Annotated in this window: 53 protein-coding genes, 1 pseudogene and 1 riboswitch (1 of these 55 cut by a window edge); of the genes and pseudogenes, 30 read left to right on the top strand and 24 right to left on the bottom strand. The window is 70.1% G+C overall.

The window, feature by feature from the left end:
- The first annotated feature begins 179 nt into the window (after positions 1–179).
- The 9 genes and pseudogenes from ACFSVL_RS36775 to metH all read left to right on the top strand — a co-directional run bounded on the left by ACFSVL_RS36775 (position 180) and on the right by metH (position 10,686).
- Positions 180–473: a hypothetical protein gene (locus ACFSVL_RS36775; protein ID WP_378311146.1), complete on the top strand. Its 294-nt coding sequence runs from the start codon at positions 180–182 to the stop codon at positions 471–473.
- Positions 474–797: 324 nt separating this feature from the next.
- Positions 798–1,211 (top strand): SsgA family sporulation/cell division regulator, encoded by a 414-nt coding sequence (locus ACFSVL_RS36780; RefSeq protein ID WP_378311148.1) that lies wholly within the window; start codon positions 798–800, stop codon positions 1,209–1,211.
- A gap of 459 nt (positions 1,212–1,670) precedes the next feature.
- Positions 1,671–2,006 carry an STAS domain-containing protein gene (locus tag ACFSVL_RS36785; protein ID WP_378311150.1) on the top strand — a complete coding sequence of 112 codons (336 nt, stop codon included), beginning with the start codon at positions 1,671–1,673 and terminating at the stop codon, positions 2,004–2,006.
- Between the two features lie 43 nt (positions 2,007–2,049).
- Positions 2,050–2,889, top strand: a complete 840-nt coding sequence (locus ACFSVL_RS36790; protein WP_378311152.1) for an aldo/keto reductase — start codon at positions 2,050–2,052, stop codon at positions 2,887–2,889.
- Positions 2,890–2,941: 52 nt separating this feature from the next.
- Positions 2,942–3,952 carry a glycosyltransferase family 4 protein gene (locus tag ACFSVL_RS36795; protein WP_449224401.1) on the top strand — a complete coding sequence of 337 codons (1,011 nt, stop codon included), beginning with the start codon at positions 2,942–2,944 and terminating at the stop codon, positions 3,950–3,952.
- A pseudogene (locus ACFSVL_RS36800) lies at positions 3,952–4,761 on the top strand (lysylphosphatidylglycerol synthase domain-containing protein); the annotation flags it as partial. The gene ACFSVL_RS36795 and the pseudogene ACFSVL_RS36800, both read left to right, overlap by 1 nt.
- Positions 4,762–4,844: 83 nt before the next feature.
- Positions 4,845–6,335 (top strand): carboxylesterase/lipase family protein, encoded by a 1,491-nt coding sequence (locus tag ACFSVL_RS36805; protein WP_378311156.1) that lies wholly within the window; start codon positions 4,845–4,847, stop codon positions 6,333–6,335.
- Between the two features lie 4 nt (positions 6,336–6,339).
- On the top strand, positions 6,340–6,942 hold the full coding sequence (locus ACFSVL_RS36810; RefSeq protein ID WP_378311158.1) for a maleylpyruvate isomerase N-terminal domain-containing protein: 603 nt from the start codon (positions 6,340–6,342) through the stop codon (positions 6,940–6,942).
- A gap of 44 nt (positions 6,943–6,986) precedes the next feature.
- A riboswitch (S-adenosyl-L-homocysteine riboswitch) is annotated at positions 6,987–7,063 on the top strand.
- Between the two features lie 17 nt (positions 7,064–7,080).
- The gene (gene metH / locus ACFSVL_RS36815; RefSeq protein WP_378311160.1) at positions 7,081–10,686 is read left to right on the top strand and encodes a methionine synthase; all 3,606 of its coding nucleotides are present in this window, start codon (positions 7,081–7,083) and stop codon (positions 10,684–10,686) included.
- A 239-nt stretch (positions 10,687–10,925) separates the two neighbouring features.
- On the opposite strand, the gene ACFSVL_RS36820 is transcribed toward metH, so the two are convergent.
- Positions 10,926–11,339 (bottom strand): MarR family winged helix-turn-helix transcriptional regulator, encoded by a 414-nt coding sequence (locus tag ACFSVL_RS36820; protein ID WP_378311162.1) that lies wholly within the window; start codon positions 11,337–11,339, stop codon positions 10,926–10,928.
- Positions 11,340–11,398: 59 nt separating this feature from the next.
- Here ACFSVL_RS36820 and ACFSVL_RS36825 point away from each other — a divergent pair, with 59 nt between their 5' ends.
- The 4 genes from ACFSVL_RS36825 to ACFSVL_RS36840 all read left to right on the top strand — a co-directional run bounded on the left by ACFSVL_RS36825 (position 11,399) and on the right by ACFSVL_RS36840 (position 14,663).
- Positions 11,399–11,917, top strand: a complete 519-nt coding sequence (locus ACFSVL_RS36825) for a DUF6790 family protein (protein WP_378311163.1) — start codon at positions 11,399–11,401, stop codon at positions 11,915–11,917.
- A gap of 41 nt (positions 11,918–11,958) precedes the next feature.
- Positions 11,959–13,554, top strand: a complete 1,596-nt coding sequence (locus tag ACFSVL_RS36830; RefSeq protein ID WP_378311165.1) for an FMN-binding glutamate synthase family protein — start codon at positions 11,959–11,961, stop codon at positions 13,552–13,554.
- 321 nt (positions 13,555–13,875) lie between these two features.
- A complete protein-coding gene (locus ACFSVL_RS36835) occupies positions 13,876–14,250 on the top strand; it encodes an STAS domain-containing protein (protein ID WP_370938480.1) in 375 nt (124 codons plus the stop codon).
- Between the two features lie 2 nt (positions 14,251–14,252).
- Positions 14,253–14,663: an ATP-binding protein gene (locus ACFSVL_RS36840; protein WP_378311297.1), complete on the top strand. Its 411-nt coding sequence runs from the start codon at positions 14,253–14,255 to the stop codon at positions 14,661–14,663.
- A 3-nt stretch (positions 14,664–14,666) separates the two neighbouring features.
- Here the strand turns inward: ACFSVL_RS36840 and ACFSVL_RS36845 are convergent, their stop codons facing one another.
- The 7 genes from ACFSVL_RS36845 to ACFSVL_RS36875 all read right to left on the bottom strand — a co-directional run bounded on the left by ACFSVL_RS36845 (position 14,667) and on the right by ACFSVL_RS36875 (position 21,839).
- On the bottom strand, positions 14,667–16,280 hold the full coding sequence (locus ACFSVL_RS36845; protein WP_378311299.1) for an AMP-binding protein: 1,614 nt from the start codon (positions 16,278–16,280) through the stop codon (positions 14,667–14,669).
- A gap of 150 nt (positions 16,281–16,430) precedes the next feature.
- Positions 16,431–16,838, bottom strand: coding sequence for a contact-dependent growth inhibition system immunity protein (locus ACFSVL_RS36850; protein WP_378311167.1), 408 nt, complete (start codon positions 16,836–16,838; stop codon positions 16,431–16,433).
- Between the two features lie 92 nt (positions 16,839–16,930).
- Positions 16,931–19,060, bottom strand: coding sequence for a transglycosylase domain-containing protein (locus ACFSVL_RS36855; protein WP_378311169.1), 2,130 nt, complete (start codon positions 19,058–19,060; stop codon positions 16,931–16,933).
- Positions 19,061–19,105: 45 nt separating this feature from the next.
- Positions 19,106–19,927, bottom strand: coding sequence for an ABC transporter permease (locus ACFSVL_RS36860; RefSeq protein ID WP_378311171.1), 822 nt, complete (start codon positions 19,925–19,927; stop codon positions 19,106–19,108).
- The gene (locus tag ACFSVL_RS36865) at positions 19,887–20,684 is read right to left on the bottom strand and encodes an ABC transporter ATP-binding protein (RefSeq protein WP_378311173.1); all 798 of its coding nucleotides are present in this window, start codon (positions 20,682–20,684) and stop codon (positions 19,887–19,889) included. Before ACFSVL_RS36865 ends, ACFSVL_RS36860 begins: the two co-directional genes overlap by 41 nt.
- Positions 20,681–21,133 carry a MarR family winged helix-turn-helix transcriptional regulator gene (locus tag ACFSVL_RS36870; RefSeq protein WP_378311175.1) on the bottom strand — a complete coding sequence of 151 codons (453 nt, stop codon included), beginning with the start codon at positions 21,131–21,133 and terminating at the stop codon, positions 20,681–20,683. The genes ACFSVL_RS36865 and ACFSVL_RS36870 overlap by 4 nt, the downstream gene beginning before the upstream one ends.
- Positions 21,134–21,203: 70 nt before the next feature.
- A complete protein-coding gene (locus ACFSVL_RS36875; protein ID WP_378311177.1) occupies positions 21,204–21,839 on the bottom strand; it encodes a LysE/ArgO family amino acid transporter in 636 nt (211 codons plus the stop codon).
- 40 nt (positions 21,840–21,879) lie between these two features.
- Here ACFSVL_RS36875 and ACFSVL_RS36880 point away from each other — a divergent pair, with 40 nt between their 5' ends.
- A complete protein-coding gene (locus tag ACFSVL_RS36880) occupies positions 21,880–22,764 on the top strand; it encodes a LysR family transcriptional regulator ArgP (RefSeq protein WP_378311179.1) in 885 nt (294 codons plus the stop codon).
- A 3-nt stretch (positions 22,765–22,767) separates the two neighbouring features.
- Here ACFSVL_RS36880 and ACFSVL_RS36885 read toward each other — a convergent pair whose 3' ends face one another.
- Positions 22,768–24,840, bottom strand: a complete 2,073-nt coding sequence (locus ACFSVL_RS36885) for an AMP-binding protein (protein ID WP_378311181.1) — start codon at positions 24,838–24,840, stop codon at positions 22,768–22,770.
- 198 nt (positions 24,841–25,038) lie between these two features.
- On the opposite strand from ACFSVL_RS36885, the gene ACFSVL_RS36890 reads away from it, so the two are divergent.
- The 4 genes from ACFSVL_RS36890 (at position 25,039) to glgC (ending at position 28,738) form a co-directional block, all read left to right on the top strand.
- Positions 25,039–25,533 (top strand): universal stress protein, encoded by a 495-nt coding sequence (locus tag ACFSVL_RS36890; RefSeq protein ID WP_378311300.1) that lies wholly within the window; start codon positions 25,039–25,041, stop codon positions 25,531–25,533.
- Positions 25,530–26,300 carry a putative protein N(5)-glutamine methyltransferase gene (locus tag ACFSVL_RS36895; protein ID WP_378311183.1) on the top strand — a complete coding sequence of 257 codons (771 nt, stop codon included), beginning with the start codon at positions 25,530–25,532 and terminating at the stop codon, positions 26,298–26,300. Before ACFSVL_RS36890 ends, ACFSVL_RS36895 begins: the two co-directional genes overlap by 4 nt.
- Positions 26,301–26,366: 66 nt before the next feature.
- Entirely contained in the window at positions 26,367–27,524 is a 1,158-nt protein-coding gene (gene glgA / locus ACFSVL_RS36900; RefSeq protein WP_378311185.1) for a glycogen synthase, read from the top strand.
- On the top strand, positions 27,521–28,738 hold the full coding sequence (gene glgC, locus ACFSVL_RS36905; RefSeq protein ID WP_378311302.1) for a glucose-1-phosphate adenylyltransferase: 1,218 nt from the start codon (positions 27,521–27,523) through the stop codon (positions 28,736–28,738). Before glgA ends, glgC begins: the two co-directional genes overlap by 4 nt.
- On the opposite strand, the gene ACFSVL_RS36910 is transcribed toward glgC, so the two are convergent.
- On the bottom strand, positions 28,735–29,934 hold the full coding sequence (locus tag ACFSVL_RS36910) for a glycosyltransferase (RefSeq protein ID WP_378311187.1): 1,200 nt from the start codon (positions 29,932–29,934) through the stop codon (positions 28,735–28,737). The two genes, glgC and ACFSVL_RS36910, sit on opposite strands and share 4 nt — an antisense overlap.
- A 125-nt stretch (positions 29,935–30,059) precedes the next feature.
- Here ACFSVL_RS36910 and ACFSVL_RS36915 point away from each other — a divergent pair, with 125 nt between their 5' ends.
- Positions 30,060–30,824 carry an SGNH/GDSL hydrolase family protein gene (locus tag ACFSVL_RS36915; RefSeq protein WP_378311189.1) on the top strand — a complete coding sequence of 255 codons (765 nt, stop codon included), beginning with the start codon at positions 30,060–30,062 and terminating at the stop codon, positions 30,822–30,824.
- A gap of 5 nt (positions 30,825–30,829) precedes the next feature.
- Here the strand turns inward: ACFSVL_RS36915 and ACFSVL_RS36920 are convergent, their stop codons facing one another.
- Positions 30,830–31,744, bottom strand: a complete 915-nt coding sequence (locus ACFSVL_RS36920; RefSeq protein WP_378311190.1) for an LLM class flavin-dependent oxidoreductase — start codon at positions 31,742–31,744, stop codon at positions 30,830–30,832.
- Positions 31,745–31,910: 166 nt separating this feature from the next.
- Between ACFSVL_RS36920 and ACFSVL_RS36925 the strand changes: the two genes are divergently transcribed.
- Both ACFSVL_RS36925 and ACFSVL_RS36930 read left to right on the top strand, forming a co-directional pair.
- A complete protein-coding gene (locus tag ACFSVL_RS36925) occupies positions 31,911–32,642 on the top strand; it encodes a GntR family transcriptional regulator (RefSeq protein WP_378311191.1) in 732 nt (243 codons plus the stop codon).
- A gap of 502 nt (positions 32,643–33,144) precedes the next feature.
- Complete coding sequence (locus ACFSVL_RS36930; RefSeq protein ID WP_378311192.1) at positions 33,145–33,870, top strand: sulfite exporter TauE/SafE family protein; 726 nt, start codon at positions 33,145–33,147, stop codon at positions 33,868–33,870.
- 34 nt (positions 33,871–33,904) lie between these two features.
- On the opposite strand, the gene ACFSVL_RS36935 is transcribed toward ACFSVL_RS36930, so the two are convergent.
- From ACFSVL_RS36935 to ACFSVL_RS36965, 7 genes are read right to left on the bottom strand one after another with little or no spacing between them, the layout of a single operon-like run.
- Entirely contained in the window at positions 33,905–35,734 is a 1,830-nt protein-coding gene (locus ACFSVL_RS36935; RefSeq protein WP_378311194.1) for an exo-alpha-sialidase, read from the bottom strand.
- On the bottom strand, positions 35,731–37,737 hold the full coding sequence (locus tag ACFSVL_RS36940; protein WP_378311195.1) for a beta-galactosidase: 2,007 nt from the start codon (positions 37,735–37,737) through the stop codon (positions 35,731–35,733). The genes ACFSVL_RS36935 and ACFSVL_RS36940 overlap by 4 nt, the downstream gene beginning before the upstream one ends.
- On the bottom strand, positions 37,737–38,666 hold the full coding sequence (locus ACFSVL_RS36945; RefSeq protein WP_378311197.1) for a dihydrodipicolinate synthase family protein: 930 nt from the start codon (positions 38,664–38,666) through the stop codon (positions 37,737–37,739). Before ACFSVL_RS36945 ends, ACFSVL_RS36940 begins: the two co-directional genes overlap by 1 nt.
- The gene (locus tag ACFSVL_RS36950; RefSeq protein WP_378311199.1) at positions 38,663–39,622 is read right to left on the bottom strand and encodes an oligopeptide/dipeptide ABC transporter ATP-binding protein; all 960 of its coding nucleotides are present in this window, start codon (positions 39,620–39,622) and stop codon (positions 38,663–38,665) included. The genes ACFSVL_RS36945 and ACFSVL_RS36950 overlap by 4 nt, the downstream gene beginning before the upstream one ends.
- Positions 39,619–41,580, bottom strand: coding sequence for a dipeptide/oligopeptide/nickel ABC transporter permease/ATP-binding protein (locus tag ACFSVL_RS36955; RefSeq protein ID WP_378311303.1), 1,962 nt, complete (start codon positions 41,578–41,580; stop codon positions 39,619–39,621). Before ACFSVL_RS36955 ends, ACFSVL_RS36950 begins: the two co-directional genes overlap by 4 nt.
- Entirely contained in the window at positions 41,580–42,539 is a 960-nt protein-coding gene (locus ACFSVL_RS36960; RefSeq protein WP_378311201.1) for an ABC transporter permease, read from the bottom strand. Before ACFSVL_RS36960 ends, ACFSVL_RS36955 begins: the two co-directional genes overlap by 1 nt.
- 12 nt (positions 42,540–42,551) lie before the next feature.
- Positions 42,552–44,159 (bottom strand): ABC transporter substrate-binding protein, encoded by a 1,608-nt coding sequence (locus ACFSVL_RS36965; RefSeq protein WP_378311203.1) that lies wholly within the window; start codon positions 44,157–44,159, stop codon positions 42,552–42,554.
- Positions 44,160–44,373: 214 nt separating this feature from the next.
- Here ACFSVL_RS36965 and ACFSVL_RS36970 point away from each other — a divergent pair, with 214 nt between their 5' ends.
- The 4 genes from ACFSVL_RS36970 to ACFSVL_RS36985 all read left to right on the top strand — a co-directional run bounded on the left by ACFSVL_RS36970 (position 44,374) and on the right by ACFSVL_RS36985 (position 47,574).
- Entirely contained in the window at positions 44,374–45,105 is a 732-nt protein-coding gene (locus ACFSVL_RS36970) for a FadR/GntR family transcriptional regulator (protein ID WP_378311204.1), read from the top strand.
- A 19-nt stretch (positions 45,106–45,124) separates the two neighbouring features.
- On the top strand, positions 45,125–45,664 hold the full coding sequence (locus tag ACFSVL_RS36975) for a GNAT family N-acetyltransferase (RefSeq protein ID WP_378311206.1): 540 nt from the start codon (positions 45,125–45,127) through the stop codon (positions 45,662–45,664).
- A gap of 108 nt (positions 45,665–45,772) precedes the next feature.
- Positions 45,773–46,489: a sugar phosphate isomerase/epimerase family protein gene (locus tag ACFSVL_RS36980; protein ID WP_378311207.1), complete on the top strand. Its 717-nt coding sequence runs from the start codon at positions 45,773–45,775 to the stop codon at positions 46,487–46,489.
- Complete coding sequence (locus ACFSVL_RS36985) at positions 46,486–47,574, top strand: Gfo/Idh/MocA family protein (RefSeq protein WP_378311209.1); 1,089 nt, start codon at positions 46,486–46,488, stop codon at positions 47,572–47,574. Before ACFSVL_RS36980 ends, ACFSVL_RS36985 begins: the two co-directional genes overlap by 4 nt.
- A gap of 766 nt (positions 47,575–48,340) precedes the next feature.
- Here ACFSVL_RS36985 and ACFSVL_RS36990 read toward each other — a convergent pair.
- Positions 48,341–48,934 (bottom strand): TetR/AcrR family transcriptional regulator, encoded by a 594-nt coding sequence (locus ACFSVL_RS36990; protein ID WP_378311210.1) that lies wholly within the window; start codon positions 48,932–48,934, stop codon positions 48,341–48,343.
- A gap of 91 nt (positions 48,935–49,025) precedes the next feature.
- Between ACFSVL_RS36990 and ACFSVL_RS36995 the strand changes: the two genes are divergently transcribed.
- Positions 49,026–50,195 carry an MFS transporter gene (locus tag ACFSVL_RS36995; RefSeq protein WP_378311212.1) on the top strand — a complete coding sequence of 390 codons (1,170 nt, stop codon included), beginning with the start codon at positions 49,026–49,028 and terminating at the stop codon, positions 50,193–50,195.
- 1 nt (position 50,196) lies between these two features.
- On the opposite strand, the gene ACFSVL_RS37000 is transcribed toward ACFSVL_RS36995, so the two are convergent.
- The 3 genes from ACFSVL_RS37000 to ACFSVL_RS37010 are packed head-to-tail and all read right to left on the bottom strand — an operon-like array spanning position 50,197 to position 52,750.
- Positions 50,197–50,655 carry a hypothetical protein gene (locus ACFSVL_RS37000; protein WP_378311214.1) on the bottom strand — a complete coding sequence of 153 codons (459 nt, stop codon included), beginning with the start codon at positions 50,653–50,655 and terminating at the stop codon, positions 50,197–50,199.
- Positions 50,652–52,061: an ATP-binding protein gene (locus tag ACFSVL_RS37005; RefSeq protein ID WP_378311216.1), complete on the bottom strand. Its 1,410-nt coding sequence runs from the start codon at positions 52,059–52,061 to the stop codon at positions 50,652–50,654. The genes ACFSVL_RS37000 and ACFSVL_RS37005 overlap by 4 nt, the downstream gene beginning before the upstream one ends.
- Entirely contained in the window at positions 52,058–52,750 is a 693-nt protein-coding gene (locus tag ACFSVL_RS37010) for a response regulator (protein WP_378311218.1), read from the bottom strand. Before ACFSVL_RS37010 ends, ACFSVL_RS37005 begins: the two co-directional genes overlap by 4 nt.
- 209 nt (positions 52,751–52,959) lie before the next feature.
- Between ACFSVL_RS37010 and ACFSVL_RS37015 the strand changes: the two genes are divergently transcribed.
- The gene (locus ACFSVL_RS37015) at positions 52,960–53,511 is read left to right on the top strand and encodes a D-alanyl-D-alanine carboxypeptidase family protein (protein ID WP_378311219.1); all 552 of its coding nucleotides are present in this window, start codon (positions 52,960–52,962) and stop codon (positions 53,509–53,511) included.
- Here ACFSVL_RS37015 and ACFSVL_RS37020 read toward each other — a convergent pair.
- Positions 53,508–54,716 carry an RNA polymerase sigma factor gene (locus tag ACFSVL_RS37020; protein ID WP_378311305.1) on the bottom strand — a complete coding sequence of 403 codons (1,209 nt, stop codon included), beginning with the start codon at positions 54,714–54,716 and terminating at the stop codon, positions 53,508–53,510. The two genes, ACFSVL_RS37015 and ACFSVL_RS37020, sit on opposite strands and share 4 nt — an antisense overlap.
- Positions 54,713–55,084 carry a YciI family protein gene (locus ACFSVL_RS37025; RefSeq protein WP_378311221.1) on the bottom strand — a complete coding sequence of 124 codons (372 nt, stop codon included), beginning with the start codon at positions 55,082–55,084 and terminating at the stop codon, positions 54,713–54,715. The genes ACFSVL_RS37020 and ACFSVL_RS37025 overlap by 4 nt, the downstream gene beginning before the upstream one ends.
- 266 nt (positions 55,085–55,350) lie before the next feature.
- Here ACFSVL_RS37025 and ACFSVL_RS37030 point away from each other — a divergent pair, with 266 nt between their 5' ends.
- The 3 genes from ACFSVL_RS37030 to ACFSVL_RS37040 form a co-directional block, all read left to right on the top strand.
- Positions 55,351–55,719, top strand: a complete 369-nt coding sequence (locus tag ACFSVL_RS37030; RefSeq protein ID WP_378311223.1) for a VOC family protein — start codon at positions 55,351–55,353, stop codon at positions 55,717–55,719.
- 119 nt (positions 55,720–55,838) lie between these two features.
- Positions 55,839–56,069 carry a hypothetical protein gene (locus ACFSVL_RS37035; RefSeq protein WP_378311225.1) on the top strand — a complete coding sequence of 77 codons (231 nt, stop codon included), beginning with the start codon at positions 55,839–55,841 and terminating at the stop codon, positions 56,067–56,069.
- A protein-coding gene (locus ACFSVL_RS37040) for an MFS transporter (protein WP_378311226.1) crosses the window boundary here: on the top strand, positions 56,066–56,350 show its 5' end (the start). Its footprint extends 1,203 nt past the window's final position; 285 of the gene's 1,488 nt are visible here — the first part of the coding sequence; its start codon is at positions 56,066–56,068; its stop codon lies off the right edge, out of view. The genes ACFSVL_RS37035 and ACFSVL_RS37040 overlap by 4 nt, the downstream gene beginning before the upstream one ends.

A 56,350-nucleotide genomic window follows, 5' to 3' on the forward strand; every position in this document is an offset into this window, starting at 1 on the left:
CCGCACCCATCTCACCAGCCCCCTCCAGCAAGATCACGAACTACAGCTGGAGTATTAGAACCGGCAACGCCACTCACGACCCCCGCCCCCCACACCTGGCCCGACGAAGCCCTCCCGCCCGGCTGCCGCGAGCGATGCGGCCGGGGACTGGTCCCGCGCGGGCTGGCTAGCTTTCCGGCATGGGTGAACGATCGTCGACCAGGGCAGCCACCGCCGCGCTGGTGCTCAGCATCCTCGGCTGGCTTGTGTTCTTCGGGACGTATTCCAGCCGAAGTCCCAGCAGCAGTTTCGGCGACGCCGTCTACTACGAGCCGGTCACGGTGCTGGGCCCGCTGATCCTGCCGCCGTTCGCGATCGTTTTCGGGCACCTCGGAATGCGCCGAGCCGAGGGGCGCGGCCGGGCGTTGACGGCGCTCGGGCTCGGGTATCTGCTCCTGGTCGTCGAGGCGGCCCGATTCGCCGGCGTGGGTTAAATCGAGTCGCCGTCCCGATTCGACCCGCTTCGTTGCCGTGACGTTTCAGCGGCGGAAACCGCTTCGCCCGGGGAACGCGCCCGCCCGGCCACCCGATCGTGGAGGTTCGTTTCCGCAGGTCGAAGCGGTCCGGGTGCTGCTCGGGAGCTTGCCCGTTCCTGCTGTCAATGCTGCCCTTGAGTAGCCAACTGAGACGTAGATCTCCACCGTTGGGGTGAAATCTGCCCGGTCGGGCAGCTTACGCTCTTACGGCGCGTTACTTATTGAGAAACATTCACTTCGGTCCGGACAGGTTCGCGACCGGGTAACGAAGGAGGCGCCGTCGTGGAAACCGAACCGCAGGTCGTCCGCGCGACGATCATCTTCGGGCTGCGCACGTTCGGGTCCGTCCCGCTGCCGGTGCGCGCCGATCTGGAGTACGACCCGGCGGATCCGTTCGCGGTGTCGGTCGGCTACCACGCCGGCGGCGGGGTCGTGCGCTGGCTCTTCGGGCGCGACCTGCTCGCCGACGGGCTGCTCGCCCCCGCGGGCGACGGGGACGTCCAGGTGCGGCCCGCCGCCGACGACAGCCGCGTGCTCGTGGAACTGAACGCCCCGGACGGCTCCGCCGTGCTGGAGGCGGCGGCGAGCGAACTCGCCGACTTCCTCGACCGCACCTACGACGAGGTCCCGGTCGGCGACGAGGACCGCTGCTTCGACTTCGACGAGGAACTGGCGAAGCTCGCCCTGCGCGACTGACGGTCCACAGTGGACTGACGCCGCGCGGCGCGGGCGGAGGGCCGTTGCGCAGGCGGGCTGTCTCGTCGCTATCGCACGAGGTGAACAGCCGAGACGGGGAACGGATTCCGTTGCGGTGCAGGCGAATGCGTGCACAAAGACCGCCGTCGCGGCCGATCCCCAGGCGTCGGCGAGTAGCGGCCCGGCCCGCTCCGTCGCTCGATGCGTATCGCGAGTGGATCGCCTCGCCTGAGCGGCGTGCGAGCCGTCCCCCGAATGAACAGCCGGTGAACCAGCCCCGGCCAGGTCCGTAACCACGCACCCCCCGAACAGGCGGACTCCGCCGCCGCAGGAGTGAACACCGTTGTCGCGCGGGTTGACCGCACTGGCAGAACGCGTACGGTTTCCTGTGTTGGCTGTTGTCCGGAACCACACCGCGGTCAGCGCCCCAAGCAGATCTCTGCGGAAGGAGCGCAGCGCATGACTCTCCACTTCCCGGCCGTCAGCACGCCGGAGGACCTGACTGTCCGAGCGGCCCGGCAGGCGGACGCGATCCACCTCGCCCCGATCGGCGACCTCGACGCGGCCACCGCGCCCGTCTTCGCGGCGGCGGTCGCGCCGTTGACCGGACCGGTGGTCGTCGATCTGTCCGGGGTCGCGTTCCTGAGCTGCGCGGGCGTCCGCGCCCTGCTCGACGCGCACGAGCGGATCCCGTCGTTCACCGTCGTACCCGGGCAGGCGCACGCGGTCCGGCGGTGTCTCGCGGTGACCGGCGCGGACGAAATCCTGTGCGTGCGCGAGACGGTCGCTGCCTGATCGAGCGAGTTTCGCCGCCGCCGCGCACGGGTAGGCCGCCGACATGACGATCGAGACGAACCGCGTTCCTCAGCTCGAACTGAACAACGGCGTCCGGATTCCGCAGTTCGGCCTGGGCGTCTTCCAGATTCCGCCGGAGGACACGGCGGCCGCGGTGCGGGAGGCGCTGGAGGCAGGCTACCGGCACCTCGACACGGCGCAGATGTACCGCAACGAGGAAGGCGTCGGGGCGGGCATCCGCGAGTCCGGCGTGCCGCGCGAGGAAATCTTCGTCACCACGAAGCTGGCGAACGACGCGCAGGGCCACGACAACGCGATCAACGCGCTGGAAGGCAGCCTGCAGCGGCTGGAACTGGAGTACGTCGACCTGTACCTGATCCACTGGCCGCTGCCGAAGCAGGACAAGTACACGGCCACCTGGCACGGTTTCGAGGAACTGCAGCGCGCCGGCAAGACCCGCGCGATCGGGGTGTCCAACTTCCAGGTCGCGCATCTGGAGCGGCTGGCCGCCGAGTCGGCGACGGTGCCCGCGGTGAACCAGATCGAGCTTCATCCCGCGTTGCAGCAACCGGAACTGCGCGCCTACCACCAGGCGCACGGCATCGTGACCGAGGCGTGGAGCCCGCTCGCCCAGGGCGAGGTGCTCGCCGACCCGCTGCTGGCCGAACTGGCCGAAAAGCACGGCAAGACGCCCGCGCAGATTGTGCTGCGCTGGCACGTCCAGCTCGGCAACGTCGTGTTCCCGAAGTCGTCGTCGCCGAAGCGGATGCGGGAGAACATCGACATCTTCGACTTCTCGCTCAGCGACAGCGACCTGGACGTCCTCAGCGGCCTCGACGAGGGCCGCCGCACGGGCTTCGACCCGGACACCTTCGAGGGCTGAACCAGATCGCCCGGTCGTCCGTGTCTCCTTTCAGGAGGGAGGCAGCGTGCGACTGTCCTGTTTCGTGGTGCCGGGCGACATCGACGACCCCGGCGCGCCCAGCGGCGGCAACACCTACGACCGCCGCGTGGCCGAGCAGCTGCGGATACCGCTGCGGCCGGTCGGCGGGGCCTGGCCGGACGGCGACCGGCGGCAGCTGGACCAGGTCCTCGCCGAGGTGCCGGACGGCGAGAAAGTGCTGCTCGACGGTCTGGTCGCCTGCGGCGTGCCGGACGTCCTCGCCCGGCACGCGGACCGGATCGGCCTGGCCGTGCTGGTGCACCTGCCGCTGGCCGACGAAACCGGCCTGGACCCAGGCCGGGCGGCTGACCTCGACGACCGCGAGGGGAAGACCCTCCAGCTCGCGCACCAGGTCGTCGTCACCAGTCCGGCCGCCGCCCGCGCCGTCGAGAACCGGCACGGCCTCGCCACCGTTCACATCGCACCGCCCGGAACCGATCCGGCGCCGCGAGCGACCGGGACCGACGGAGTGTCCCAGCTGATCTGCGTCGCCGCGATAACCCCGCGCAAGGGGCAGGACATCCTCCTGAGTGCACTGTCCCAAGTGGACGGTCTGAACGTGGACCTCGTCGGCTCGCGCACCCGGAACCCGGCCTACGCCAACGGCTTGCGCCATCCGCGAGCCCGTTTCACCGGCCCACTGGCGGGGCCCGCGCTCGAAGCTGCCTACGACCGGGCAGACCTGCTGGTCTTGCCTTCGCACGCGGAGACCTACGGCATGGTCGTCACCGAAGCGCTCGCGCGCGGGATTCCGGTGCTGGCCTCGGACGTCGGCGGCGTAACGGACGCGCTCGGCCGCGCACCGGACGGTGAGCTGCCGGGAATGCTCGTCCCGCCCGGCGACCACACAGCGCTGGCGGCGGCGCTTCGGAGCTGGCGTGATGACCCGGACCTGCGGAAACGGCTCCGTGCTGCGGCGGCTGAGAGAGCGCGCACACTGGAGGGATGGCCCGCCGCGGCGGCGAGGTTAGGCGGGATTTTGGCTGGTCAGGTGGTGCGTTGATGCGGTGGCTGCGACTGCTGGCCGGGGCCGCGCTGATCGCCGCGCTGTGGTGGCGGCTCGGCACGGGCGCGTTCGCCGGCGGTTTGCGCGCGCTGGGTCCGGGGCCGATCGCGATCGCCCTGGTCATCGGGGTCGTGACCACGCTCGCGAGCGCCGAGCGTTGGCGGCTGGTCGCGGCGCGGCTGGGATTGCCGCTGCCGTTCCGTGCGGCGGTCGGCGACTACTACGGTGCCCAGTTCCTCAACGGCGTCCTGCCCGCCGGCGTGCTCGGCGACGTGCACCGTGCGGTGCAGCACGGCCGACGGTCCGGCGACGTCGGTCGGGGAGTGCGGGCGGTCGTGCTCGAACGCGCCGCCGGGCAAACCGTCGTGGTGGTCGCCGGGCTGGCTGTCGTGGCTTTCCGTCCGGAGCTGCTGCCGCGTCAGGTGCTCGTCTGCCTGGGGATCGTGGTCGCGGCGCTGGTCGTCGTGGCGGTGGTGATGCGGCAACGGCTGCGGCACGTCTGGGCGGCTGACATCCGGACCGGCGTGCTCGAAGCGTGGCCCGGCGTCACCGGGTGGTCCGTGCTGGCGGTGGCGGGACATCTGACGCTGTTCGTGGTCGCCGCGCGGGCGGCTGGCGCGGCCGCGCCGTTGGGCGTTCTGCTGCCGTTGCTGGTGCTCGCGCTGCTGGCGATGGGGATGCCGCTGAACGTCGGCGGGTTCGGCCCGCGCGAGGGCACCGCGGCGGTTTCCTTCGCCGCGGCGGGGCTGGGCGCGGAGCAGGGCGTGACGGTCGCGGTCGGCTACGGCGTGCTCGGTCTGGTCTCGACGCTGCCCGGCGGAGTGGTTCTCGTGCTCCGCCGGATGATCCGGCGGCCGGGACCGGAAGCCCGGCCGGTATCGTCCGGCCGGTGGCGGCGGCTTTTCGGGGGATTCGGCGACGGTGGTTCGCGGCGCTGGCCGCCATCCCCGTTCTGGCCGCGCCGGCCTGTGCGGCTTCGGACGCGGCGATCAGCCGGGCAGGCGACGTCGTGCACACCGCCGCCGGTTCCGTCCGCGGCAGTGTCGCTCCCGATCACCGGCTCTTCCAAGGCATCCCGTACGCGGCCGCACCCGTCGGCGAGCGGCGCTGGCAGCCGCCCGCCCCGGTCGAGCCCTGGACGGGGGAGCGGGACGCCACGAAACCAGGGCCCCGCTGTCCGCAGGCTGCCGACGGAGCTGTGACCAGCGAAGACTGCCTCTATCTGAACGTGTGGACGCCACCGGCCGGGCACACCGGGCGGCCGGTGCTGGTGTGGCTGCACGGCGGCGCGTTCCTCACCGGCGGCGGCGACCGTTACGGCGCGGCGCGGCTCGTTGACCGCGGCGACGCGGTGGTCGTCACGCTCAACTACCGGCTCGGCGCGCTCGGTTTCCTCGCCGACCCGTCGCTCGGCCCGGAGCCGGGGAACTACGGCTTCCTCGACCAGCAGCAGGCGCTGCTCTGGGTGCGCGACAACATCGAATCCTTCGGCGGCGACCCGAACCAGGTGACCGTCGCGGGGGAGTCCGCGGGCGGGATGTCGGTGTGCGACCACCTCGTCGCCCCCGGTTCGCGCGGGCTGTTCCGGGCCGCGATCATCCAAAGTGGACCGTGCCAGGCGCAGGCGACGCTGCCCGCCGCCGAGCGCAAGAGCATCGACTACGCCGCCGCGCGCGGCTGCACCGACCGCCGGACCGCCGCGGCCTGCCTGCGTGCGCTGCCGCCCGGGAAGCTGCTGGCCGCGCCGGGGTACGGCTCTATCGCGGGCATCGAGATGCCCGGGCCGGTCACCGGCGGTTCGGTGCTGCCCGCCAAGGTTCCCGCCACTCCGGTGCCGGTCATGCTGGGCACGACGCACGACGAGTTCACGTATTTCCTCGCCGAGCAGGCAGCGGCCGGTCGCGAAGTCACCCGGCACGGCTACTCGCAAGCGCTTGCGAACGTCTTCCCCCACGCCGACGCGGTCGCTCGCGAGTACCCGGTGGATGCGTTCAGCGGCAACGCTTCTCTCGCGTATGCGGCGGCTGTCACCGACTGGGCGTTCTCCTGCCCGATCGCGAAGCTGGCCAGCTCGCTGCCGAGCGTGTCGACCTACGAGTTCAACGACCCGACGTCACCGGCCGCGGCCGCGCTGCGGGCACCGTTCCCGCTCGGTGCCACGCACACCGCGGAACTGCCGTACCTGTTCGACTTTGCCGAGCAGCCAACAACGTTCACGCCAGCTCAGCAGCGGCTCGCGGACCGGATGGTGGACGACTGGACGGCGTTCGTCCGGGGCGGTCCGACCGGGCAAGCGGTGGCGTACCGGGCGGACGGCGCGCAGCCGTTGACCGGGTTCGCGAAAGAGCACCACTGCGGCTTCTGGGCTTCTCTACGCTGACCGCATGACCGTGCGTGTCGAAGACCTCGACGAAGCCCTCGCCTGCGTGGCTGCCGTTCTAGAGCCGCTCACCGACGGCGACTGGACCCGTCCGGCAGGCGAGCTGGACTGGGATTGCCGTTACACCGCAGAGCACCTAGGCGACACGCTCCTGTCCTACGCCGCGCAAGTCGTGAGCCGCCCAGCCGACCGCTACGTGCGCTTCCTCGCCAAAACCGACGCCGACGCGTCCCCTGCCGAACTGCTCGAATTCGCCTTGACCGGCGGCCGTCTCCTCTCCGCCGCCGTCCGGGCCAGCCGGCCCGAGGAACGCGCCTACCACCCGACCGGACGCTCCGATCCGGCCGGTTTCGCCGCGATGGGCTGTGTCGAACTCCTGCTGCACGGCGACGACATCGCCCGCGGTCTCGGCGCCGCGCTCGACCCGCCGCGCGACACCTGCGCCCGCGTCGTCGCGCGGCTTTTCCCCGAGCAGGAGCCGATTCCCGACGCGTGGGAAGCGCTGCGCTGGTGCGCCGGCCGGACCGACCTGCCCGGACGGCCGCGGCGGACCGGCTGGAAGTGGCGCGGCAGCCCGCTCGAGGACCGCTCGATTCCCGAGGAGTGAACACGCCTGCCCGCGGGCTGGTCACATCCGGTAGTCTTGACCACCAGGTCGAGAGGCGCTGCAACGGACCGGTGGTCCGCCACGCTCGGCCGGCACCACCATCCAAGGGCGCCTCCGTGAACTCATGCGGAGGTGGCGATGACCCAGAACCTGCGGAACCTGCTCGACCAGCGCGTCGTCGTGCTCGACGGAGCCTGGGGCACGATGCTGCAGGGCGCCGGTCTCGCACCCGAGGACTACCGGGCGGACTGGCTCGAAGGGCACGAGAAGGACGTCACCGGCGACCCGGACCTGCTGAACCTCACGCGGCCGGACGTCGTGCTCGACGTGCACCGCCAGTACCTCGCCGCGGGCGCGGACATCACCACCACGAACACGTTCACCGCCACCAGCATCGGCCAGGCCGACTACGGCCTGCAGGACCGGGTGCGCGAGATGAACCTGCGCGCCGCGGAACTCGCGCGCCAGGCCGCGAACGAGTTCGGCAACCGGTTCGTCGCCGGGTCGATCGGGCCGCTCAACGTCACGCTGTCGCTGTCACCGCGCGTCGAGGACCCGGCGTACCGCGCGGTCTCCTATGAGGACGTCAAAGCCTCGTATGCCGAGCAGATCAAGGCGCTCGCCGACGGCGGCGTCGACCTGCTGATGATCGAGACGATCTTCGACACCCTCAACTGCAAGGCCGCCATCACTGCGGCCCGCGAGGTCGCGCCGCACCTGCCGCTGTGGATTTCGGTGACCATCGTCGACCTGTCCGGGCGCACCCTGTCCGGCCAGACCGTCGAGGCGTTCTGGACGTCGGTCGCGCACGCGCGCCCGATGGTGGTCGGCGTCAACTGTTCGCTCGGCGCCGCCGAAATGCGCCCGCACGTGGCGGAACTGGCGAAACTCGCGGACACCTACACCGCGTGCCACCCGAACGCGGGCCTGCCCAACGCGTTCGGCGGCTACGACCAGACGCCCGAGGAGACCGGCGGCATGCTCGGCGAGTTCGCCGGGGCCGGGATGGTCAACATCGTCGGCGGCTGCTGCGGCACCTCGCCCGCGCACATCGCGAAGATCGCCGAGGCGGTCAAGGGACTCCCGCCGCGGCCGGTGCCGGCGCACGAGCCGAGCACCCGGTTCTCCGGCCTGGAGCCGTTCAAGATCGGCGCGGACACCGGGTTCGTGATGATCGGCGAGCGCACCAACGTCACCGGCTCGGCGAAATTCCGCAGGCTGATCGAGGCGGGCGACCACCAGGCGGCGGTGGACGTCGCGCTGGAGCAGGTCCGCGGCGGCGCGAACCTGCTCGACGTCAACTTCGACGCCGACCTGCTCGAATCCGAGCAGGAGATGACCACGTTCCTCAACCTGATCGCCACCGAGCCCGAGGTCGCGCGCATTCCGGTGATGGTCGACAGCTCGCGCTGGAGCGTGCTGGAGGCCGGGCTCCGCTGCGTGCAGGGCAAGGGCGTGGTCAACTCGATCAGCCTCAAGGAGGGCGAGGGCCCGTTCCTGGAGCAGGCCCGGCGCATCCACGACTACGGCGCCGGCGTCGTGGTGATGGCCTTCGACGAGAAGGGCCAGGCCGACACGGTCGAGCGCAAGGTCGAAATCTGTTCCCGCGCTTACGATCTGCTCACCCGGGAGGCGGGTTTCGCGGGCGAGGACATCATTTTCGACCCGAACGTGCTCGCCGTCGCCACCGGCATCAGCGAGCACAACGGGTACGCGAAGGCGTTCATCGAGGCGCTGCCGCTGATCAAGGAGCGCTGCCCGGGCGCGCACACCTCCGGCGGCATCTCGAACCTGTCGTTCTCCTTCCGCGGCAACAACGTCGTGCGCGAGGCGATGCATTCGGCGTTCCTGTTCCACGCCGTGCGCGCCGGGCTCGACATGGGCATCGTCAACGCCGGCCAGCTCGCGGTGTACGAGGACATCCCGAAGGACCTGCTGGAACTGGTCGAGGACGTCCTGTTCGACCGTCGCGAGGACGCCACCGACCGGCTCGTGGAGTTCGCCGAGACGGTCAAGGGCAGCGGCACCAAGCGCGTCGTCGACCTGTCCTGGCGGGAAACGCCGGTGGCGTCGCGGCTTTCGCACGCGCTGGTGCACGGCATCGTGGACTTCATCGAGGACGACACCGAAGAGGCCCGGCAGCTGTTCGACCGGCCGCTCGAGGTGATCGAGGGCCCGCTGATGGACGGCATGAAGATCGTCGGCGACCTCTTCGGCTCCGGGAAGATGTTCCTGCCGCAGGTCGTGAAGAGCGCGCGGGTGATGAAGCGTTCGGTGGCCTATCTCGAGCCGTACATGGAGGCGGAGAAGGAGAAGATGAAGGCCGAGGGCCGCATCGACACCTCCCGCGGCCAGGGCAAGGTCGTGCTCGCCACGGTGAAGGGCGACGTGCACGACATCGGCAAGAACATCGTCGGCGTCGTGCTGGGCTGCAACAACTACGAGGTGATCGACCTCGGCGTGATGGTGCCCGCGGCGAAGATCCTCGACACCGCGGTGGCCGAGCACGCGGACGTCGTCGGGCTGTCCGGGCTGATCACGCCGTCGCTGGACGAGATGGTGTCGGTCGCGCAGGAAATGCAGCGGCGCGGGCTGAAGCTGCCGCTGCTGATCGGCGGCGCGACCACGTCGAAGCAGCACACCGCGGTGAAGATCGCCCCGGCGTACGACCACACGACGGTGCACGTGCTCGACGCGTCGCGGGTGGTGGGCGTGGTGTCCGACCTGCTCGACACCGACCGCGCGGACGCGCTGGACACCGCCAACCGCGCCGAGCAGCAGCGGCTGCGCGTCCAGCACGAAAACCGTCACTCGACGCCGATGCTGACTGTTGCGCAGGCCCGGGAGAACGCCGAAAAGGTGTCGTTCGACGAGATCCCGACGCCGGAGTTCACCGGGGTGCGGGTGGTCGAGCCGTCGATTCCCGAGCTGCGCGAGATGATCGACTGGCAGTTCCTGTTCCTGGCGTGGGAACTCAAGGGCAAGTACCCGGCGATCCTCGACCAGCCGGTCGCGCGCGAGCTGTTCGACGACGCGAACCAGCTGCTGGACGAGATCATCGAGAACGGCTCGTTCACCGCACGCGGCGCGTACGCGTTCTGGCCCGCGCACTCCGAGGGCGACGACATCCTGCTCGACGGCGAGTACTCGGACTGGAAGTTCCCGATGCTGCGCCAGCAGACGCAAAAGCCGGAGGGCCGCGCGAACCGGTGCCTCGCCGACTACATCGCCCCCGCCGGTTTCGGCGACCATCTCGGCGGCTTCGCCGTCGGCATCCACGGCGCGGAGGACCTGGCCGCGCGCTACGAGGCCGAACACGACGACTACCGGGCGATCATGGTGAAGGCGCTGGCCGACCGGCTGGCCGAGGCGTTCGCCGAGTACCTGCACCTGGAGGCCCGCCGCCGCTGGTTCGAACCGGACGTGCAGCCGGACCTGGCGGACCTGCACGCGGAACGCTTCCGAGGCATCCGCCCCGCGCTCGGCTACCCGGCGAGCCCGGACCACAGCGAGAAGAAGGACCTGTTCGCGCTGCTGGGCGCCGAGGAGCTGGGGATCGGGCTGACCGAGTCGTACGCGATGACCCCGGCCGCGGCGGTGAGCGGACTGATCTTCGCGCACCCGGACTCGCGGTACTTCACGGTCGGCCGGCTGGGGCGCGACCAGATGGAGGACTACGCGGTCCGGCGGGGCGAGGAACTGTCCGAAGTGGAGCGGTGGCTGCGGCCTAACCTGGCTTACTGAGCCTTTCCTGGTGCGACGCCCGTAGGTCCGTGAGGGCCACCCTGAGGGAATCAGATTCCCCCAGGGTGGCCCTCACGGACGACACGCTCAGCTCCCGCCGCCCGCGTCGGCCCTGACGCAAGTCCACCGGCTTCGGCTCGGGCGGGCACCCCTCAGCTGCGCCGATAGTGCCGCCTCAAGTCCCTGGCATGGGAACCAGATTCCCGCGGCCCTTCACGGACTTCCGCGGCGGTCTCTCTTCAGGAAAGAAACTCCGCCAGCCGCTCGGTGTCGCGCAGATACTGCTCGTACGGGAACCCCGACTTCAGCAAGGCCTCGCGCAGCTCGTCCCGGAGCGGCTTCCCCGTCTCGTGGAAGGCGGCCCGGCCCGAGTCGGTGAGGGTGACCAGCCGCCGCCGGGCGTGGTCGGGGTCTTGGCGCACCTGCACGAACCCGGCCGATTCCAGCGGGCGCAGCGCGCGGCTGATCGCCGGGTCGGACACCGACATCGCCTGGGCCAGCTGATGCTGTGTCGCGGGTTCGATGTCTTCCACCGTGCCCAGCAGGCGCAGCTGGCTGTACGTCAGTCCGTCCGAGCTGTCCGCGCGCTTCCGCGCGGCTTCGCCCATCAGGAACACCACTCGATGCAGCGCTTCGGCAAGTCCGTCTTCCACGAGACCGAGCCTACCAGGAGTGTTGACAAGTTAATATTAACTATGCAAGACTCATCGGCATGGAGATCCCTTACGCAGCTCAGACCCTGTTCCCCCTCATCTGGCCGGTCATCGCGGTCGTCGGTGCGCTGATCCGCACCCGCAAGAACCCCTCGCCGCGGGCCCGGCTCGAAATCTGGCAGCGGTGGTGGGCCGTCGCCGCGCTCGGCTGCGGCAGCCTGTGGATGGTCTTCGCCTTCCTCGGCGCGCCGGGCGTGATGGCCGACGTGATCGGGTTCGCCCGCTCGCCGTTCCAGTTCGAGATCGCGTTCGCCAACCTCGGGCTCGCGGTGATGGGCTTCCGCGCCGCCTCGTCGTCGGCCACCCCCCGGGAGCGCATCACGATCGGCCTCGGGGCCGGGATGTTCTTGTGGGGCGCGCTGATCGGCCACGTGTACCAGTGGTTCGCGAACGGCGACCACGCGCCGGGCAACACCGGCGGCGTCCTGGTCTGCGACCTGCTGTTCCCGGCGATGGTGATCATCTTCGCCCGCCGCGCGCAGCGGCTGGCCGCGGCCGGGCAGCCGGCACTGGTCTAGCCGGTCTGCGCGGCCTGGCGGCGGGGTTTAGTTTCGACGCCGTGGCGAGACTCAGTGTGGTCAGATTCGGACTGGTCGCGGTGCTGGTCGTGCTCGCGGCCGGGGCAGTGGTGCTCAGCGTGGCGGCGTCAGCCTGGTGGTGGTTCCCGGCGGCGCCGCTGCTGGCGTTCGCGGCGACCGGCGTGTACGACGTGACGCAGCGGCGGCATTCGGTCCTGCGGAACTATCCGGTCCTCGGGCACCTGCGGTTCCTGCTCGAAAGCATCCGGCCGGAAATGCAGCAGTACTTCGTGGAACGCAATTTCGACGGCCGCCCGTACGACCGCGACGTCCGGTCGATCGTCTATCAACGGGCCAAGGGCACGGCAGCGGAAGAACCGTTCGGCACCGAGCGCGACGTGTATGCCGAGGGTTACGAATTCCTTGTCCCGTCCCTCGCGCCGGTGCCGGTCTCCGAGACCGCGCCGCGAGTCCGGGTCGGCGGGCCGGACTGCACGCGGCCGTACGACATGGCCTTGCTGAATGTGTCCGCGATGAGCTTCGGTTCCTTGTCCAGCAACGCGATCCTCGCGCTGAACCAAGGCGCCGCGCGCGGCGGTTTCGCCCACGACACCGGCGAGGGCGGACTCTCGGAGTACCACCTGCGCGGCGGCGGCGACCTGATCTGGGAAATCGGCACCGGATATTTCGGCTGCCGGACGTCGGACGGCGATTTCGATCCGTCGACCTTCGCGGACAAAGCGGCGCACGACGCGGTGAAATGCGTTTCGCTGAAGCTTTCGCAGGGCGCTAAGCCTGGGATGGGCGGGGTGCTGCCGGGCACGAAGGTCAACGCGGAGATCGCCCGGGTGCGCGAAGTGCCGATGGGGGAGACCGTCGTTTCTCCGCCGTATCACCGGGTGTTCTCAACGCCGCGCGAGCTGGTGTTGTTCCTCGCTCGGATGCGCGAGTTGGCTGGCGGGAAGCCGACCGGGTTCAAGCTGTGTGTCGGTTCGCGGGCGCAGGTGCTGGCGGTGTGCAAGGCGATGCTGGCCGAGGGGGTGACGCCGGACTTCATCGTGGTCGACGGTGCGGAGGGCGGGACCGGTGCGGCACCGCTGGAGTTCGCGGATCACCTGGGCACGCCGCTCACCGAGGGACTGCACACTGTCCACAACGCACTCGTCGGGACCGGACTGCGGGACCGGATCCGGCTCGGGGCGAGCGGAAAGGTCGCGACCGGCGCGGACGTGGTGAAGCGGCTGATCCAGGGCGCGGACTACACGAACGCCGCGCGGGCGATGATGTTCGCGGTCGGATGCATCCAGTCGCAGCGGTGCCACACCAACAAGTGCCCGGTGGGAGTCGCGACGCAGGACCCGCGCCGCGCCCGGGCGCTGGACGTGGGGGACAAGACCGAGCGGGTGCGGCGCTACCAGGAGGCGACGGTGGCCTCGGCGATGCGCATCATGGCGGCGATGGGGGTTTCGGAGCCGGGGGCGTTGACGCCGGACTTGCTGCGGCGGCGGGTGGATGCGCGGACGGTGCTGTCGTATGCGGAGTGGTACGACTGGCTCGCGCCCGGGGAGTTGCTGGCGGAGCCGCCTGCCGGGTGGGCGGAGGAGTGGGCGGCGGCGGATCCGGATCGGTTCGCTTGACCCGTGAGGTCGAGGTCCGTGAAGGACTCCTTGAGGGAATCAGATTCCTTCAAGGAGTCCTTCACGGACAGCTGAGAGGGCGGGTCCGGTCTTGGGGCTTGGCTGGGTGCTGCACCGGCGCGCTGAGGGGGCATCGCGACCCGCTGCCGGAATTGTGAGTGGTGTGTTCCGGAACGGGGCGGGGCGGTCGTTCGGGTGTGCGGTTCATCGTGAGCGGGCGGCTGATGGGGGAGCGGGGGTACGGCCGAGCGGCGGGGACGGGGTGCGGCCGACCGGCGGTGCGCTGGCGATCCGCCCTTCGATGGGGCAAGATCGGGGCTCGTGGCTTCGGGAGACGGGCAGGACGCGGGTGACCTCGAGGTGTCCGTCCGGTGGCGGGGGCCCGCCGCGGTCGTGACCGTGGGCGGCGAAATCGATCTGGTCACCGCGCCGGAACTCGGCGAGTTCGTGGGCGGGGTGCTCGAACGCGAGCCCGGGGTGCTGGTCGTCGACCTGCGGGCGGTCGATTTTCTCAGCTCGTCCGGGCTGCAGGTGCTGGCCGGCGCGCATCGGCAGCTCGACGCGGGCGCGCTGCGGGTGGTGAGCACGTCGTCGATCACCTCGCGGCCGTTCACGACCACCGGGCTCGACGAGTGGATCTCGCTGTTCCCGTCGGTCGACCAGGCGCTGGCCGGGGTGGCCGGAGCGGGCGGTTGACCGTGGACGTGCAGGAGGACACCCGCGGGCTGAGCTGCCACGGGATCGTGGCCGAGCCGGGGGCGTTGCGCGCGTTGCGGCACCGGCTGCTGGCGTGGGCGCTGGAGTCGGGCATTCCGGACGACCGCGCGCACGACATCGTGCTGGCCGGGTACGAGGCGCTGGCGAACGTCGCCGATCACGCGTATCCGGGGGAGCCGGGGCTCGTGGACCTCGACGCGGTGTGCCGCTCCGGCAGCGTCGAGGTCGTGATCGCCGACCACGGGGAGTGGCGTCCGCCGGAGGAGGCCGACGACGATCCGGTTTCCGTGCGCGGGCGCGGGCTGCTGCTGGTGCAGGCGACGGCGGACCGGGCGGACGTGCGGACCGGCGCGGACGGCACGGTGGTCACGTTGCGCTGGAAGCTCGCCTAGCGGTCAGCTCACCGGTTCGGCGGCGCGGCGGCGCAGCAGGTACCGCTGCACTTTGCCGCTCGGGTTTCGCGGCAGGTCCGCGATGAACTCCACCCGCCGCGGGTATTTGTACGGCGCGGCAAGGGATTTCGCGAAGTCCTGCAGTTCCTTCACCTTCGCGTCGTCGCCGGGGACGCCCTCGTTGAGGACCACGTAAGCGGCGACGATCGAGCCGCGCGCCTCGTCCGGGGCGGCGACCACGGCGCACTCCAGCACGTCGGGATGGCGCAGCAGCACCTCTTCCACCTCGGGGCCGGCGATGTTGTAGCCGGACGAGACGATCATGTCGTCGCTGCGGGCGCGGTAGTGGAAGTAGCCGTCGGAGTCGCGGACGTAGGTGTCGCCGGTGAGGTTCCAGCCGTCCTCGACGAAGACGGTTTGCCGGTCGTCGGCCAGATAGCGGCAGCCGGTCGGGCCCTGGACGGCGAGGCGGCCCGGCGTGCCGTCGGGGACGGGACGGCCCTCGTCGTCGACGATCCGCGCGCGGTAGCCGGGCACGACGCGGCCGGTCGCGCCCGGGCGGGCGTCCTCGTCGGCGGCGGAGATGAAGACGTGCAGCATTTCGGTGCTGCCGATGCCGTCGATGAGCCAGTGGCCGGTGGCCTCGTGGAAGTCGGTCGCGACGGACTCCGGCAGCGCTTCGCCCGCCGACACCGCGCGGCGCAGCCCGGACAGCAGCGGACGGCGGTCGGACGCCAGGATCGCCCGGTACGCAGTGGGCGCGGTGAACAGGACCGTCACGCCGTGCTCGGCGACGAGGTCGGCCAGCTCGGTCGGCGTGGCGCGTTCGATGAGCAGCGTCGCGGCGCCGGCGTGCAGCGGGAACACCAGGAGGCCGCCGAGGCCGAAGGTGAACGCGAGCGGGGGCGTGCCGCAGAACAGGTCGGTTTCCTGGGGTTTCACCAGGTGCCGGGAGAACGTGTCGGCGATCGCGAGCAGGTCGCGGTGGAAGTGCATGGTCGCCTTGGGGCGGCCGGTGGTGCCCGAGGTGAACGCGAGGAGGGCGACGTCGTCCGCGGCGGTGTCGACGTCCTCGAAGGTGTCGGGGCGGGTGGCGCAGCGGGCGGCGAGGTCGTCGCGGCTGTCGCCGCCGTAGGAAATGAGGGGGAGGTCGAAGGACTGCAACTCCTCCGGGTACCGGTGGTCGCAGAGAGCGATGACGGGGGAGCTGGCTTCGACGATCTTCGACAGCTCGTGCGCGCGCAGCATCGGCATGGTGGCGACGGCGACCGCGCCCGCCTTCAGCACTCCGAGCCAGCACGCGGCGAGCCACGGGGTGTTCGGCCCGCGCAACAGCACGCGGTTCCCGGGCACGACGCCCTGCGCGGTGAGTTCGTGCGCGATCTGGTTCGCGCGGGTCAGCAGGTCGCGGTAGGACCAGGATTCGGCGGGGGACAGCAGCGCGGGACGGTCCGCTCCCCAGCGCGCGATCGTGTCGTCGAGCAGCCGGGTGGCCGCGTTGAGCCGGTCCGGGTACCGCAGTTCGGGCAGGTCGAACCACAACCGCGGCCACTGCTCGAACGGCGGGAGGTGGTCCCGGCAGAACGTGTCGACATGCGCACTCGGCTGGAGCTGCACCACGTGCCCCCAATTCGGACGACGGCCATCTCGCGTCCAGCTACTGTAATACTTTTTGCGACCGTCAGGAAGGCGCAACATCGGACGGCGCTCGCGGGGGTACGGAGCGCAGTCGGGACCGGGGACGAGTGCGACAGGTGTGGCGGGTGCTCATGGGCCGAGCTGCTCGCGGAAGGCGGCGATCGGTGTGCGGAGGAGGTCGGAGTCCTCGGCGGTGGTGTCGATCGCGGCGATGATGCGGTCGAGGTGGTCGTGGTTGGTTCGCCAATGGGCGGGCGGGACGCGCAGCGTCGACGCGAGCAGGTCGCCGGGATAGAGGTCGCCTTCGCAGAGCGGGTCTTCCTCCAGCATGGCCAGTGCCCGCGGCACGAGGAACTGCACGCCGACGCGCTGGCCGAGCAGCAGGCGGACGTCCTCGGCGGTGAGCTGGGCGAGGGGCTTGCGCCGCAAGCGATGCACGGTCTCGATCAGCCGGGTCGCGCCGGCGGGCGGATCGCCCCAGTCGGAGTTCTCGATCTGCTGCAGCGACAGGGCGGAGCGGTCGGCCCGGCGGGCCAATGGCGGTCACCTCATTTCTGGCGGAAGCGGGTGCGGAGGTTCTGCGAAGAGTCCGTACGGGCCCTCCGCACGGACTCGACGTCCGGAGTTGCTCAGGCGTGGGCGTCCAGATAGGCCGGGTCCGGGGGCGGGATCGGGACGTCCGGCTGTCCGGCCAGCAGCTGGTTCATCGCGGCGAAGTACGGCGGCGCGGCGACCGTGCCGCCGAAGGCGCCGTGGCCGCAGTCGCCTAGGTGGACTGGGGTGCCGGGGCAGATTTCCTGGGGGTGGGGGCCGTCGGCGAAGACCATGGATGACACTGCGTAGTGGTCTACTCCGCCTACGAACGCGACCGATTCGCTTTGCTGGGTGGTGCCCGTCTTGCCGATGTCGGGGTGCGTCCAGCCGGCCGAGCGGGCCGCGCGGGCGGAGGTGCCGATGGTGGTGTCTTGGCTCAGGCCTGCTTCGAGGGTGTTCGCGACGCCGGGCGGGATGACCTGCTCGCAAGGTTGCTGGTGCAGCGCGACCGGCTGGCCGTGGCGGTCGGTGACGGACAGGATGGGGTCGGGCGGGCACCATTTGCCGCCGCTCATCAGGGTGGCCGAGACGTTCGCCATTTCCAGGGGGCTGACCGGGCTGTTGCCCAGGGTGAAGGACAGCAGGTTCTGGAAGTACTGCGACTGCGGTTCGTTGTATTGCGGGTTCTTCGAACGCGCGTCGGACGGGTCGGTGATGGGCTTGCTGCCCGCGTCGTTCGTGGCCATGGTGTTGCGCAGGCCCAGTTTCCGCGCCATGTCCAGTACCGCGGGCATGCCGACCTGCGACTCCAGGCCGACGAAGGCGACGTTCGGCGACGTCGCCAGGCCCGCGGCCAGCGAGATCGGGTTCGGGTAGCTCGTGCCGTCGTTGCTGACCGGGTAGCAGTGCGTGTACTGGTTCATGTTGGGCGGGTTGAAGCAGTCGCTGAACGGGTTCGGCAGCGGCGTGTTCAGGCCCGCTTTCCCGGCGGCCATCGCCGCGGCCGAGGTGAAGATCTTGAACGACGAGCCCGCGCCGAACTTGTTGCTCGCGTCGGCCACGATGTTCGTGGACGTCTCGCCCTGGTCGGGATCGGTGCCGTAGTTGCGGTTCGCGACCATCGCGAGCACCTGGTGCCCGTCCGTGCCGGGCTGGACGACCGCGAAGGTGTTGGCGACGCCGTCCTGGGTGGTGGGCACGTTCGCGTTGACCGCGTCCTTCGTCACCTGGCTCACGTGCGGGTCCATCGTGGTCTTCACGACGTAGCCGCCGGTGTCGATCTGGTCGGCGGTGAGCCCGGACTGCACGAGGTAGCGCACCGCGTACGCGCAGAAGAACCCGGCGTCCGGGGCCGCGCCGAGGCAGGTGCTCGACGGTGCTTGCGGCCGGGAACCGCTGAGGCCCAACGGGGTCGCCTTCGCGGTCGCCGCGTACGAGGCCGGGATCGAGTGTGCGGACACCATCGAATCGATCACCAGATTGCGCCGTTGGAGCGCCTTGTCCGGATGCGTGTACGGGTTGTAGACGTTGGGGTTGTTCACCATCCCGGCGAGCAGCGCCGCCTGCGGCACGGTCAGTTTGTCCGCGGTCGTCCCGAAAAACGCTTGCGCGGCCGCGCCGACGCCGTACACCGTGCCGGTGTACTCGACCACGTTCAGGTAGTCGGCGAGGATGTCGTCCTTGGACACGGTCTGGCTCAGCTGCACGGCGATCTTCGCCTCGCGCAGCTTGCGGGCCAGCGAATCCTCCTGATCCCGTTGCTGCGCCGTCTTGTTGCCGCGGTCCACGACGTTGACGAGGTAGTTCTTCACGTATTGCTGGGTGATCGTGGACGCGCCCTGCAGGTTCCCGCCCGAGCTGTCGTGCACGGCGGCGCGCAGCATGCCCTGCAGGTCGACGCCGCCCTCGCTGTAGAACCGGCGGTCCTCGATGTCGACGATCGCGGCCTTCATCGCCGGGGAGATCTGCGCCGCGGTGACCGGAATGCGGTACTGCGAGTACAAAGTCGCGATCGTCCCGCCGGTGCGATCGGTCACGGTGGTGACGAGCGGCGGTTCGGCGTGCACGAGATCCGCGGAGATGGCGTCGACGGAATCGCTGACCTGGTTGGACAGCACGCCGGCGCCGATCGCGACCGGGGCGAGCGCGCCCGCGACGAGAATCCCGGCCAGCACGCACAATCCGAGGAACGGGGCTATCCCCTTGCGACGAGACACGGTTCTCACGTTATGCCCGCCCCCGTGAGAAAACGGTGTGTGCGTCAGGGTTTTTCATCGAGCCAACCTTCCCAGCAGAGCCGAAGCGACCGCGATCGCCACTGCGGTCGCACCCCCTAAGACGCCGAAGTCCGCCCAGAGGTTCTCCGGAGTGCCGATCAATAATCCGCGCAAGGCATCGACTTGGTAACTCAGCGGGTTCACGTGGCTGAGCACCTTGAGCCAGGACGGCATCAGGTTCACCGGATAGAGCGCGTTGGACCCGAAAAACAGCGGCATCGTGATCGCCTGGCCGATGCCCATCAGCCGTTCGCGCGAAAGCACCAAACCGGCGATAACGATGGAAAAACAGCAGAAAAAAGCCGAACCGAGCACAACGGCCACCGCGGCGCCCAGCAGCCGCAGCGGATTCGCGGTGAGCCCGACGCCGAGCAACGCGGCGAGGATCAGCACGATGAACGCCTGCACGAGCGCGCGCACTCCGGCGGCGAATGCCTTGCCCGACACCAGTGCGGCGCGCGGCGTCGGCGTGACGAGGAGCTTCGCGAGGACGCCCGCGTCGCGTTCCCAGATGATCTGGATGCCGTAGAAGATGGAGATGAACAACGCGGACTGGGCGAGGATGCCGGGTGCGAGATAGTCGAGGTAGGGCACCGGACCGGTCGGGATCGCGCGCAGCCGGGTGAACGTTTCGCCGAAGATGAGCAGCCACAGCGCGGGCTGGATCGCCCTGGTGAGCAGCTCGGTCTGGTCGCGGCGGATTTTCTGCAGTTCCACCAGGCACATCGCGCCGATCCGGGAGAACAGCACGCGCAGCTGTCCCAGCGGGCCGGGGTCAGCCGAGACGGCGGGCGGTGCGGCGAGCGGCACGGACATCGCGGATCCCTCCTGTGTCGAGCGCGTTCCCGGTGACGGTCCGGAAGACGTCGTCCAAAGTGGACTCCGGGCCGAGCCCGGCTTCGAGGTCGGCCGGCGTGCCCAGCGCGCGGATCCGGCCGGTGTGCATCAGCGCGACGCGGTCGCAGTACTGCTCGGCCTCGTCCATGTAGTGGGTGGTGACGAGCACGGTCATCCCGGTCTTGCCGCGGATTTCGGAGATCCGCTCCCAGACCGTCGAGCGCGCCACCGGGTCGAGCCCGATGGTCGGCTCGTCGAGGATCAGCAGCCGGGGCGAGCTGACCAGCGCCTGCGCGAGTTCCAGCCGGCGGATCATGCCGCCGGAGTAGCGGCCGGCCGGGCGGTCCGCGTCGTCCTCCAACCCGACCAGTTCCAGTGCCTCACGCACTCGCATGGCGCGCTGGGCCCTCGGAACGTCGAAGAGCCGGGCGAACAGGGACACGTTCTCGCGGCCGGTGAGCGCGCCGTCGGCGGAAAGCTGTTGCGGGACATAGCCGATCAGCCGGCGCACGGCTGTCCGGCGGCGGGCGACGTCGAGCCCGAAGACGGTGATGTGCTCCGCGGTGACAGACAGCAGGGTCGTGATCATCCGGATCGTGGTGGTTTTCCCGGCTCCGTTCGGGCCGAGGAGACCGAAGACTTCGCCGGGCTCGATGGCGAGGTCCACGCCGTCGACCGCGACCGAGGCGCCGAAGGCGTGGCGCAGTCCGGTGCAGCGGATCGCCGGTTCACTCATGCGGTGTCCTCCTTGAGCAATTCGGTGAGCCGTTCGAGGGCGGGCAGCGCGGCGACGATGGCCGAGGTGTCCTCTTCGGACAGTTGGGCGAGTGCGGTGGAAACCAGTCCGATCCGGGCGCGCCGCCAGGTGGAAATCCGGTCGCGGGCCGCGTCGGTGAGCTGCAGCCGGGCGGCGCGGCGGTCGGCCGGGTCGACCTCGCGCCGCAGCAGGCCAGCCTCGGTGAGCGCGTTCACGAGCGTGCTCACCGAATTCCCGGCCAGGTTCAGCTCCCGGGCCGCCGCCGCGACGCCGATGCCCGGGTTCCGGTGCACCACGCGCAGCAGTTCCACTTGCGAGCCCGGCAACGGCCCGGGCAGTTCGGCCCGCACCCGCCGGCGTACGACGCGGCGTACGCCCAGCACGGTGGTGAGAACGCGTTCGGCGAGGTCGATCCGGGGTGCGGGCATGCCGCCAAGTTAGCTCTGACCCAGAGCCATTAGCAACGCTAAATGTCTTGTTCGCCGGAAGCCTGCTGCTTTATCCCCGATTCAGGAACAGCGCGATGCCCAGCGCGATCATCGTCGCCGCGATCACGCCGTCCAGGATCCGCCAGGCCGCGGGCCGCGCGAACACGCCGGACAGCCTGCGCGCGCCGAGCCCGAGCGAGCTGAACCAGACCGCGCTCGCGACCACCGCGCCGATGCCGAAAAGCCAGCGGCCGTCGCCGTGCCCGGCCGCGACGGAACCGACGAGGAGGACGGTGTCGAGATAGACGTGCGGGTTGAGCCAGGTGAGCGCGAGACAGGTGAGAAGCGTGCGCTTCGGTGAACTCAGGTCGGCGGGGGAGACGGTCAGCGCGCCCGGGCGGAAGGCGCGGCGCGCGGCGAGGATCCCGTATCCCACCAGGAAAAGCCCGCCGACGATCGCGATCGCCTTGATCGCCGACGGCCACCGCTGCAGCACCGCGCCGATCCCGCTCACGCCGGCGGCGATGAGGATCGCGTCGGACAGCGTGCACACGAGGATCACCGGCACGACGAGGCCGCCGCGCAGCCCTTGGCGGAGCACGAAGGCGTTCTGCGCGCCGATGGCGACGATGAGGGACATCCCGGTGCCGAATCCGGCGGTGAGGGCAGCGATCACCTTGCCGACGTTAGAAGCGGGGGCGAGCATTATTCCAGGTAAAGATTCTGAACTAAGATAAGCGATCGTGATGTCCGATCTTCCGCTCGACCAGGTCCGCACGCTGCTCGCGGTGGTGGACGAGCAGTCGTTCGACCGGGCCGCGGCGGTGCTGCACGTGACGCCGCCCGCGGTGAGCCAGCGGGTGAAAGCGCTGGAACAGCGGATCGGCCGGGTGCTCGTGCTGCGGTCGAAACCCGTGCGGCTCACCGAATCCGGCGAGGTGCTGGTGCGGTTCGCCCGGCAGCTGACCCGGCTCGAAGCGGACACCCGCGCGGAACTCGGCCTCGGCGGCCCGGGCCGTCCGGCGACGCTGCCGATCGCGGTCAACGCGGACTCGCTGGCCACCTGGTTCCTGTCCGCGCTCGAAGAGGTGCCCGCCGAGCCGCCGGTGTCGTTCGACCTGCGCAGCGACGACCAGGACCACACGGCCGCCCTGCTGCGCGAGGGGCTGGTGATGGCCGCGATCACGGCGACGCCGCAGCCGGTGCAAGGCTGCACGGTCAGCCGCCTCGGCACGATGCGGTACCGGGCGGTGGCGTCGGCGGAGTTCGCCCGCCGATGGCTGGACGGGGGCTCGCTGGCCGAGCGGCTGCCCGCCGCGCCCGCGGTGCTGTTCGACCGCAAGGACGACCTGCAGGACCGGTTCCTGCGCAGGCTGACCCGGCGCAAGCTGCCGAGCCGGGTCCGGCACTACATCCCGGCGTCAGTGTCCTTTGTGGACGCGGTGGCGGCCGGGCTCGGCTGGGGGATGGTGCCGGAACTGCAGCTGCCCGGCCGGGAGCTGGTCGATCTCGCGCCGGAGCGGGCGGTGGACGTGGCGTTGTACTGGCAGCAGTGGAAGCTCGACTCGCCTTCGCTGGCCGTGGTGGCGGAGGCGGTGGGGAGGGCGGCCGGGCGGGCGCTGGGGCGGTAGTGCTCAGCCTTGCGCGATCGGCCAGAGGTCGTCGTTCAGCAGGCGTTTCACGATCTTCCCGGTCGCGTTCCGCGGCAGCTCCGGCACGAAGTACACGTCGCGCGGCACCGCGAACCGGGCGAGTTTCTGGTGGATGTAGTGCCGGACGTCCTCGGCGTGCATGCGCGCGCCCCGGCGGAGGACGACGTACGCGGCGAGGCGCTGGCCGAACTCGTCGTCGGGGACGCCGACCACGGCCGCGTCCGAGACGCCCGGCAGCGCGGCCAAAGCCTCCTCGACCGGGCGCGGGAACACGTTCTCGCCGCCGGACACGATCATCTCGTCGGCCCGGCCGGTGACGAACAGCCTGCCGGACGCGTCCTGGTAGCCGACGTCGCCGGTGGCCATCAGGTCGTGCGCGCGCGGGACGCTGGAACCGTTGGTGTAGCCGTCGAACAGCATGTCGTTGCCGACGAAGATCTGGCCCTCGTCGCCGGGCGGGACCGGGCGGCGGTCGTCGTCCAGGATCGCGACCTGGGTGCCCGGCGGGCAGCGGCCGGCGGACGTCGGGGCGGCGCGCAGGTCGGCCGGGTCGGCGATGCTCGCCCACGAGACCTCGGTGGAGCCGTAGAAGTTGTAGAGGACGTCGCCGAAGGTGTCCATGAACGACGTGACGAACGCGCCCGGCATCGCCGACCCGCTGCTCGCCACGATCCGCAGCGACGACAGGTCGTACCGGTTGCGCACGCGTTCGGGCAGGTCGAGGATCCGCTGCAGCATGATCGGCACCGCGAACAGCGCGTCGCAGCGGTGCTCGGCGATCGTGCGCAGCGTCTGCTCGGCGTCGAACCGGCGGATCAGCGACAGCTCCGCCCGCAGCGCCATGCCGAGCTGCATCGCGGCCAGCCCCCAGCTGTGGAACAGCGGGGCGGCCACGGCGATCTTGTCCCTGGCCCGCAACGGGATTCGCGACAAAACGGTCGCCGACGTGCTCACGCCCTTCGGCGTCGGGCGGCGCGCGCCCTTCGGGGCCCCGGTGGTGCCCGAGGTCAGCACGACGATCCGGCCCTCGCGTTCGCTCGGCTTCGGCCGGGTCGTCGGCGCGTCCTGGAGCAACTCGTCGAGCGTGCGGTAGCCCTCCTCGGCGTCGTCCCAGGTGCTCACGCGCGGGAATTCGCCGGGCACCGAGGCGATGACCGGCGCGAACTCGTCGTCGGTCAGCACCGCGGCGGGCGGGTGCTGGGTGAGCACTTCCTCGACGGCGGCGGGGGAGAGGCCGGTGTTGAGCAGCACGACGTCCGCGCCGAGCTTGCTGCAGCCGACGAACGCCTCGACCATCGCCGCGTGGTTGCGGCACATCAGCGCGACCCGTGAACCGGCCTTGACGTCCAGCGCGGCCAGTGCGTTGGCCAGCTGGTTGCTGCGCTCGTCGATCTCGCCGAAGGTGCGGGTGTTGCGCTCGTCGTGCACCGCGATGTCGTCGGCGCCGCGGGCGGTCGCGGCGAGGTAGCCGCCGGCCAGCGTCGCGCCCCAGCGGGCGAACGAACTGAGCTGCTTGACCACTTTGTCCGGCCGTCCCGCGGCCAGCACGCCCGCGCGGACCAGCGTGTTCGCCGTGCGCAGGGCGGTGGCCGGCTCGTGCTCCGGCGGGTCGCCCGGGAGCCCGGACAGCTGCTGGCCGATCCGCTTCGCGAGCTGTTTGAGCAGGCCTTTCACCGTGCCGCGGGCGAGCAGGCCGGAGTGTTCGGCCGGCAGCGACGGGAGCATCATCCGCAGCACGATCTCGGTGCCGCCGCGCGGGACCGGGCGCAGTTCGACCGACACCCAGGTCCGCTCGTCCGGGAGCCCGCACCAGACGACGTGCTCGCCCGGCCGGTACACCGCCGCGTGGACGGTGCCCTCGACCACGGTGTCCCGGTCCGGGGCCAGCCGGAGCAGGCAGTGCGGCCCGCGGCCCCGTTCGGCCGGGACGGTGACCTCGCACCAGCTGATCGCCGGCACGAACCTCGGGTACAGCTCGGGGCTTCCGACGATCTGCCATACCTGTTCGGGCGAGTGCCCGACCACCGCACTCGCCTCGACTACATCGTCTCGCATCGCGATCCGCCTCGCCGCCGCACGCGTGTGGGCTCCCCGGTCCTTCCCGGACGCGTGTTCAGGTTGCGGGGACGCTACCAGGCAAGAGTCGTCCGGGGTACTCCGAAAGACGGGAAATCCAACTGGGTGGGAATTTTCTTCCGGAGTTTCCCCGCAGGTGAGGGACGCGGCCGGGCGGGTTCCGGCGTGCCGGACATAATGGGCCGGGTGGAGCAATTGGTCGAGGAATACGGACCCAGCTGGGACCCGGGCCCGTACGAACGGGGCACCGACGGGCCGCGCGTGATCCTGGTCGGCGCGGACACGTCGCCGACCGGGCTGCGGGCGACCTCCTACGGCGGCGGGCTCGCCCGGCGGCAGCGCGCGCGGCTGGTCGTGGTGTACGTGGCCGCGCCGACGGTGTGGACCGGCCTCGCCGCGTCCGCGGTCGTCGACGTGCAGCAGCAGACCTTCGAGGAGGAGATCGAGCAGTTGCGTGCGGAACTGCGCGACCGCGCGGCGGACCTGCAGGTGCCGGTCACGTTCGTGGTCCGCCGCGGCGAGACTTTCCCCGAACTGCGCCAGGCCGCGCAGGAGGTGAACGCCGACATGGTCGTGGTCGGCGCGTCCGAGCAGGGCGGGCACCGGCTCGTCGGCTCGGTCGGCAACCGGCTGGTGCGCGCCGCGACCTGGCCGGTCGTCGTGGTGCCGTGAGCGACGGCGCCTTCGAGGACGTAGTCGCGCGGTTGCGGGCCGCCGGGTGTGTGTTCGCCGAGGAGGAGGCCCGGCTGCTGCTGGGCCAATCGGGCGATTCGGGCGACGTGGCCGGGATGGTCGAGCGCAGGGTCGCCGGGGAGCCGCTGGAGTACATCCTCGGCTGGGCGGAGTTCATGGGCCGCCGGTTTGCCGTCGCGCCGGGCGTCTTCGTGCCCCGGCATCGGACGGAACTCCTCGTGCGGCTGGCCGTCGGGTTCGCGCGCAGCAACAAGGTGGTGCTCGATCTGTGCTGTGGTTCCGGTGCGCTGGGCGCGACAGTCGCGGCGGAGGTGCCCGCGATCGAACTGCACGCGGCGGACGTCGAACCCGCCGCAGTCGATTGCGCGCGGCGGAACGTGCCTGGTGAGGTCTATAAAGGCGACCTCTACGCCCCGCTGCCGCCGGGGCTGCGCGGCCGGGTGGATGTGCTGATCGCGAACGTCCCGTACGTCCCGACCGGCGACGTCGCGCTCATGCCGCCCGAGGCGCGCGACCACGAACCCCGCGTCGCGCTCGACGGGGGAGCCGACGGTCTCGACGTGCTCCGTCGCGTCGTCGCCGAGGCTCCGGCGTGGCTCGCGCCCGGCGGGCACGTGCTTTTCGAAGCCAGCGAACGCCAAGCCGAAGCCGCGGCCGCCGAGGTGCGCCGGGCGGGGCTGGCCGCGTCCGTGGAAGCGGACGGCGAACTCGGCGCGACCGTCGTGGTGGGACTGCGCGAACACTGAGCGGCTAACCGGATTCGCCCGCTTTCCGTACTGCGTGCGGCCGGTCGGGACGTCTAGGGTCGACCCATGAAGGTCGGCCTGCTCACCCGGGAGTACCCGCCGGACGTGTACGGGGGAGCGGGGGTGCACGTCGAGTTCCTGGCGCGGGAACTGCGGTCACTAGTCGACCTGGACGTGCACTGCTGGGGCCCGGACCGGCCGGACGGCGCGCACGGGCACCGCGACGCGCACGGGTACGCCCAGCCGGCGTTCGCCACGATGGACATCGCGGTCTCGATGGCCGACGCGCTCGCCGGCCACGATCTCGCGCACAGTCACACCTGGTACGCGAACCTCGGCGGCCATCTGGCGAAGCTCGCGCACGGCATCCCGCACGTCCTCACCGCGCATTCGCTCGAACCGCTGCGGCCGTGGAAAGCCGAGCAACTCGGCGGCGGTTATCGCGTGTCGTCGTGGATCGAGCGCGAGGCTTACGAGGCGGCGGACGCGATCATCGCGGTCAGCTCCGGCATGCGGCGCGACGTGCTCGCCGCGTACCCGGACGTCGACCCGGCGCGGGTGCATGTGGTGCGCAACGGCATCGACACCGAGCTGTACCAGCCTGATCCGGGCACCGACGTGCTCGCGAAGCACGGCATCGACCCGAACCGGCCGTATGCGTTGTTCGTCGGGCGGATCACGCGGCAGAAGGGCGTGCCGCATCTGGTGCGTGCCGGGGCCGCTTTGGATGAAGACGTACAGCTGATTCTGTGCGCGGGCGGCGCGGACACGCCGGAGCTGGACGCGGAGTTCCGCGGGCTTGTCGCGCAGCTGCAGGAAAAACGGTCCGGGGTGCACTGGATCCCGGAAATGCTGCCGCGCCGCGAAGTCGTCCAATTGCTGACGCACGCGCTGGCGTTCGTGTGCCCGTCGGTCTACGAACCGCTCGGCATCGTGAACCTGGAAGCGATGGCGTGCGGGACCGCGGTGGTGGCCAGCGACGTCGGCGGCATCCCGGAGGTGGTCGCCGACGGCGAGACCGGCGTGCTGGTGCACTACGACGAGACCGAGCCCGGCGCTTTCGAGGCCGGGCTCGCGCGCGGGATCAACGACCTGGCCGCGGATCGCGAGCGCGCCACCCGGCTGGGCCTCGCCGGACGGGACCGCGCGGTGGGAGAGTTCGGCTGGGCAGCGATCGCCGCCGCGACGGTCGGGGTGTACGAGGCGTGCGGGAGGGTTTCGTGATCGACGGTTCCGATGTGCTGGGCATCGTCCTCGCCGGCGGCGAGGGCAAACGGCTGATGCCGCTCACCACCGACCGCGCGAAACCCGCGGTCCCGTTCGGCGGCGTGCACCGCCTGATCGACTTCGTGCTGTCCAATCTCGTGCACGGCGGGATCCGCCGGATTTGCGTGCTGACGCAGTACAAATCGCATTCGCTGGACCGGCACATTTCCACGACCTGGCGATTGTCGTCGCTGACCGGCGAATACGTCACGCCGGTGCCCGCGCAGCAGCGGCTGGGCCCGCGCTGGTTCCAGGGCAGCGCGGACGCCATCCACCAGAGCCTCAACCTCGTGCACGACGAATCGCCCGCGTACATCGCGGTGTTCGGCGCGGACAACATCTACCGGATGGACCCGCGGCAGATGATCGACGCACACATCGCGTCCGGCGCGGGCGTGACGGTGGCCGGAATCCGCGTGCCGCGTTCGGAGGCTCGTTCGTTCGGCGTGATCCGCACCGAGGACGGCACGAAGATCGACGCGTTCCTGGAGAAGCCCGGCGACCCGCCGGGCCTGCCGGATTCGCCGGACGAATCGTATGTGTCGATGGGCAATTACGTGTTCACCACGGACGTGATGCTCGAAGCCCTGCACGCGGACGCGAAGAACCCGGCGTCCAAACACGACATGGGCCGCGACATCATTCCCGCCCTGGTGGAAAAATCCGAGGCGGCGGTCTACGACTTCAGCGGCAACGTAGTGCCCGGCGAGACGGATCGGGACCACGGCTACTGGCGCGACGTCGGAACGATCGACAGTTATTACGACGCGCACACGGACCTGATTTCGACGCAGCCGATTTTCAACCTCTACAACCGGAAATGGCCGATCCTGGCCCACCCCGGCCAGCGCGCGGCGGCGAAGTTCGTGGAGGGCGGCACCGCGACGCAGTCGATCGTGAGCAACGGCTGCATCATTTCCGGGGCACAGGTGGTGGATTCGGTGCTGTCGCCGGATGTTTTCATCGAGAACGGCGCGGTCGTGCAGGGCTCGGTGCTGCTGGACGGCGCGCGAGTCGGGCGGGGCGCGGTGGTGCGGCGCGCGATCCTGGACAAGAACGTCGTTGTTCCGCCAGGAGCGCACATCGGGGTGGATCTGGCGCGGGATCGCGGTCACTACCACGTGAGCGACTTCGGGATTGTGGTGCTGGGCAAGGGCGAAACCGCGATTTAGCCGAGAGCCGCGACCGTACGGGCGATGATGTCCGCCGGGCTGGGCTGCGCGGCCATCTCCGCGCGCACCTCCGCCGCGGCCTCCCGGAACGACCCGTCCTCAATCAACTGCCGCACCAGCTTCCGCACCGTGTCGACGTCCACAGTGGCCGGATCATGGCTCACCCCGACCCCGCGGTCGACCACCCGCTCCGCCGACATCGGATTGTCCGCGAAACTCGGCAAAACCAGCTGCGGCACCCCGTAGAACAACGGCGCGGCAGTAGTCCCGGACCCGCCATGATGGACAATCGCCGCACATCCGGGCAGGAACACCGACAACGGCAAATACCCCACCGACCGCACATTCGCGGGCAATTCGCCCAGTTCGCTCAAATCCGTGGTCCCGGCCGCGAGCACGACTTCGACGTCCATGCCGCCGAGAGCGTCCAGCACCACCTTCAGGCTGCTGATCCCGGACATCACCGGCACGACCGTGCCGAGCGTGACCGCGATCCGGGGCCGGTCCGCCTTCCGCAGCACCCATTCCGGAAGCACCGACCCGCCGTTGTAGGGCACGAACTGCATCGGCCACCAGGGCACGCCGTCGCGGTCATCGGCGTACTCCTCGTCCGCGCGCAGGCCGCCCATGCTCGGCGCGCGCGGATCGATGCGGGCGAGGACGTTCGGCGGCGTGTCGCCGAGACCGAGTTTCTCGCGCATCAGCGCGATGAGGTCGCCGGAAAGGAAATCCTCGTGTTCGGAATGCCAGGAGACGTCGCGGGCGGACCACGAGATCCGGTTGCCGACCTCGAGCGCGGGCACTCCGAGCGCGACCGCGGCGAGCGGGCCCGCCCCGTGGTCGGACGGGTAGACGACCAGGTCCGCGCCGAACGCCCGGCCCGCCTCGATCGTGCCCGCCGTCATCGCGGCGGTGAACAGCCCGAACGGTCCCTGGTGCTGCCGGGCGATCCGGTATTCCTCCGGTTCGTCCGGATCCGGGCCGCCGCCGTCCTTGACGCCGGAGAGCAGGTCGGCCCAGATGTCGCGGCCGGGGAAGACGTCGCAGACCGGGAGACCGGCTCGCGCGGACACCTCGGCGATCTCGGACGTGGTGGCCAGCAGCACGTCGTGCCCGGCGGCGCGGGCCGCCCAGACGAGCGGGATCAGCGGGAGCGTGAGCCCGTAGCCGGGCGCGGAGGCGAACAAGATCTTCACGCCCCCGAGACTGCCAGAACCGCATCGGTCCCCGCATCCCGGATTCCGTTTCGGCACACCGGTAACGCGCGGGGCCGCCGCGGCGACAGATTCGCAGATCGACTCTCCCGGAAAGGCCGGTCCCCATGCGAAGAGCCCGTATCGCGGCGTTGCTGACCCTGGTCGGCTTCGGCATCGCGATGTCCCCCGCCGTCAGCGCCGACGCGGGCCAGACCAGCACCTGGTGCACCAAAAAAGAGCAGGTCGCCATCATCGGCACGTCGGCCGACACCGGCTACGGCACCACGGGCTATCAGTCCACTACGGACACTTACGCGCCGACCACGTACGGCTGGACCACGAAAATCGCCAACGACCTGCGCGCCCAATGGGGCACCACCACGAAGAACTACGCGCACAACGGCGCGATGGCCACCGACTACCTCCCCGGCGGCCGCTGGCCCGACACGACCGCCGCGCTCGGCGACCTCGCGCAGCGCCAGCCCGACCTGGTGCTCCTCGACCTCGGCGGCAACGAGCTGATCGCGCAGATCGACCCGGCGGTGTTCAAGGCCAACCTCGGCAAGGTCGTCGACACCATCCGCGCGGCGCGGCCCGGGGTGGACATCCTGCTGTCGATCTACGCCGAGCTGAAGTGGACGCCCAACCCGTGGGGCGGGCAGACGCAGAAGTACTTCTGGCCGCAGTACGCGACGGCGATCTACCAGACGGCGGTCGCGAAGGGCACCGCGCTCGTGGACCTGCGGCAGTACATCCCGCCCGCCGGTTCGGCGAACCTGCCCAATCCGAGCCCGTGGCTGGCGGACAACGTCCACCTGAACGACGCGGGCAACCTCGCCGAGTACGGCATGTGGTGGGGCTGGACGTCCAGTCTCGGCAGCATTTGCTGAACGGTTCAGCGCATCGCGGGCACGACCTCGTGGAGCCACCGCTGCCGGGATTCCTCTCGCTCGGCAGCGGTGCCGACGTTCGGGAAGAACACGAATCCGTCCGCGCCGTGCTTTTCGCTCGCCTCGGTCAGTTCGGCGATCCAGGACCGCACTGATCCGGTGAGCACTCCCATCCCGTGGTCGCCGGTGCGGCGGGACAGGGGCGCGGCGTCGCCGCTGATGACGCCGAAAACGTTGTAGATAGTGGAGATCGCGGCCGGATCGCGTCCCGCTTCGACGGCGGCCCGGTCGATGAGCGGACGGGATTTCGCGACCGCCTCGCTGCGCCAATCCTGGGCGACGGCGGGAAACCAGCCGTCGGCGAGCCGTCCGGTGACCGCGAGCGAGGCGGGGCCGATGGACCCGGTCCAGATCGGCGGGGTCGGGGCGGCGGACGGCAGCACGCCGTCGACGCGGTGGAACTCGCCGTCGAAGGTGACCGGTTCGGTGCCGCCGCCGGTCAGCGCGCGCAGCAGCGTGATGCCTTCGGCGAACAGCCGGACCGCTTCGGCCGGGGTGCGGCGTTCGACGCCGAAAGCCTCGATCTGGTCCCACAACGCGCCCGCGCCGACCCCGAGCCGGACTCGTCCGCCGGACAATTCGGACAGTGCGCTGACGGTCCGGGCCAGCGCGGGCACCGGGCGGACCGGCAGATTGGTGACGGTGACCGCGCCGCTGACGCTGGTCGTCGCGCCGAGGACGAAGCCGAGCGTGGCGTAGGCGTCGAGATGCCGGGCGTGGTACGGGTGATCGGTCACCGTGACGACGTCCAGCCCGGCGCGGTCGGCCTCCCGTGCCTCGGCGATCACCCGGGCGGGATCGCCGTCCCCGACCGCTGTTCCGTTGAAGCCGGTGTCGAGCCGGACCCCGAAGATGGTCATGATCCCTCCCTGACGGCGACCTTGCCGGAGTTTTCCCGCCGGTGCCACCGGTTCCAGGTGGCGGAACGGGCGGCCGCGCCACTGTCGATGCTGCTCACGGCGTTTCCGCAGGTCAATGTGGGTGGCGTAACCTCGGCGTAATCAAAATCCGGGTAACGTCCCCGGCGTGGCGACAGAGCGGCGGAGGGCGGAACGTGCCCGGGAGACGGCGGACGGCCTGCGGCAGCGGATCGTCGCGGGCGAGGTCGGCGAGCTGCTGCCGAGCGAGCGAGAGCTGGGCGAATGGTTCGGCGCGTCGCGGAATGTGGTGCGGGAAGCGCTCGCGCTGCTGCGGGACGAAGGGCTCGTCGAGCGTCGGCAGGGCGTGGGGACGCTCGTGGTGCGCCCGAAGTACGGACATGGTCTCGACCAGTTGACCGGGCTGGCGGAGGCGCTCGAAGGGCATGGCGAGGTCGTGAACGAGGTGCGGACGGCGGAGGTGGTCGCCGCGCCGCCCTCGGTGGCGGAACGGCTCGGCCTGGCGGCGGGGGCGGAGGTCGTGCACCTGGAGCGGGTCCGCCGGCTCGGCGGGGCGCCGTTGTCGCTGGATTCGACGTATCTGGTGGCGGATCTGGGGATTCCGTTGCTGGCGAAGGACCTGGCGCACCGGGACCTGTTCGCGTTGCTGGAGGAGACGAACGGGATCCGGCTGGGGCGGGCGGACATCGAGGTGCACGCGGTGTCCGCCGGGCCGGATACGGCCGCGCTGCTGGACATCGCGCCGGGGACGGCGGTGTTCGCGCTGGACCGGTTGACCCGGCTGCCGGACGGGCGGCCGGTCGACGCGGAGTGGCTGCACATCCGGGCGGACCGGCTGACGTTGCGGGCGACTTTGCATCGCGGCCCGGGGTGGTCGTGAGTGGCGTTGCCGGTTCTAACCGGCATAAACACTCACGAGAGCCCAGGCAAGTGCGCGGCCATGGCACCGGGAGGCAGCGGCGGCGCAGGGGTCGTGAGTGGCAATCCCGGTTAGAACCGCGATTGCCACTCACGACCTCCCCAACGAGGCGCATCAACGCTCCTGCACCGTCGTGGCCATCTCGCCGCGGCCTGCCCTCCGCACCGCATCCGCCGCAGCCCGTTCGCCAGGGCCTTTGCCGTGCTCGTGAGTGGCTATGCCGGTTCTAACCGGCATAGCCACTCACGAGACCCCAGGCAAGTGCGCCGCTATCGCACCGGGAGGCGGCGGCCGTGCAGAGGTCGTGCGTGGCAATCCCGGTTAGAACCGGGACAAACACTCACGAGACCTCGGGCAAGTATGCGGCCATGGCACCGGGAGGCAGCGGCCGTGCAGAGGTCGTGCGTGCTCATCCCGGTTCTAACCGGCATAAACACTCACGAGACAAGAGAGAGGAGTGATGATGCTCGTCGCGCTCATGGTCACCGGGTTGCTGGCCGGGATCGGGATCACCGCGGTGGGGCCGGGCGGGGTGCTCGCGACGGTCGGGCTTTTCGTGTTCACCTCGCTCACCCCGGCGCAGGTCGCGGGGACGGCGATCGTCACGCACGTGGCGACCGGGATTCTCGGCAGCGCCGCCTTCGTCCATTCCGGACAGTTGCGGGAGCCCGGGACGCGGCGGGTGGCGGGGGTGCTCGCGGCGGTTGCCGTCGTCGGGACGCCGCTGGGCGTGCTGCTGAATTCCTGGGTGTCCGCCAAGGCGTTCGGGATCGTGCTCGGCGGGTTCGCGCTGATCGTCGCGGTGTTCGTCGGGCTGAAGGGGCGGGAGCGGGCGGTCGGGCTGCCGGTCGCGGGCCTGATCGGGGCGGGCGTCGCGGTGGTGGCGGGGCTGGTCGGGGTCGGCGGGCCGATGCTGGCGGTGCCGTTGCTGGTCGTCGCCGGGATGCCGGTGCTCGGGGCGCTCGCGGCGGCGCAGGTGCAGTCGGTGGTGATCGCCAGCGTCGGCACGGTCGGGTATGTCCTGCACGGCGCGGTCGACTGGCGGCTGGCGGCGATCGTCGGGATTCCGGAGCTGGCGGGGGTGCTGATCGGCTGGCGGATCGCGCACGCGCTGCCCACCAAGACGCTCAAGGCCGCGCTGGTCGCGGTGCTGGTCGGGATCGCGCCGTATCTCGCGCTGCACGGCTGAGGCCGGGTGGCGGACCACCCGGCCTCAGCGTGGATCACCGGTCGAAGGGGAGTTCCATGACCGCGCCCGAGACCGGTTTCCCGGCACGGACGGCGGTCAAGTCCGCAGTGGACAGTGCGCGCCGGAAGAGGCGGGCGTCGTCAAGGGATCCGGACAGGTGCTGGGCACCGTCCAGGCGTTCGCCCAGCCACAGCTGGAACGAGACGGTCTGGGTGACCGAACCGGTGGAGTCCGGGCCGGACGCGGCTACCGCGCCGTCGACGATGATGCGGAGCTGGCCGCCTGATCGTTGGAGGGCGATGTGGTGCCATTTCTGGTCGTCGTAAGCGGATTGCGTCGTTACCGACTTGCTTCCGGCGGCGGTGGTCATCATCGCGATCAGCCGGTGTGACGCGGGTTCGGCTCGCAGCCACAGTTGCGGCGCGGTGGAGCCCATGCCGCCTAGCCACAGGATGGGCTGCGGGTCTTTCACCGCACCGTATTTGACCCAGGTGGAGAAGGTGAAGTCGCCGGAGCCCACCAGCTGCGCGGGCGAGTACGGGACGCGTACGAAGCCGTTCTTGAGCTGGACTGCCTTGCCGAACTTGCCGGAAGCCAAACTGGCGTCGCCGAGAATGCGGGCGGGCTGTCCACTTGCGACGTCCGGAGTGGACACTCCCGGCGCGCGCTTCCAGCCGAGGTAGTTCTCGTCGAAGCGGGCGAAGCGGATCTCGTCGCGGGCGTCCACCGCGCCGCCTTCGTACAGCAGGCCGATCTTCGCGTTCCTGTCCTGCGGGCCGCTCAGCTGGACCAGATCGGAGTAGCCCGACCAGTCCGTGGTGACCCGCGTGCCCTGCTCGGCGGTTTCCCAGGTGCGACCGTCGTCATAGGACGAACGGATGGTCATCCAGCGGCGCCGGTCGGTGTCCGCCGGGGAGGCGAAGAGGATCCGCTTGCCGCCGGGACGGTCGAGGCGCAGCAACGAACCTTGCACCATGGGGGTGACCAGGTCGGGGATGGTGGTGAAGCGCTGGGCGAAGGTTTCGCCGCCGTCGCGGCTCAGTGCGTAGTCGCGGTTGCCGATGTCGGTGCCGCTTTGTTCGCGGCCGCCGGCGTAGATGGTGCCGTCCGGCAGTTCCATGACGCTGACTTCCGACGGCTTTTGGGTGAAGGTGCCGCCTACCGGATGCAGATAGTTGTCCACCGCACCGACGTGCCAGGTCGAGCCGCTGTCGTCGCTGTAGATGAGTCCGGCGTAGTTCTCGACGGAATTGGTGCCGTCGCTGCGTTCGGCGTTCACACCGAAGACGAGCCGTCCCGCGTGTGGACCGTGCTGGAGCTGGATGCCGTGCACCGGGCCCGAGGCGTACCACGAATCCCAGGCCGGCAGTTTCGCTTGCGCGCTGATGTCGACCGGGGTCGACCAGGTGCGGCCGTCGTCGGTGCTGTACTGCGAGTGCGGGGTGCGCGGGCACGGCACGTCGCAGCCCTTGTCGTCGGCGCGGCCCTTGTTGTACGTGGTGATCAGGACGATCCGGCCGGTCTTAGTGTCCACAATGGGCACTGGGTTGCCGTGAGTGTCCCCGCCGCCGCGGTTCACCACCTGCAGCGGCGACCAGGTGGTGCCGCCGTCGGTCGAACGCTTCAGGACCAGGTCGATGTCGCCGGTGTCGCCGCAGTTGTCCTTCCGGCCCTCGGCGAAGGCCAGCAGCGTGCCGTTGGCGCTGCGGACGATCGCCGGGATGCGGAAGCACGCGTATCCGGTTTCCTGGTGCGGGTTGAAGAGCGCTTTCTGGTCGAACTGCGGGGCGGCCTGCGCCGTGCCGGCGGGAGCGAGGAAAGCCAGCAGCACGAACGCCAGCACCACGCGGAGGGCGGTTCTCATCTGGTCTCCGTTCCGAACTGTCCGGAAAGGACGGCCACGCCGTGCGCGGCCAATTCCACTTCGGACGATGGCTGAGCGGGATCGGTGAGCAAATCTGTACCGGGTGAAGGCAGCGACACCGTGACGGTGTGCGCGTTGTGGTTGAGCAGGAACAGGTAATCGTCCGCACCGTGCCGCACAATCGCCTGGACACCTTCTGGCAAGCCGGAAAGCACGGGGGAGACTCCGGCATCGGCGGTGATCCGGTCGAAGAGGGTGCGCATGACGGCCGCGTCCGGGCGGGTGCCGAGGTACCACGCGACGCCGGAGCCGAACTCGTGCCGGGTGATCGCGGGGCGGCCGGACAGCGGGCCTTCGGCGAAGGTGGCGACGACGTCCGCGCCCTCGGTCTCGATCCATTCGGACCAGATCGTCGCACCGACGGAGGCGCCGTCGAGGTCGAGCCTCGTGGCGCCGCCTTCGGGCAGCGGCCAGAATTCGTCGACGACCAGGCCGAGAATGTCGCGCAGGGGCGCGGGATAGCCGCCGGTGTACACCCGGTCGTTCTCGTCGGCGATGCCGGAGAAGAACGACACCACCAGGTGCCCGCCACCCTCCACATAGGAGCGGAGATTGGCGGCGACCGCACTGTCCATCAAGTACAGATTGGGCACCACGACGAGCTTGTATCCGGACAGATCGTGCGACGGGTGCAGGACATCGCACGTGACGTTCGCGTCGAAGAGCGGCGCGTAATGCGCGAGATGCGTTTCGAGCTGGTCGAGGTCATCCGAGGGATGCGAGTTCAGCTCCAGCGCCCACCAGTTGTTCCAGTCGTGCAGGAAGGCGACGTCGGCCCGTACCCGGGATCCGGCGATCTGCTGCACTGTGGACAGTTCCTGGCCGAGGTCGCGGACGCCGCGGAAGGTGCGGGTTTCCGCGCCGCCGTGCGGCACCATCGCGGAGTGGAACTTCTCCGCACCGCCCGAGGTTTGCCGCCACTGGAAGAACAGCACCGCGTCGGCCCCGCGCGCGACCGCCTGCCAGCTGTCCAGCCGCATCGTTCCCGGCGGCTTCGGGCCGTTGCGGGTGCGCCAGTTCACCGCGCTCGGCGCCTGTTCGAGCAGCAGCCACGGCTCACCGTCCTTAAGGGACCGGACAAGGTCGTACGCGAACGCCGCTTCCACGTGCGAGCGCGGATCGTGCGGGTCGGGGTAGGAGTCGAGGCTCACCACGTCCTCGTGCGGCACCCACCGGTGCCAGTCGAGCGACTTCTGCACCCGGCCGACGAAGTTTGTGGTCACCGGGACGTCCGGGGTGATGCGGGCGAGCACCTCGCGTTCGTTGAGATAGCAGCCGAGCGACGCGTCGGAGGAGAACCGGTGGAAGTCCAGCTGCTGCGCCGGGTTCGGGAAGGTCGGCGCGACGCGCGGCGGCTGCACCTCGGCGAAACCGGAGTACCGCTGCGACCAGAACGTCGTGCTCCAGGCTTCGTTCAACGCCTCGATGCTGCCGTAGCGTTCGGTGAGCCAGCGCCGGAAGTCCACAGCGGACTCGTCGCAATAGCACGCGCGGATGTGGCAGCCGAATTCATTGCCGATGTGCCACATTTCCAGCGCGGGATGCCCGGCGTACCGGGTGGCGACCTTTTCCACCAGACGCGCGGCGTGCTCGCGGAACACCGGGCTGGACGGGCAGAACTGCTGCCGCGCGCCCGCGGACAGCCGGGTGCCGTCCGCGCGCACCGGCAGGATTTCCGGGTGCTGGTGCGAAAGCCACGGCGGCGGCGAGGCTGTCATGGTGGCCAGGCAGGCCCGGACCCCGCCGTCGGCGAGATTGTCCATTACCGTGTCGAACCAGCCGAAATCGAATTCGCCTGGCCGAGGTTCGACCTGCGCCCAGGAGAAAATCCCGACGGTCACCATCGAAACCGAAGCCTCGGCCATCAGTTTCAGGTCTTCCGCCCACACGTCGGGCGACCAGTGCTCGGGGTTGTAATCCCCGCCGTAGTACAGACGGTCCATCAGAGGAGACCCGCTTCCGCTAGCTTTCCCTTGATCTGCAGGAGTTCGTCGTCGTTGAGGGGGAGTTGCGGCGGCGCCATCACCGCGTTGTCGATGAAGCCGCGCATCTTCATCGACGCCTTGAACGCGCCGAGCGCGGCCGAACCGCGGCCCATCCGGTTCGGCGGCGCGACGTCGGTGATGCTGAACAGCGTCAGCAGCCGTTCCTGTTCGCGCCGCGCGGCCTGCGGGTTGCCGCCGCGGAAGTGGTCGTAGATCAGCACATAGCCGACGGGGTCGACATTGCCGAGGCCCGGCACCGCACCGTCCGCGCCCTGCGCGAGCGCGGTGTCCACGAGCAGTTCGGAGCCGGTGAACACGGCGAACTGGTCCAGGCCGCGTTCGCGGCGCGCCTGCAGCACCAGGCGGAAGCCGGCCTCGTCGCCGCTGGAGTCCTTGAGCCCGGCCAGAACGCCGTCCGCGGCCAGGTTCATTACCATGTCGCGGTCGAGCTTGGTGTGCACGGCCATCGGGATGTCGTAGGCGAAAATCGGCAGCGACGTCCGCTCGTGCAGCAGCCGGAAGTGCCGGTCGATTTCCGCGACGTGCGTGCGGGTGTAGTACGGCGCGGTCACCACGATGGCGTCCGCGCCGGCCGCCTCGGCGGTCTTCACGTGCTCCGCGACGCGCAGGGTCGTCATGTCGATACAACCGGCCAGCACCGGGACCCGGCCGGCGACCTGGTCGACCGCGGTCTCGACGGTGATCCGCCGCTGGTCGTCGGGAAGGAAGGCGACCTCGCTGGACGACCCGAGCACGAAGATCCCGTGCACGCCGGCGTCGAGCTGGAATTCGATGTGCCGCCGCAGCGACGCGGTGTCCACGGTGAAATCGTCGTGGAACGGCGTGCACAGCGGCGGGATGATGCCGGCGAACTTGGGCGCAGTCATGAGGAAGTCACTCCGATTTCTGGGTGGATGCAGCGGTAGGTGTGCTCGTCCGGCCCGGACTGCGGTGGCAAGGCGAGGGAGCACTCGTCGGTGGCTTTCGGGCAGCGGGTGTGGAACGGGCAGCCGGGCGGCGGCGCGGTCGCCGACGGCACGGGTCCGCTGAGGACGATCGGCTCCACCGGGTGCAGCAGGCTCGGCGTCGCCGAGAACAGCGCCCGGGTGTACGGGTGATGCGCGTGGTGCGGCAGTTCGGCGGCCGGGGCCTGTTCGACGATCCGGCCGAGGTACATCGTCACGATGCGGTCGCTCATCCGGCGCACGGTCTGGATGTCGTGCGACACGAACACCATCGCGAGTTCCAGCTGTTCGCGCAGTTCCAGCAACAGGTTCAGGATCTGCGCGCGCACCGAAACGTCCAAAGCGGACGTTGGCTCGTCGGCCACCAGCAACGCCGGCCGCAGGGCGAGCGCGCGGGCGATCGCGACGCGCTGCCGCTGCCCGCCGGACAGTTGCGACGGCAGCGCATCGGCCACACTGGACGGAAGGCCGACGAGCCCCATCAGCTCCCGGACCCGTTCGGCGCGTTCGCCGGCGGTGCCGACCTGGTGCACGTCGAGCGGGTCGCGGAGGATCTTCGAGACGGGCAGTCGCCGGTTCAGCGCGGTGGCCGGGTCCTGGAAGATCATGCCGACGGTGCGGCCCAGTTCGGCCGGACGCAGCGCGGAAAGCGGCTGGCCCGCGTACCGCACGGTGCCCGACGTCGGCTTCTGCAGCCCGACGAGCACTTTGGCCAAAGTGGACTTTCCGCAGCCGGATTCCCCGACCACGCCGACGGTTTCGCCCTTCGCGATGGACAGGCTCGCGTCGGTGAGCGCGTGCACTTTGTCGTGTCCGAAAAGGCTTGACCCGCGGATCTTGTGCACGACGTGCACGCCGTCGACCTCGACGAGACTCATGCCTGCGCTCCTTCCGCCAGGACCGCGACGGGACTCTCGGCGGGGTAGTGGCATGCAACGACGTGTCCGTTGCCCGACGGTTCAGGTGCGACCTCGAAGCAGTGCCCGCGAGCGGCGGGACACCGGCTCGCGAACCGGCAGCCGGGCGGGAAGTCCGCCGGTGCGGGCACGACGCCCTTGATCTGGGTGAGTGTCGCTTCGTTCTCCTCCAGCGACAGCACCGCGCTGAGCAGGCCGCGCGTGTAGTGGTGCTGCGGCGCGCCGACGACGGCCGCGGTCGCTCCGGTCTCGGCGACCTGCCCGCCGTACATCACCACGACCCGGTCGGCGATGTCGGAGACCAGCGCGAGGTCGTGTGAAACGAGCACCAGCGCGAAGCCCAGCTCCTCCTGCAAACGCAGCAGCAGAGCCATGATCTGCGCTTGCACGGTGACGTCGAGCGCCGTCGTCGGCTCGTCGGCCACGATCAGTTTCGGGCTGCGGGACAGCGCCATCGCGATCAGCACGCGCTGCCGCTGCCCGCCGGACAGCTCGTGCGGGTACGCCCGCAGCGTCCGGCCCGGATCGAGGTTCACCAGTTCCAGCAGCTCTTCCGGCGTGCGGGTGCCGCCGCGCCGGGTGAACTGCTTGAGCTGCGCGCGGATCGTCATCGCCGGGTTCAGCGAGCTGAGCGCGTCCTGGTACACCATCGCCAGGTCGTGCCCGAGATGCCGGCGGCGCGCGCTCGGCTTCATGGTGAGCAGGTCGTCGCCCGCGAACCGGATTTCGCCGCTGAGCCGCGCGGCGTCCGGCTGCAGGCCCATGATCGACAGCGCGGTGAGCGACTTCCCGCAGCCGGATTCGCCGATCAGGCCGAGGACCTCGCCGGAACGGACCGAAAAGGACACTCCGTCGACCACGTTGACGCCGTTGTGCCGGTCCGGGAACGAGATCGCGAGATCCTGCACCGCCAGCACGGTTTCCCGTCCGGACAGATCCCGTGCTTTGGCCGCCAGCCGTTGCCCGGCCTCGCGCAGACCGCGCAGCGGCAGCACCGCGGCGGTGTTCTCCGGAGCCAGTTCGATCTGCTGCGCGGCTTCGGCCGCCTTGGCGGTGCGGGCCGACGGCGCGGCCCACGCGTCGGAGATGCCTTCGGAGAGGATGTTCAGCGCCAGCACGGTGATCAGGATCAGCAGGCCGGGGAACAGCGTCGCCCACCAGCCGCCGGTCAGCACCAGGTCCTTGCCGTCCGACAGCACCGAACCCCACGACGGATCGGGCGGCTGGATGCCCGCGCCGATGAACGACAGGGACGCCTCGAACACGATCGCGTCGGCGACGGTCACCGTGCAGTAGACGAGGATCGGCGCGGCGCAGTTGACCGCGACGTGCCGGGCGAGAATGAACAGCCGTTTCGCGCCGATCACCCGCTCGGCGGCGACGTAGTCCTCGCCGTACTGCGCGAGCACGTTCGCCCGCACCACCCGCGCGACCGGGGCCATGTTGAGGAAGCCGATGGCGAGGATCAGCACGAGGATGCCGCGTCCGAACACCGCCACCAGCACCGCGGCGAGCGCGATGCCGGGGAAGGCCATCAGCACGTCCAGTACGCGCATGACCAGGCCGTCGACCCGGCGGCCGGACGTCGCCGCGAACGAGCCGACGAGGACGCCCGCGACCAGCGCCAGCAGCGTCGCGCCGAGACCGATCGCGAGCGACCAGCGGGTGCCCGCGACAAGCCGGGAGAAGATGTCGCGGCCGGACTGGTCGGTGCCGAACCAGTGCGCCGCGCTCGGCCCGCCGGTGTCGGTGCTGAGCATGTCTGGGTTGTGCGTGGCTACGGCGGTGCCGAGGACCGCGACGAGCCCGAGCACGACGAGCACGCCGAGCGCGATCCACGAGGACAGGGGAAGCCGCCGGAACCGGACGCCGGGCCGGGAAAGCCGGGCGGTGAGGCCGGGGCGGAGGACTGGGCGCATCACGAGCGGCTCCGCAGACGGGGATTGGCGACGAGGTACAAGACGTCGACGATGAGGTTCACCAGCACGAACCCGGCCGCGATAGTGATCACGAAGCCCTGCACCTTGGCGGTGTCGCCGTCCTGCACGGCCTGGATCATGTTCTGGCCCATGCCGGGCAGCGCGAACATCGTCTCGATCACCACCGCGCCGCCGAGCAGGTAGCCGACCCGCAGGCCGAGCACGGTCAGCGGGTTGACCAGCGCGTTGCGCAGCACGTTCCGGCCGACCACCACGACCGGTGGCAGCCCGCCGCCGCGCGCGGTGCGCACGTAGTCCTTGTCGAGTTCCTCGACCATCGACGTGCGGATCACCCGGGTCAGCTGCGCGGCGACCGGCGCGGACAGCGCGATCGCGGGCAGCGTCAGCGAGTTCAGCCAGCCGGAGAACGAGTCCGCCGGGCTGACGTACCCGCTGGTGGGGAACAGGCCCTTGCCCACGGCCAGCCACTGCACCAGCAGCAGCGCGATCCAGAACGCGGGTGCCGCGACGCCGGCGAGCGTCACGAAGCGGATCAGGTGGTCCGGCCAGCGGCCGCGGAACAGCGCGGAGGTCACGCCGAGCACCACCGACACGACGAGCGCGAGCACCAAGCCGAGCAGGGTCAGCTGCACGGTGAGCGGGAGCGCGGTGGCGATGGTCTGGCCCACCGGCTCCTTGGTGATCACGCTGGTGCCGAAGTCGCCCTGCACCAGATGCCACACGAAGTGCACGTACTGCAGCGGCAACGGGTCGAGCAGGCCGTTCTGCTCACGGAACTGCTGGAGCTGGTCAGCGGTGGCGTTGGCGCCGTTGAACGCGGCCATCGCCGGGTCGACCGGCGAGAACCGCATCACGATGAACACGAACAGGATCACGCCGAGCAGCAGCGGGATCAGGGCGAGGATGCGGCCGGCCAGCATCCGCACGACGACTGTCACTTGCGTCTCCCGTCAGACCGGTTTGGCCTGGTTGAGGTAGATGCCCGGGTAGCCCTGGGCGCGCACGCCGGTGATCGCCTTCGGGTCCCACGCGGTGCCCATCTGCGTGAAGACGACCGGGTAGATCACCGCCTGCTCGGAAATCTGGTCGAGCAATTGCTTGTACAGCCCGTTCCGCTTGGTCTCGTCGGTTTCCGCGGCGGCCTTGTCCTGCAGCGCCAGCAGCGCGTTCGTGTCGTCGCCGCTCCAGCGCGCGTACCTGTTCATGAGCACGGACTGCGCGTCGTAGTAATAGCGGATCAGCAGGTCCGGGTCGTTGCCGAACTGGAGCGGGTTGTTCGTGGTGGCCACGACCTGGAAGTCGTCGCCGTTGTCCAGTTTGGAGAACAGCGCCTTGGTGTCCTGGGAGTCCAAAGTGGTCTGGACGCCGATCGCGTCCCAGCCCTCTTTGATCACCTTCACGCAGTCGAGCACCAGCGAGGTGTTCGTTGTGGACAGAGAGATCTTGAGGCCGCTGACGCCCGCTTCGGCGAGGAGCTGCTTCGCCTTCTCCGGGTTGAACTCGAAACTCTGCGCCGCCGGTTGCGAGCCGGGGAGCTTGGGGTTGATGAACGAGGTGCCCGCGGTTCCGGTGCCGCGCAGGCCGATCCCGATCATCTTCTTCTTGTCGATCGCGTAATGCAGCGCCTGGCGGACCCGTTTGTCGGCGAACGGCGAGTGCTTGGTGTTGAAGAGGAGGAACAGGTTGTTGCCGCCGTCGGCGAATTCGACCGTGCGGCCCGCCTTGCGCAGCTGCTCGGCGTTGGCGGGCGGGATGTTCTCCGCGATCTGCGCGTCCGGCTTGGCCCCGGAGATCGCCGCGACCCTCGGCGCGGAATCCACGATGGACTTCCAGAGCATCTTGTCGTACGCGGCCGGGCGGGGGCCGTTGTAGTCGGCGAACTTCTCGAACGTGGTGTGCGAAAGCGGGGCCTGCTCGGTGATCTTGTACGGCCCGGAGCCGACGACCTTGCCCGCCGCGGCGGCCTTCCAGTTGTTCTCGAACACGTGCTTGGGCACGATCTTGCAGATCTGGATCCGCTGCAGCGCGTACGGGAACGCGAACTTCAGCTTGAACTCCACGGTCTTCGCGTCGACCTTGGTCACCGACTCCAGCCACTGCGAGAAGAAGCTGTGGACGAGGACGTTTTCCTTCGGGTCGAGCGCGCGGGCGTAGGTGAACACCACGTCGTCGGCGGTCACCGGCTTGCCGTCGTGCCACTTCGCGCCGTCGCGCAGTTCGAAGCGCAGCTTGGTGCTCTTGAGGTCCGCGGGCAGCGCCTTGGCCAGGCCGGGGAACGGTTCCCGGGTGACCGGATCGCCTTCGACGAGCGATTCGTAGCTGTGCAGGATGGCCGCCATCGCGAACGCCGACGCGGTCTGCAGCGGGTCCCAGGTCTGGTTGTTGCCGTACCCGAGCACCGCGGTGACGGAGCCGGACGAACTGCCGGTCTTGTTGGTCGACGCGGGACCTCCGCACGCGGCGAGCGCCGACGAAACCGCCGCGGCAGTCCCGGCGAGGCCGGCGTAGCGCAGCAGTGCGCGCCGGTTGAACGAAGTCCCCATGGCGGTTCGGGACATGGCGTCTCCTGACTTGATGCGGTGTTCCACCCAGAAAGCATCGAGAAGTAGGACGTGGGACGTCCTATGACTTGCCGGAACCCTAAGTCCCGTTCCCGCCCCGGTCAAGAGGCTTGTTCCCACCCGCGCGGGGGCAGCCGCCGTTGCCGATCATGACGTAGGATGTCCTCCGATGGCGACGTGCCAGTGCAAGAAAGACATCCGGGAGACACGTGTGGCGCGCCCGCAACGCAGCGAAGAGATCACCAAGCAGATCATCGACCTGATCGTCGACCGGCAATTGCCGACCGGCGCGCCGATGCCGACCGAGCTGAGCCTCGCCGAGGACATCGGGGTCAGCCGGAATTCGATCCGGGAGGCGGTCAAGGCGCTGCAGGCGCTCGGCATCGTCGAGGTCCGGCACGGCTACGGCACGTTCGTCGGCTCGGCCGGATCGGAAGCGCTGCAGACCTGGCTGCTCTTCCGCACGCGCAGCCGCGGCAGCACCGACGCCGGGCGGCTGCGCGACCTGCTCGAGGTCCGCGAGATGATCGAAACGGAGCTGACCAGCCGGGTCGCGCGCGACCACCGGCCGGAGCTGATCGGCGGACTGCAGGCGTGCGTGGCGCGGATGCGCCGCAAGGGACCGGACGCGGCGGTGGCCGACCGCGAGTTCCACGACCTCATCTGCGCCGAGGCGGGCTTCGACCTGGCGCGCGAGCTGACCGGGCTGTTCTGGGACGTCTACCGGGCCGCGGAAGGCGAAATGGGCGGTCCGGTGTCGTCGGCCCCGGCCACCGCGAAACGGCATCAGGCGATCGTGGACGCCCTCGTGAACGGGGACGCGGAAGAGGCCGCGCACGCGGTGCACCGGCACTTCGACGAGGTGCGCAAGCGGGCGAAAGCCGGCCGCTACGGCGGCTTCGGCGAGGCGCGGCCCGCGGTTTCCGGCTCGGCCGCCAGCTGAGTGCGGTTAGGCTGGCAGGGTGACGACTCCGGAGATCGCCTTCCTGCCGCCGTCCGCCGCCGAGGACGCCGCGCTGGTGGCCACGCTGACCGAGCTGGTGAACACTGTCTACGCCAAGGCTGAAGCCGGTTTGTGGGCCGGTTCGGCCGATCGGACGAATGCCGGGGAGATGGCCGGGCTGGTCCGCGCGGGCGAGATCGCGGTCGCGCGGCTCGACGGGGCTGTCGTGGGTTCGGTGCGGATCCAGCGGCTCGCGGCGGATCTGGGGGAGTTCGGCCTGCTCGCCGCCTCGCCGGAGGTGCGCGGCGCGGGGATCGGGCGGGAGCTGGTGCGGTTCGCGGAGCGCCACTGCCGGGACGGCGGGTGCACGCGGATGCAGCTTGAGCTGCTGGTGCCGCGCGAGTGGACGCATCCGTCGAAGGACTTTCTCGCGCAGTGGTACTCGCGGCTCGGGTACCGGGTCGTGGAGACCTCGACGATCGACGGGCCGCATCCGGAGCTTGCGCCGCTGCTGGCCACTCCGTGCGATTTTCTTGTCTGGCACAAGGAACTCGGCTGATTTTGTCCGGGGATTCCGTCCGGTTTTGTCCTGGTGTCAATTCTGACCAAGTGGTAGAAATTGGCGGAAGCCGTCTAGCCGCTAGGAGTTGGCATGGGTGTCCCTTCGGTGCAGCTGTACTCGGTGCGCGAAGCGTTCGCGGCTGATCCTGACGAGACGTTGCGGCGGCTGGCCGCGATCGGGTTCACGCGGGTGGAGCCGTATGGGGTGGTGGAGAACGTCGCGGCGCTTCGGGCGGGGCTGGCGGCGCATGGGTTGAGTGCGCCTACCGCGCATGCGGCGTTGGTCGGGCGGGATCAGGAGGCGGTGTTCTCGGCGGCTCGGGAGCTGGGGATCGGGGTGGTGATCGAGCCGCTGGTTCCGGCTTCGCGATGGGGGACGTTGGGGGATATCGCTGATACCGCGTCGGCGCTTAATGCGGCGGCTGAGGTTGCGGCGGGGTATGGGGTGCGGGTGGGGTATCACAATCATTGGTGGGAGCTGGAATCGCGGATCGACGGGCGTACCGCGCTGGAGGTTTTCGCGGAGCTGCTTGATCCGGAGGTTGTGCTGGAGGTGGATGTTTATTGGGCTGCCGCGGGTGGGGTGGATGCGCCTGAGCTGTTGCGGCGGTTGGGGGAGCGGGTTTTCGCTATTCATGTGAAGGACGGGTCATTGGCTGTCGATGCCAGTGGGCAGGTGCCTGCGGGGCAGGGGCGGGTGCCGTTGGGGGAGGTGCTCGCGGCGGCTCCGGGGGCGTTGCGGGTGGTGGAATTCGATCAGCACGAGGATGTTTTCCGGGGGATTGCGGAGAGTTTCGCTTATCTCGCTGGGGTGGAGAAGTGACTGTCGGGGTCGGGGTGGTCGGGGCTGGGTTTATCAGTGATACCTATTTGGAGAATTTGACGGCTTTTCCGGATGTCCGGGTGGTGGGCGTTGCCGATCTCGATGTCGGCCGGGCGCGGGGGCAAGCGGAGAAGTACGGGGTGCCGCGCAGCGGTTCTCTGGCGGAGCTTCTCGCGGTGCCGGAGATCGAGATTGTCGTGAATTTGACTGTGCCTGCGGTGCATGTCGAGGTCAGTCTCGCGGCGGTGGAGGCGGGGAAGCACGTTTGGACGGAGAAGCCGCTCGGGCTGGATCGGGGGACGGCGCGGAAGCTGCTTGACCGGGCGCGGGAGCGCGGAGTGCGGGTGGGTTGTGCGCCGGATACCGTTCTTGGGGCTGGGCATCAGACTGCGTTTCGTGCTTTGGCGGGTGGGCGGATCGGGGTGCCGGTTACGGCGTTGGCGTTGTTTCAGACGCCGGGGCCGGAGGGGTGGCATCCCTCGCCGGAGTTTTTGTTTCAGGCCGGGGGTGGGCCGTTGTTTGATATGGGGCCTTATTACTTTACGCAGTTGGTGCAGGTGTTTGGGCCGGTTCGGAAGGTTACCGGGGCTGGAGGGACGGTTCGGGGGACTCGGGTGATCGGGGCTGGGCCTCGGGCTGGGACGGAGTTTCCGGTTTCGGTGCCTACTACGGTTACTGCGTTGGTGGAGTTTGTGCGCGGGGGGAGTGCGCAGGTTGTTTTGACGTTTGATTCCGCGTTGCGGCGGACGGGGGTTGTTGAGGTGGCGGGGGAAGCGGGGACTGCGGTTTTGCCGGACCCCAATCGGTTCGATGGGGCGACGGTGGTGCATTCGGCGGGGTGCGAGGAGGAGGTGGCCGCGGTGGGGCATGCGGCTTCGCGGGGGACTGGGGTGGTGGAGCTGGCTCGGGCTGTTCGGGCTGGAGTGGGGGAGAGGGCTTCGGGGGAGCTGGGGTATCACGTGCTGGATGTGTTGCTGGCGGTTGAGGAGTCGGTTGAGTCTGGGGTTTCGGTAGAGGTGACTAGCAGCGTGGAGGCGGCGGAGCTGTTGCCCGTTGAGTGGGATCCGTTTGCGCGGACGTTGTGACTGGGGGGCTCGTCGCCTGGCGGCGACATTGCGTCCGGTCGGTTGCGTGGGGCACCCCGAAGGCTGATTGTGCTGACGGTCTGGGGGTGCTTGTCAAGGCGGGAAAGATGCCTTGACAAGCACCCCCAGACCGCAGGGAGGCTTCGTATCGGGGTGCGGGGGTGGGGCTGGGTGCCTCGCTCGTTGGGTGCTTTTGGCTGCGGTTTTGGCGGGGGCTTGCGCCCCAATGTGGCGTTGGTTGCGTGGGATGCACCCAATGCCACATTGGGGCGCTTCGGCGGTGGCCGGGCCAGGGTCTGTGAAGGACTCCTTGAGGGAATCTGGGTCCGATGTCAGGGACTAAGCCGGGCGGCGTCAGCCTGCTGACCGTCCATAAAGGACGCCCAAGCGAGCGAAATGCCTGATAAATTACCGAATGACCGTTTCTTCAGGTCCGTGAGGGGAACCCTGAGGGAACCAGATTCCCTCAGGGTTCCCCTCACGGACGGACACGCCCAGCTGCCGTCGCCCGCGTCGGCCCCGGCGCAAGCCAGCCCGGTCCGCCAGCCCCTTCGGCTCGGGCGGGCGCACCTCAGCCGCACCCACGATGCCGCCTTAAGTCCCTGGCATTGGACCCTGCGTCCGTGAAGGGGCCCTCACGGACTGGCCGGGGCCGGTGGCGGGTCGTGAGGGGACCCCTGCGGGAATCTGGGGCTGTGAGGGTTCCCCTCACGGACGGTGCCATGGATTTTGCGGCCATCTGGGCGAGATCTTCGGAATTCCGCTGTTACGGGAACAGGGGGACGGTCAGGAGAGTTTGCAGAGAGAGGCGGAGGGAACCGACTACATCTACTTGCGTGGGGGTGGTGAGCCACTGGACCTGGAGGCCGTCCATCAGTGCGATGAAGGTGAGTGCCGCCAAGTCCGGGTCTATGCCGGGGCGCAGCTCGCCGGTTTCGGCGAGCGCGTGGAAGGAATCGGCGATGGCTTCGCGGGCCTCTCGGTAGTGGCGGGCGAAGTAGGCGTGGGCGGGGTGGTCTTCGGAGATCGCTTCGGCGGCCAGGCGCGAGTACAGGTCGACGATGCCTCGGTGGCGGACGTTGTGTTCGGCCAGTGCGACGAAGCGGCGAAGCACCTCCAAGCCGGGCGGCGCGGCGAGTTGTTCGCGGGCGGCGTCTTCGGCGTCGCGGCGTTCCAGTACGGCGGCGAGCAGCGCTTCCTTCGTCGGGAAGTGGTACAGCAAGCCGGCGTGGGTGATGCCTGCTCGTTTGGCGATTTCCCGCAGCGACGACGCGTGGTAGCCGGCCTCGCCGTACACCTTCGCGGCCGCCGAGACGAGGTCGTCGCGGCGGATGCGGCCCTTCTGGTAGCCGCCGGTCACGGGGCGTCGATCGGTTCGGACTCCACGCGCCCATTCTGCCCGCCGCACCCTGTTCCTGCCTGGACCCGACCCCGAAGAGGAGCCGAGCCCGATGACTGAGCTTTCCCCGCCCCCGGTGCTGCCCCGGGCGGCCCGCGTCGCCACCTGGATCGTGTTCGCCCTGTGCGGGTTCGCGGTCGGCATGTGGGTGGTGCACATCCCGGTGATCGAGCGCGCGACCGGCGTATCGCACACCGCGCTCGGCGCCCTGCTGCTCGTGCTCGGCGGGTCGGCGCTGATCGGGATGCAGGTGACCGGGCCGCTCGCGGACCGGTTCGGGCATTCGCGGGTGGTGTCCGTCGCGGGGGTGCTGCTCGGGGTCGCGGTCGTGCTGCCGGGGCTCGCCGCGAACTGGTGGACGCTCGGGCTGGCGCTCGCGGCGTTCGGGTTCTTCAACGGTTCGCTGGACGTCGCGATGAACGCGCACGCGGTGGTCGTCGAACGCGCCTATCCGCGGCCGATCATGGCCGCCTTCCACGCGATGTGGTCGATCGGCGGTGCGATCGCGGCGGTCGTCGGTGCGGCGGTGCTGGGGGCGGGCGTGCCGACGATCGTGTCGCTGGGCGGCACCGGTGTGCTGTGCATCGTGATCTCGCTGGTGGTCCGCCGGTATCTGCTCGATTCCTCGGACACCGCTGCCGAGGAAACCGCCGAGGAGGCCAAACCGTCTCGCACGCCGAAGCGCGTGGTGTGGCTGCTGGGTCTGCTGGCGTTCGCGCTGATGCTGTCCGAAGGCGTCGCGAACGACTGGGCCGCGCTGTATCTGCGGGACGGGCTGGGGACGTCCGAAAGCACTGCCGCCCTGGCGTACGGCTCGTTCGCGGTGGCGATGACCGTCGGGCGGTTCGCGACTGACCGGGTGGCCGCGCTGGCCGGTCCGGTCGCGGTGGTGCGGTACGGCAGCGGGCTGGCGGCGCTGGGGTTGGCGATCGCGTCGCTGGCACCGTGGGTGCCGTTGTCGCTGTGCGGCTGGGCGTTGTTCGGGCTGGGGCTGTCCGGTGGTGTCCCGCAGTTGTTCACCGCAGCGGGCAACCTCGACAAGCGCGCGTCGGGGGCGTTGATGGCGCGGGTGGTCGGCGTCGGGTACGTCGGGCTGCTGGCCGGGCCGGCGGTCATCGGCGGGCTGGCGCACTGGGTGCCGCTGAACGTCGCGTTCCTGCTGCCGCTGGCGTTGTGCGTGGTGGCGGTGGTGTTCGCCCCAGTAATGAAGCAACGGGGCTGAGTCAGCCGCCGCACCCTTGCGGCTGCAGGGTCTGCCCGCCGCCAGACAGCACGACGGTCCGGGACGGTCCGCCGCCGCCCGCCGCGACTATCGTGCAGACGAGCTGGCTGACCGCGTTCGGCGTCAGTTCCCGGACGTTCACGCCGATCGCCGCCTCGCTGATCCCGATGGCGATCGGTTCGAACGTCGGCGGCAGCTCCGTCGTGTACCCGCTGGCCCGTTCGTCCTCGTTCGGCCCCTGCTCCAGCACCCGGACCCGGTCGGCGTACACGTCGCTGACGCCGGTGCGCGACACCGGAGCGAGCTTCCCGTCCAGCACGAAGTAGACCGTCGCGGTGTTCCCGACGCTGCCGACCGCCGGTCCGCTTGGCGCCGCTTCCCCGGGGATCACCCCGCTGGGCCGCACGCCGCAGCCCGCCGCGAGCAGGACGATCGCGAAGAGTCCCAGAAACCGCTTCACCGCAGGACCTCCCTCGGCAGCCACAAGGTGAACACCGCGCCGCCCTCGGGCCGGTTCCCCGCTCGCAGCTCCCCGTGGTGCAGGCGGGCGTTCTCCCAGGCGATGGCCAGCCCGAGCCCGCTTCCCTCGGACCGGCTCCGGGCGGTGTCCGCCTTGTAGAACCGCGCGAACACGTGCGGGAGCACCTCCTCGTCCAAGCCCGGCCCGGAATCCTCGACCGACAGCCGGACCCCGGCCTGGTCGTCGCGCAGCCGGACGGTCACCGGTTCCGCGCCGTGCCGCAACGCGTTCCCGACGAGATTCGCCACGATCACGTCGAGCCGGCGAGGGTCGACCCGTGCCCGGATCCCGGACGGCAGATCAATCTCCACCGCGAAGCCCCGTGCCCGCAGCGTCGCGCGGATCGCCTCGGCGACGTCGACGTCGTCCAGCTCCAGCGACGCGGTGCCGGAGTCGAACCGGGTGACCTCGATCAGGTCGTTCACCAGCCGGGTCAGGTTGTGCGTCTCCTGGCTGACCAGGCGGACCGCCTCGCCCGCCGCGTCCGGCAGCCGTTCCGCCTCGGCGTCGAGCATGTCGGTGACGGCGGTCATCGCGGCCAGCGGCGTGCGCAGTTCGTGCGACACGTCGGCGACGAACCGGCGCGCGTCGGCTTCCATCCTGCGCAGCTCGCCGACGTGCCGTTGCAGCGAGTCGGCGGTCGAGTTGAACGTCTCGGCGACGCTGGCCAGCTCGTCGCCGCCGCGCACGGCGATGCGGGCGTTGAGGTCGCCGTCGCCGAGCCGCCGGGCCGCGCGCTGCAGTTCGCCGACCGGCCGCAGCACGCTGCCTGCCGCCAGCCCGGCGAGCACGAGCGCCACCACCAGCGCGGCCCCTCCGGCGAGCCAGGCGTCCCGGGAGAGCCGGTTCACCGCTTCGATTTCCGCGTCGAGGCTGCGCAGTTCGTAGACCTCGATACCGGACGCGACAGTCGGATTCGACCGGTCGCCGGTCGAGATCAGCAGCGGCGCACCCAGCACCAGCTGCGTCACGCCGCCGACGTCCACGCGCTGCCAGCCGACCTTGCCCGCCCGGACGACGCCGCGCAGCTCCGGCGTGATCACCGAGGCGGGCATGTCGCCCGCGCTGTGGCCGCCGCTCGTCACCAGCGCGGAGTTCTTCCTGCTGTTCAGCCGCTCGGCGGCCGACCGCAGCGCGCTCGTGTCCACCGGCTGCCGCGGCAGCGGGTACAGCTGCTTGATCTGCGTCGTCATCTCCACGGCGGCGTTGTCCTGGGTGCGCTGCACGATCCCGTTGCGGGCCTGCACGTAGCCGATCCCGGCGACGGCCACCGCGGTGAACACGCTCAGCAGCGCGAACGCCACCAGCAGCCGGACGCGCAGCCCCCGCCACCGCCAGCCGGTCACAGCGGCCCGAAGCGATAGCCGAAACCGCGCAGGGTCTGGACGTACACCGGTTTCGCGGCGTCGTCCTCGATCTTGGACCGCAGCCGCTGCACGCACGCGTCGACGAGCCGCGAATCGCCGAGATATCCCTGGTCCCACACGGATTCGAGCAGCTGCTGCCGGCTGAGCACGCGGCCCGGCGACGACGACAGCTCCAGCAGCAGCCGCAGTTCGGTCGGCGCGAGCCCGACGACCTCGCCGTTCTTGCTCACCACGAGACCCTCGCGGTCGATCGTGAGGGCGCCGTGCCGTTCCGGACCCGGTTTCGCGTCCGGATTGCGCGGCTCGCTCCCGGTGCGGCGCAGCACCGCGCGGATGCGCGCCTCCAGCACCCTGGCCTGCGCGGGCTTCACGACGTAGTCGTCGGCGCCCGCTTCGAGCCCGGCCACCACGTCGATGTCGTCGTTGCGTGCGGTGAGCATGATGATCGGCAGGTCGCCCGCCGCGCGGATGCGCCGGCACACCTCGAAGCCGTCCATCCCGGGCAGCATCAGGTCGAGGACCACGACGTCGGCCGGGTCGCCGGCGAGCCGGGCGAGGCCTTCCTCGCCGGTCTCCACCGCGTCGACCGTGTGCCCCTGGTAGGTCAGGGCCAGCCGCAGGCCGTCGCGCACGGCCTGGTCGTCTTCGATCAGCAGCACCCTCGGCATGTCTCCCACTATCGCAGCCCGCCCGTCCGGCCGCCCGGACAGTCCACAGCGGACAACCGGCCCCCAGCCTGCCCGGCCCGGATCCCCGCCCGGTGCGTGCAGTGTCATCGTTCGGTAACAGCGACATCCAGCGCTGCCGTGGCGAACTGTTACAGAGCTGTCAAACTCCGTGCGCAGTGCGCGCACACTGGGGTCCGAAAGTGGACGTCATGATCGAGTCGCTTCGCCGGCCCCGGGTCCTCGCGGCCGTCACCCGCATCCTGGCCGTGGCGCTGCTCCCGGCGGCGTTCCTGCGTTCGCCCGGCCGCAGCCGGTACCTGGCCTGCCAGTGGGCGCTGGCGATGCGGTACCCGGCCGAGGACCTGGCGGGGCTCAGCGAACCGGCCCGCGCGGCCTTCACCGCGGCACGGACCGAGGCGTTCTGGCGCGACGGGCAGCTCATCGGCCTCACCTCTGGCCACCGCGACGCGGCCGACCAGCACCGAATGTTCGCCGAGGAGGTGCACCGCACCGGCTCGGTCGCCGCGGCCCGGCGCCGGGTGCTGCCGCCGCACGAGTCGGCGCACGTCCGCGGCACGGCGATGGACGTGCGGCCGACCGAGGGCGCGGCGTGGCTGGAGCGGCACGGGGCGGAGTACCGGTTGTATCGGCGCTACGACAACGAGTGGTGGCATTTCGAGTACCACGCGGACACGGTGCCGCTGCGGCTGCCGGATCCGGCCGCGCTGCGGGTGTCGGGGATGGCCCGGGCGGCCAGCTAGGGCGATTTCCCCTGCGCGGCACGGGATTCCAGGTACCGCCGTTCCGGAACGCTGAGCGTTTTCACTGCCGCGGAACGGTAATAGACCCGTGCCTGCTCGGGTTCGCCCGCCAGATCGAGCAGGTGCGCGCGCACCACGTCGACCCGGTGGTGCCCGTCCAGCCCGGTGATCTCGTCCAGTTGCCGCAAGCCCTCGCGGGCGCCGTGGACCATGGCGACGGGGACGATCCGGTTCAGCGCAGCGACCGGACTCGGCGCGACGGCCAGCAGAAGGTCGTAGAGGGCGAGGACCTGCGGCCAGTCGGTGTCCTCGGCGCGGGCCGCCTCGTCGTGCACGGCGGCGATCGCGGCCTCGATCTGATACGGCCCGAGCCGGGCGGTGGACAGGGTTTTCCCGATCAGGCCGAGCCCTTCGGCGATCGCGGCGGAATCCCAGCGGGTGCGGTCCTGTTCGGCCAGCGGCACCGCGCTGCCGTCGGGCCGGGTCCGCGCGGGCCGGCGGGCGTCGGTGAGCAGCATGAGCGCGAGCAGCCCGGCCACCTCGCCGTCGCCGGGGACCTGCGCGTGCAGTTGCCGGGTGAGCCGGATGGCCTCGGCGGTGAGTTCGACCCGGTTGACCGCGGTCCCGGAGCTGGCGGTGTGCCCCTCGGTGAAAATCAGGTACAGCACCTGCAGCACCGCGGCCATCCGCTCGGCCCGGTCCTCCGGCGGCGGCATCCGGAACCGGGCGCCGGCCAACCGCTTCTTCGCCCGGTTGATCCGCTGGCTCACGGTTTTCTCCGGGACCAGGAACGCCCGGCCGATTTCCGCCGTGGTGAGCCCGCCGACCGCGCGCAGCGTCAACGCGAGCTGGGACGCTTTGCCGAGTTCCGGGTGACAGCACAGCATCAGCAGGATCAGGGTGTCGTCGCCGGCCGGCACCCGTTCCGGCTGCGGCACGGCCAGCGCCGCGGCCGTGTTTTCGCGCTGACGGCGGGCGGATTCGCTGCGTTCGATGTCGATGCGCCTGCGCGCGGCCGCGGTGATCAGCCAGTTCTTGGGGCTGTCCGGCATGCCCTGCTCCGGCCACTTCACCGCGGCGGCCAGCAGCGCTTCCTGCACCGCGTCCTCGCAGCGCGCGAAATCGCCGAACCGGCGGCAGACCGCGCTGAGCACCTGCGGCGCGAGGTCGCGCAGGAGCTGGTCGAGAGCGGCCGGGGGAGTCAGAGATCCAGCTCTTTCACGCTGCGGACCGGACGTACCTCGATCTTGCCGTACAGCGCGTCCGGCACCCGGGCCGCGTGCTCCAGCGCCCGTTCCATGCTCTCGCATTCGACCAGGTAGAAGCCGACCAGATGCTCCTTGACCTCGGCGAACGGCCCGTCGCTCGGCACCGCCTTGCCGTCCTGCACGGTGACGCACTTGGCGTCGGCGGGATCCGCCAGCCCGTCGCTCAGCACCAGTTCGCCGGACTCCTCGAGCGCCCGGTTGAGCGCGAGGTGCGCCCGGCCGAACTCGGCTTTCTTCTCGTCCGGCAGCTCTTCCCAGAGCGCGCGGAACCGCGGGTTGCTGTGGATCATGATCAGGTACCGCACGACGGCCCCCTTCGAAATTTTTCCCCGCCGGTGTCGCCTAGCGGATTTCGGCTCCGACGTCCCCCGTGCCCATGTCAGCTGAAGAAGGAGCATAGCCGTGCGCGAGATCGCGGCCGGACTGTCGGTTTCGCTGGACGGGGTGACCGAGTCGCCGCCGGACTGGACTGGAGCGGCTCGCCCCTGCCCGGCGGCGACCTGACGGCCGGACCGACCTCGAACTACCGCCCCAAGCGGGGCTGGCCATTCTCTGCCGAAGGAGCAAGACAATGTTCGACACCAGCAAAGCGTTCAGCGGATTCTCCGTGGACGACATCCCGGCCGCGCGGAAATTCTATGCCGGGACGCTCGGCATCGAGGTCAGCGAAAACTGGGGCATGCTGCGCCTGCACCTCGCCGAAGGACGGGAGGTGCTCGTCTATCCCAAGGGCGACAAGCATGTCCCCGCCGAGTACACCATTCTCAACTTCCCGGTGGACGACATCGACCAGGCAGTCGCCGATCTCGGCGCGGCAGGCGTTTCCTTCGAGCCGTTCGAGGGGGCAGACGAAAAGGGGGTCTTCCGGCTCGGCGGGCCGCTGATCGCGTGGTTCAAGGATCCGGCGGGGAATATTCTTTCGGTCCTTCAGGAGAACTGAACCGGTTGCCTGGGCCGTGTTCGGTACGGCCCGGGCAACCGATTCCGGGTCCGCAAGAAAGGAGATGCCGGAGAGCGCGCGCCGGTGGGAAGTTGGTGGGAGCCGACGGAAGGAAAGCCATGCCGGCGATGCCCCGAGTCCTGTCCGACTTTCTCCCCGATCCCGAAGACCTTCTTGCCGGACTGACCCCGGAGCAGTGGCGGCTGCCCGCGCCGAACGTGGCCGCGGTGCTCGCCGGATTCGCCGTCCGCAAACCGGGATTTCGGGTCCGCGGCCGGCTGCTGTCTGCTGACCGCGCGCCGCGGGCACCGGGACGGGCAGTTCCGGACGACCGGGGCGGACTGACATGACGACGGTTTCCGGCCCGGCCAGGACAAACTGGCGGGGAGTGCTCGCGCTGGCCGCGGCGGTGGTCGTGGCCGCCTCGGCGTGGGGGTTCTTCCGGGCGTTCGACATGTCCGGCATGGACTCGATGGATTCCATGGGCTCGATGGGGCACACGGGCTCGATGACCGACCGGCGGCTGCACGGCATGGCGCTGGCCGACATGCCGGAGATGTTCGTCGCCGGAGCGGCCTTGCTGCTCGCGCTCGTCGCCGCACTGGTCCTCGGCCGAAAACGGCCCAGTGCG

The organism is Amycolatopsis silviterrae (assembly GCF_042684085.1).
GTDB lineage: Bacteria > Actinomycetota > Actinomycetes > Mycobacteriales > Pseudonocardiaceae > Amycolatopsis > Amycolatopsis silviterrae.

Excerpts from the sequence above, each read along its gene's own strand:
- ACFSVL_RS36775 (WP_378311146.1), top strand. The coding sequence starts at position 180 with ATGGGTGAACGATCGTCGACCAGGGCAGCCACCGCCGCGCTGGTGCTC.
- ACFSVL_RS36785 (WP_378311150.1), top strand. The coding sequence starts at position 1,671 with ATGACTCTCCACTTCCCGGCCGTCAGCACGCCGGAGGACCTGACTGTC.
- ACFSVL_RS36790 (WP_378311152.1), top strand. The coding sequence starts at position 2,050 with ATGACGATCGAGACGAACCGCGTTCCTCAGCTCGAACTGAACAACGGC.
- ACFSVL_RS36810 (WP_378311158.1), top strand. The coding sequence starts at position 6,340 with ATGACCGTGCGTGTCGAAGACCTCGACGAAGCCCTCGCCTGCGTGGCT.
- metH (WP_378311160.1), top strand. The coding sequence starts at position 7,081 with ATGACCCAGAACCTGCGGAACCTGCTCGACCAGCGCGTCGTCGTGCTC.
- ACFSVL_RS36825 (WP_378311163.1), top strand. The coding sequence starts at position 11,399 with ATGGAGATCCCTTACGCAGCTCAGACCCTGTTCCCCCTCATCTGGCCG.
- ACFSVL_RS36860 (WP_378311171.1), bottom strand. The coding sequence starts at position 19,927 with ATGTCCGTGCCGCTCGCCGCACCGCCCGCCGTCTCGGCTGACCCCGGC.
- ACFSVL_RS36865 (WP_378311173.1), bottom strand. The coding sequence starts at position 20,684 with ATGAGTGAACCGGCGATCCGCTGCACCGGACTGCGCCACGCCTTCGGC.
- ACFSVL_RS36870 (WP_378311175.1), bottom strand. The coding sequence starts at position 21,133 with ATGCCCGCACCCCGGATCGACCTCGCCGAACGCGTTCTCACCACCGTG.
- ACFSVL_RS36875 (WP_378311177.1), bottom strand. The coding sequence starts at position 21,839 with ATGCTCGCCCCCGCTTCTAACGTCGGCAAGGTGATCGCTGCCCTCACC.
- ACFSVL_RS36880 (WP_378311179.1), top strand. The coding sequence starts at position 21,880 with ATGTCCGATCTTCCGCTCGACCAGGTCCGCACGCTGCTCGCGGTGGTG.
- ACFSVL_RS36885 (WP_378311181.1), bottom strand. The coding sequence starts at position 24,840 with ATGCGAGACGATGTAGTCGAGGCGAGTGCGGTGGTCGGGCACTCGCCC.
- ACFSVL_RS36890 (WP_378311300.1), top strand. The coding sequence starts at position 25,039 with ATGGGCCGGGTGGAGCAATTGGTCGAGGAATACGGACCCAGCTGGGAC.
- glgA (WP_378311185.1), top strand. The coding sequence starts at position 26,367 with ATGAAGGTCGGCCTGCTCACCCGGGAGTACCCGCCGGACGTGTACGGG.
- ACFSVL_RS36915 (WP_378311189.1), top strand. The coding sequence starts at position 30,060 with ATGCGAAGAGCCCGTATCGCGGCGTTGCTGACCCTGGTCGGCTTCGGC.
- ACFSVL_RS36920 (WP_378311190.1), bottom strand. The coding sequence starts at position 31,744 with ATGACCATCTTCGGGGTCCGGCTCGACACCGGCTTCAACGGAACAGCG.
- ACFSVL_RS36930 (WP_378311192.1), top strand. The coding sequence starts at position 33,145 with ATGCTCGTCGCGCTCATGGTCACCGGGTTGCTGGCCGGGATCGGGATC.
- ACFSVL_RS36935 (WP_378311194.1), bottom strand. The coding sequence starts at position 35,734 with ATGAGAACCGCCCTCCGCGTGGTGCTGGCGTTCGTGCTGCTGGCTTTC.
- ACFSVL_RS36940 (WP_378311195.1), bottom strand. The coding sequence starts at position 37,737 with ATGGACCGTCTGTACTACGGCGGGGATTACAACCCCGAGCACTGGTCG.
- ACFSVL_RS36945 (WP_378311197.1), bottom strand. The coding sequence starts at position 38,666 with ATGACTGCGCCCAAGTTCGCCGGCATCATCCCGCCGCTGTGCACGCCG.
- ACFSVL_RS36950 (WP_378311199.1), bottom strand. The coding sequence starts at position 39,622 with ATGAGTCTCGTCGAGGTCGACGGCGTGCACGTCGTGCACAAGATCCGC.
- ACFSVL_RS36955 (WP_378311303.1), bottom strand. The coding sequence starts at position 41,580 with ATGCGCCCAGTCCTCCGCCCCGGCCTCACCGCCCGGCTTTCCCGGCCC.
- ACFSVL_RS36965 (WP_378311203.1), bottom strand. The coding sequence starts at position 44,159 with ATGTCCCGAACCGCCATGGGGACTTCGTTCAACCGGCGCGCACTGCTG.
- ACFSVL_RS36995 (WP_378311212.1), top strand. The coding sequence starts at position 49,026 with ATGACTGAGCTTTCCCCGCCCCCGGTGCTGCCCCGGGCGGCCCGCGTC.
- ACFSVL_RS37010 (WP_378311218.1), bottom strand. The coding sequence starts at position 52,750 with ATGCCGAGGGTGCTGCTGATCGAAGACGACCAGGCCGTGCGCGACGGC.
- ACFSVL_RS37015 (WP_378311219.1), top strand. The coding sequence starts at position 52,960 with ATGATCGAGTCGCTTCGCCGGCCCCGGGTCCTCGCGGCCGTCACCCGC.
- ACFSVL_RS37030 (WP_378311223.1), top strand. The coding sequence starts at position 55,351 with ATGTTCGACACCAGCAAAGCGTTCAGCGGATTCTCCGTGGACGACATC.
- ACFSVL_RS37035 (WP_378311225.1), top strand. The coding sequence starts at position 55,839 with ATGCCGGCGATGCCCCGAGTCCTGTCCGACTTTCTCCCCGATCCCGAA.